The sequence below is a fragment of the Bacillus sp. 5B6 genome, assembly GCF_000259405.1.
Classification (GTDB): Bacteria; Bacillota; Bacilli; order Bacillales; family Bacillaceae; genus Bacillus; species Bacillus velezensis.
Genome location: NZ_AJST01000001.1, coordinates 580,382 through 638,052 on the forward strand (window position 1 = coordinate 580,382; position 57,671 = coordinate 638,052).

At 46.6% G+C, this 57,671-nt stretch carries 54 protein-coding genes and 1 pseudogene (2 of these 55 running past the window's edge); 31 read left to right on the forward strand and 24 right to left on the reverse strand.

Annotated elements, in window-relative coordinates:
• Positions 1-562 (reverse strand): annotated as a pseudogene (locus MY7_RS19860) (sensor histidine kinase); its annotated part reaches 1,322 nt to the left of the window's first position; the annotation flags it as partial.
• A 234-nt stretch (positions 563-796) separates the two neighbouring features.
• Between MY7_RS19860 and MY7_RS02795 the strand changes: the two are divergent.
• The 9 genes from MY7_RS02795 to nosA all read left to right on the forward strand — a co-directional run bounded on the left by MY7_RS02795 (position 797) and on the right by nosA (position 15,774).
• On the forward strand, positions 797-1,873 hold the full coding sequence (locus MY7_RS02795) for a response regulator (protein WP_029326012.1): 1,077 nt from the start codon (positions 797-799) through the stop codon (positions 1,871-1,873).
• A 179-nt stretch (positions 1,874-2,052) separates the two neighbouring features.
• On the forward strand, positions 2,053-7,962 hold the full coding sequence (locus MY7_RS02800; protein ID WP_007610017.1) for a SpaA isopeptide-forming pilin-related protein: 5,910 nt from the start codon (positions 2,053-2,055) through the stop codon (positions 7,960-7,962).
• 107 nt (positions 7,963-8,069) lie between these two features.
• A complete protein-coding gene (locus tag MY7_RS19700) occupies positions 8,070-8,723 on the forward strand; it encodes a class A sortase (protein WP_029326011.1) in 654 nt (217 codons plus the stop codon).
• A 242-nt stretch (positions 8,724-8,965) separates the two neighbouring features.
• Positions 8,966-10,570 carry a sensor histidine kinase gene (locus tag MY7_RS02810; RefSeq protein ID WP_007610020.1) on the forward strand — a complete coding sequence of 535 codons (1,605 nt, stop codon included), beginning with the start codon at positions 8,966-8,968 and terminating at the stop codon, positions 10,568-10,570.
• A complete protein-coding gene (locus MY7_RS02815) occupies positions 10,567-11,247 on the forward strand; it encodes a response regulator (protein ID WP_007610021.1) in 681 nt (226 codons plus the stop codon). The genes MY7_RS02810 and MY7_RS02815 overlap by 4 nt, the downstream gene beginning before the upstream one ends.
• A gap of 12 nt (positions 11,248-11,259) precedes the next feature.
• Positions 11,260-12,222, forward strand: coding sequence for a tripartite tricarboxylate transporter substrate binding protein (locus MY7_RS02820; protein WP_029326009.1), 963 nt, complete (start codon positions 11,260-11,262; stop codon positions 12,220-12,222).
• A 192-nt stretch (positions 12,223-12,414) separates the two neighbouring features.
• Complete coding sequence (locus tag MY7_RS02825) at positions 12,415-13,713, forward strand: citrate:proton symporter (protein WP_007408485.1); 1,299 nt, start codon at positions 12,415-12,417, stop codon at positions 13,711-13,713.
• Between the two features lie 51 nt (positions 13,714-13,764).
• Positions 13,765-14,559 (forward strand): MBL fold metallo-hydrolase, encoded by a 795-nt coding sequence (locus MY7_RS02830; protein WP_007408486.1) that lies wholly within the window; start codon positions 13,765-13,767, stop codon positions 14,557-14,559.
• Between the two features lie 123 nt (positions 14,560-14,682).
• The gene (gene nosA, locus MY7_RS02835; protein ID WP_007610024.1) at positions 14,683-15,774 is read left to right on the forward strand and encodes a nitric oxide synthase; all 1,092 of its coding nucleotides are present in this window, start codon (positions 14,683-14,685) and stop codon (positions 15,772-15,774) included.
• Here the strand turns inward: nosA and MY7_RS02840 are convergent.
• Positions 15,768-16,040: an acylphosphatase gene (locus MY7_RS02840; RefSeq protein WP_007610025.1), complete on the reverse strand. Its 273-nt coding sequence runs from the start codon at positions 16,038-16,040 to the stop codon at positions 15,768-15,770. The genes nosA and MY7_RS02840 overlap by 7 nt on opposite strands.
• A gap of 67 nt (positions 16,041-16,107) precedes the next feature.
• On the opposite strand from MY7_RS02840, the gene MY7_RS02845 reads away from it, so the two are divergent.
• A complete protein-coding gene (locus MY7_RS02845; RefSeq protein ID WP_029326008.1) occupies positions 16,108-16,767 on the forward strand; it encodes an MOSC domain-containing protein in 660 nt (219 codons plus the stop codon).
• Between the two features lie 40 nt (positions 16,768-16,807).
• Here MY7_RS02845 and MY7_RS19000 read toward each other — a convergent pair whose 3' ends face one another.
• From MY7_RS19000 to map, 4 genes are all read right to left on the reverse strand, one after another.
• Positions 16,808-16,942, reverse strand: a complete 135-nt coding sequence (locus MY7_RS19000; RefSeq protein WP_003155609.1) for a YflJ family protein — start codon at positions 16,940-16,942, stop codon at positions 16,808-16,810.
• A gap of 178 nt (positions 16,943-17,120) precedes the next feature.
• Positions 17,121-17,276, reverse strand: a complete 156-nt coding sequence (locus MY7_RS19485) for a hypothetical protein (protein WP_007610027.1) — start codon at positions 17,274-17,276, stop codon at positions 17,121-17,123.
• Positions 17,277-17,358: 82 nt separating this feature from the next.
• Positions 17,359-17,670, reverse strand: a complete 312-nt coding sequence (locus tag MY7_RS02850) for a DUF3243 domain-containing protein (RefSeq protein ID WP_003155607.1) — start codon at positions 17,668-17,670, stop codon at positions 17,359-17,361.
• A 56-nt stretch (positions 17,671-17,726) separates the two neighbouring features.
• Positions 17,727-18,476 carry a type I methionyl aminopeptidase gene (map, locus tag MY7_RS02855; protein ID WP_029326007.1) on the reverse strand — a complete coding sequence of 250 codons (750 nt, stop codon included), beginning with the start codon at positions 18,474-18,476 and terminating at the stop codon, positions 17,727-17,729.
• Positions 18,477-18,640: 164 nt separating this feature from the next.
• Between map and nagE the strand changes: the two genes are divergently transcribed.
• Together nagE and MY7_RS02865 are read left to right on the forward strand one after the other, a co-directional pair.
• On the forward strand, positions 18,641-20,023 hold the full coding sequence (gene nagE, locus MY7_RS02860) for an N-acetylglucosamine-specific PTS transporter subunit IIBC (RefSeq protein WP_029326006.1): 1,383 nt from the start codon (positions 18,641-18,643) through the stop codon (positions 20,021-20,023).
• A 126-nt stretch (positions 20,024-20,149) separates the two neighbouring features.
• A complete protein-coding gene (locus MY7_RS02865) occupies positions 20,150-20,590 on the forward strand; it encodes a YfmQ family protein (RefSeq protein ID WP_007610030.1) in 441 nt (146 codons plus the stop codon).
• A gap of 40 nt (positions 20,591-20,630) precedes the next feature.
• Here the strand turns inward: MY7_RS02865 and MY7_RS02870 are convergent, their stop codons facing one another.
• A complete protein-coding gene (locus tag MY7_RS02870) occupies positions 20,631-22,568 on the reverse strand; it encodes an LTA synthase family protein (RefSeq protein ID WP_007610031.1) in 1,938 nt (645 codons plus the stop codon).
• A 245-nt stretch (positions 22,569-22,813) separates the two neighbouring features.
• Here MY7_RS02870 and MY7_RS02875 point away from each other — a divergent pair, with 245 nt between their 5' ends.
• Complete coding sequence (locus MY7_RS02875) at positions 22,814-23,191, forward strand: J-domain-containing protein (protein ID WP_007610033.1); 378 nt, start codon at positions 22,814-22,816, stop codon at positions 23,189-23,191.
• 9 nt (positions 23,192-23,200) lie between these two features.
• Here the strand turns inward: MY7_RS02875 and MY7_RS02880 are convergent, their stop codons facing one another.
• Genes MY7_RS02880 through MY7_RS02890 form a run of 3 tightly spaced genes read right to left on the reverse strand, consistent with a single transcriptional unit; the run spans position 23,201 to position 24,165 of the window.
• On the reverse strand, positions 23,201-23,632 hold the full coding sequence (locus MY7_RS02880) for an Hsp20/alpha crystallin family protein (RefSeq protein WP_003155596.1): 432 nt from the start codon (positions 23,630-23,632) through the stop codon (positions 23,201-23,203).
• 15 nt (positions 23,633-23,647) lie between these two features.
• A complete protein-coding gene (locus MY7_RS02885) occupies positions 23,648-23,890 on the reverse strand; it encodes a spore germination protein (RefSeq protein WP_003155595.1) in 243 nt (80 codons plus the stop codon).
• A gap of 14 nt (positions 23,891-23,904) precedes the next feature.
• On the reverse strand, positions 23,905-24,165 hold the full coding sequence (locus MY7_RS02890; RefSeq protein ID WP_007408496.1) for a spore germination protein: 261 nt from the start codon (positions 24,163-24,165) through the stop codon (positions 23,905-23,907).
• 270 nt (positions 24,166-24,435) lie between these two features.
• Here MY7_RS02890 and treP point away from each other — a divergent pair, with 270 nt between their 5' ends.
• The 4 genes from treP to MY7_RS02910 all read left to right on the forward strand — a co-directional run bounded on the left by treP (position 24,436) and on the right by MY7_RS02910 (position 29,147).
• Complete coding sequence (gene treP / locus MY7_RS02895) at positions 24,436-25,851, forward strand: PTS system trehalose-specific EIIBC component (protein WP_029326005.1); 1,416 nt, start codon at positions 24,436-24,438, stop codon at positions 25,849-25,851.
• A 74-nt stretch (positions 25,852-25,925) separates the two neighbouring features.
• Complete coding sequence (treC, locus tag MY7_RS02900) at positions 25,926-27,611, forward strand: alpha,alpha-phosphotrehalase (RefSeq protein WP_007610037.1); 1,686 nt, start codon at positions 25,926-25,928, stop codon at positions 27,609-27,611.
• 21 nt (positions 27,612-27,632) lie between these two features.
• Complete coding sequence (gene treR / locus MY7_RS02905) at positions 27,633-28,349, forward strand: trehalose operon repressor (protein WP_007610045.1); 717 nt, start codon at positions 27,633-27,635, stop codon at positions 28,347-28,349.
• A gap of 132 nt (positions 28,350-28,481) precedes the next feature.
• Positions 28,482-29,147, forward strand: coding sequence for an NAD(P)H-dependent oxidoreductase (locus MY7_RS02910; RefSeq protein ID WP_007610047.1), 666 nt, complete (start codon positions 28,482-28,484; stop codon positions 29,145-29,147).
• Between the two features lie 35 nt (positions 29,148-29,182).
• Here MY7_RS02910 and MY7_RS02915 read toward each other — a convergent pair whose 3' ends face one another.
• From MY7_RS02915 to MY7_RS02925, 3 genes are all read right to left on the reverse strand, one after another.
• Positions 29,183-29,944 (reverse strand): YibE/F family protein, encoded by a 762-nt coding sequence (locus MY7_RS02915; protein ID WP_029326004.1) that lies wholly within the window; start codon positions 29,942-29,944, stop codon positions 29,183-29,185.
• Entirely contained in the window at positions 29,941-31,080 is a 1,140-nt protein-coding gene (locus tag MY7_RS02920; RefSeq protein WP_007610052.1) for a YibE/F family protein, read from the reverse strand. Before MY7_RS02920 ends, MY7_RS02915 begins: the two co-directional genes overlap by 4 nt.
• A 209-nt stretch (positions 31,081-31,289) precedes the next feature.
• Positions 31,290-35,582: a multifunctional 2',3'-cyclic-nucleotide 2'-phosphodiesterase/3'-nucleotidase/5'-nucleotidase gene (locus tag MY7_RS02925; RefSeq protein WP_139325683.1), complete on the reverse strand. Its 4,293-nt coding sequence runs from the start codon at positions 35,580-35,582 to the stop codon at positions 31,290-31,292.
• Between the two features lie 220 nt (positions 35,583-35,802).
• Between MY7_RS02925 and MY7_RS02930 the strand changes: the two genes are divergently transcribed.
• The gene (locus tag MY7_RS02930; protein ID WP_003155578.1) at positions 35,803-36,318 is read left to right on the forward strand and encodes a type 1 glutamine amidotransferase domain-containing protein; all 516 of its coding nucleotides are present in this window, start codon (positions 35,803-35,805) and stop codon (positions 36,316-36,318) included.
• A 20-nt stretch (positions 36,319-36,338) separates the two neighbouring features.
• Here the strand turns inward: MY7_RS02930 and MY7_RS02935 are convergent, their stop codons facing one another.
• From MY7_RS02935 to MY7_RS02955, 5 genes are all read right to left on the reverse strand, one after another.
• Positions 36,339-37,370 carry a LacI family DNA-binding transcriptional regulator gene (locus tag MY7_RS02935; RefSeq protein WP_007408503.1) on the reverse strand — a complete coding sequence of 344 codons (1,032 nt, stop codon included), beginning with the start codon at positions 37,368-37,370 and terminating at the stop codon, positions 36,339-36,341.
• A 136-nt stretch (positions 37,371-37,506) separates the two neighbouring features.
• Complete coding sequence (locus MY7_RS02940; RefSeq protein WP_029326002.1) at positions 37,507-38,391, reverse strand: shikimate dehydrogenase; 885 nt, start codon at positions 38,389-38,391, stop codon at positions 37,507-37,509.
• 65 nt (positions 38,392-38,456) lie between these two features.
• Positions 38,457-39,218 carry a type I 3-dehydroquinate dehydratase gene (gene aroD, locus MY7_RS02945; protein ID WP_007610056.1) on the reverse strand — a complete coding sequence of 254 codons (762 nt, stop codon included), beginning with the start codon at positions 39,216-39,218 and terminating at the stop codon, positions 38,457-38,459.
• A 26-nt stretch (positions 39,219-39,244) separates the two neighbouring features.
• The gene (locus tag MY7_RS02950; protein WP_007610057.1) at positions 39,245-40,438 is read right to left on the reverse strand and encodes an MFS transporter; all 1,194 of its coding nucleotides are present in this window, start codon (positions 40,436-40,438) and stop codon (positions 39,245-39,247) included.
• A 334-nt stretch (positions 40,439-40,772) separates the two neighbouring features.
• Positions 40,773-40,988 (reverse strand): DUF1128 domain-containing protein, encoded by a 216-nt coding sequence (locus MY7_RS02955; RefSeq protein WP_003155571.1) that lies wholly within the window; start codon positions 40,986-40,988, stop codon positions 40,773-40,775.
• A 155-nt stretch (positions 40,989-41,143) separates the two neighbouring features.
• On the opposite strand from MY7_RS02955, the gene MY7_RS02960 reads away from it, so the two are divergent.
• Genes MY7_RS02960 through MY7_RS02970 form a run of 3 tightly spaced genes read left to right on the forward strand, consistent with a single transcriptional unit; the run spans position 41,144 to position 42,808 of the window.
• Complete coding sequence (locus tag MY7_RS02960; protein ID WP_012117078.1) at positions 41,144-41,617, forward strand: low molecular weight protein-tyrosine-phosphatase; 474 nt, start codon at positions 41,144-41,146, stop codon at positions 41,615-41,617.
• A 13-nt stretch (positions 41,618-41,630) separates the two neighbouring features.
• The gene (locus MY7_RS02965; protein ID WP_007610060.1) at positions 41,631-41,957 is read left to right on the forward strand and encodes a hypothetical protein; all 327 of its coding nucleotides are present in this window, start codon (positions 41,631-41,633) and stop codon (positions 41,955-41,957) included.
• Between the two features lie 11 nt (positions 41,958-41,968).
• The gene (locus tag MY7_RS02970) at positions 41,969-42,808 is read left to right on the forward strand and encodes a YihY family inner membrane protein (RefSeq protein WP_007610061.1); all 840 of its coding nucleotides are present in this window, start codon (positions 41,969-41,971) and stop codon (positions 42,806-42,808) included.
• Between the two features lie 185 nt (positions 42,809-42,993).
• On the opposite strand, the gene MY7_RS02975 is transcribed toward MY7_RS02970, so the two are convergent.
• On the reverse strand, positions 42,994-44,172 hold the full coding sequence (locus MY7_RS02975; protein WP_029326001.1) for an MFS transporter: 1,179 nt from the start codon (positions 44,170-44,172) through the stop codon (positions 42,994-42,996).
• 158 nt (positions 44,173-44,330) lie between these two features.
• Here MY7_RS02975 and cax point away from each other — a divergent pair, with 158 nt between their 5' ends.
• Together cax and MY7_RS02985 are read left to right on the forward strand one after the other, a co-directional pair.
• Positions 44,331-45,386: a calcium/proton exchanger gene (gene cax / locus MY7_RS02980; RefSeq protein ID WP_007610064.1), complete on the forward strand. Its 1,056-nt coding sequence runs from the start codon at positions 44,331-44,333 to the stop codon at positions 45,384-45,386.
• A 70-nt stretch (positions 45,387-45,456) separates the two neighbouring features.
• Positions 45,457-46,251: a YfkD famly protein gene (locus MY7_RS02985; RefSeq protein ID WP_094031586.1), complete on the forward strand. Its 795-nt coding sequence runs from the start codon at positions 45,457-45,459 to the stop codon at positions 46,249-46,251.
• 29 nt (positions 46,252-46,280) lie between these two features.
• On the opposite strand, the gene MY7_RS02990 is transcribed toward MY7_RS02985, so the two are convergent.
• Together MY7_RS02990 and yfkAB are read right to left on the reverse strand one after the other, a co-directional pair.
• Complete coding sequence (locus tag MY7_RS02990; RefSeq protein WP_007408513.1) at positions 46,281-47,114, reverse strand: mechanosensitive ion channel family protein; 834 nt, start codon at positions 47,112-47,114, stop codon at positions 46,281-46,283.
• A gap of 6 nt (positions 47,115-47,120) precedes the next feature.
• On the reverse strand, positions 47,121-48,242 hold the full coding sequence (gene yfkAB, locus MY7_RS02995) for a radical SAM/CxCxxxxC motif protein YfkAB (RefSeq protein ID WP_007610076.1): 1,122 nt from the start codon (positions 48,240-48,242) through the stop codon (positions 47,121-47,123).
• A gap of 146 nt (positions 48,243-48,388) precedes the next feature.
• Between yfkAB and MY7_RS03000 the strand changes: the two genes are divergently transcribed.
• Both MY7_RS03000 and pdaA read left to right on the forward strand, forming a co-directional pair.
• On the forward strand, positions 48,389-48,574 hold the full coding sequence (locus MY7_RS03000; RefSeq protein WP_003155558.1) for an SE1561 family protein: 186 nt from the start codon (positions 48,389-48,391) through the stop codon (positions 48,572-48,574).
• A gap of 100 nt (positions 48,575-48,674) precedes the next feature.
• Positions 48,675-49,466 carry a delta-lactam-biosynthetic de-N-acetylase gene (pdaA, locus tag MY7_RS03005; protein WP_007610080.1) on the forward strand — a complete coding sequence of 264 codons (792 nt, stop codon included), beginning with the start codon at positions 48,675-48,677 and terminating at the stop codon, positions 49,464-49,466.
• Between the two features lie 37 nt (positions 49,467-49,503).
• Here pdaA and MY7_RS03010 read toward each other — a convergent pair whose 3' ends face one another.
• The 3 genes from MY7_RS03010 to corA form a co-directional block, all read right to left on the reverse strand.
• Positions 49,504-50,364, reverse strand: coding sequence for an NAD(P)-dependent oxidoreductase (locus MY7_RS03010; protein WP_029326000.1), 861 nt, complete (start codon positions 50,362-50,364; stop codon positions 49,504-49,506).
• 45 nt (positions 50,365-50,409) lie between these two features.
• Positions 50,410-51,057, reverse strand: a complete 648-nt coding sequence (locus MY7_RS03015; protein WP_007610084.1) for a hypothetical protein — start codon at positions 51,055-51,057, stop codon at positions 50,410-50,412.
• A gap of 63 nt (positions 51,058-51,120) precedes the next feature.
• A complete protein-coding gene (gene corA / locus MY7_RS03020) occupies positions 51,121-52,080 on the reverse strand; it encodes a magnesium/cobalt transporter CorA (RefSeq protein WP_003155549.1) in 960 nt (319 codons plus the stop codon).
• A 106-nt stretch (positions 52,081-52,186) separates the two neighbouring features.
• Here corA and MY7_RS03025 point away from each other — a divergent pair, with 106 nt between their 5' ends.
• From MY7_RS03025 to MY7_RS03045, 6 genes are all read left to right on the forward strand, one after another.
• Positions 52,187-53,050 carry a DNA-3-methyladenine glycosylase family protein gene (locus tag MY7_RS03025; protein WP_029325999.1) on the forward strand — a complete coding sequence of 288 codons (864 nt, stop codon included), beginning with the start codon at positions 52,187-52,189 and terminating at the stop codon, positions 53,048-53,050.
• Between the two features lie 128 nt (positions 53,051-53,178).
• Entirely contained in the window at positions 53,179-54,579 is a 1,401-nt protein-coding gene (rlmD, locus tag MY7_RS03030) for a 23S rRNA (uracil(1939)-C(5))-methyltransferase RlmD (RefSeq protein WP_007610089.1), read from the forward strand.
• Positions 54,580-55,047: 468 nt separating this feature from the next.
• Positions 55,048-55,212, forward strand: a complete 165-nt coding sequence (locus MY7_RS20125) for a class III lanthipeptide (protein WP_193349179.1) — start codon at positions 55,048-55,050, stop codon at positions 55,210-55,212.
• Positions 55,213-55,244: 32 nt separating this feature from the next.
• A complete protein-coding gene (locus MY7_RS03035; protein ID WP_029325998.1) occupies positions 55,245-55,544 on the forward strand; it encodes a YfzA family protein in 300 nt (99 codons plus the stop codon).
• A 797-nt stretch (positions 55,545-56,341) separates the two neighbouring features.
• On the forward strand, positions 56,342-57,325 hold the full coding sequence (locus MY7_RS03040) for a tRNA dihydrouridine synthase (protein ID WP_029325997.1): 984 nt from the start codon (positions 56,342-56,344) through the stop codon (positions 57,323-57,325).
• A gap of 145 nt (positions 57,326-57,470) precedes the next feature.
• Positions 57,471-57,671, forward strand: the beginning of a protein-coding gene (locus MY7_RS03045) for a DUF6884 domain-containing protein (protein ID WP_007610095.1). It continues 345 nt past the right edge of the window; only the first 201 of its 546 coding nucleotides appear in the window; it begins with the start codon at positions 57,471-57,473; the stop codon falls past the right edge of the window.

Consider the following 57,671-nt stretch of genomic DNA (forward strand, 5'->3'; position numbering starts at 1 on the left):
CATTGAAAAAGGAAATTTGATTCTCGCGTATAATTTGTTCCTGAGTCCCAAACGTTATCGGTTTTGCGATCCCCCAGCCGGGAACTTTTCCGAAATTCGAAAAATGCAGGACAAGTTCATTGTCACCCTTGCGAAGCCTGAAAAAGCTGCTGTACGGTTTGTTCTGCGCCTTAAAATCAGCTTTTTCTGAAGGATTGCCGCTCTGTCCGATTACTTTTCCATTAAGATAAAGGCGGTTTGAACTGTAGATATAAGATGTGCTGATCCCCAGAACCTGATTGTCTTCATTTGAGCGGATTGTCAGTTTGTACGTTCCGTAATCCACGTCGGCCGTTTTTCCGAACAGCTTCACATTGACGGGGACATCAACGAGTACGGGATTTTTTCCTTTTGCTGAATGAAGAGCCTGCGGTGATAGCATCTGATTTGGATATAGAATCCATTTCCCGTTCAGCTGGACATTTCCATCCTTTTGAAAATCCCACTTTTCCAGATTGATCACGCCCTGTTCCGCTTGAGGGAGGGATGATCCTGAAAAATAATTCAGGACCATAAAAATCATAAAGAAAGCGGCATAGCCGCAAATAATCGAAATCGAAATAAATTTTTCTTTCACATCATTACTCCTTTATCCCATTCAGGGGCATTCTATTATCCTATGTAATGTATAAATATTGTAATCACAAACGTTATAATACAACAAGAGAAAGAAAAAGAATCCAACTATATAGGGCGTTGGACATGGTATAATTGAAATTATTTTCAGGTATATCTATATTGACGGGTGGGATGCGGTTTGAAAGCGTTAATTGTGGATGATGAGGAACTGGCATTGCTTCATTTTAATCGTATGCTTGAGCGGACAAACGCCTTTCAATCTATTATAACGTTTCAAGATCCGGCGGAAGTTCTGGAGCATTCGGAGCTTTCAGCAGCTGATGCGGTGTTTCTTGACATTGAAATGCCTGGGATAAACGGTATTGAGCTTGCTGAATCGATTCAGGAGCTCAATGAAAATATCCAAGTTATTTTTATCACCGCTTATAATGAATTCGCGATCAAAGCGTTTGAATTAAATGCTGTCGATTATCTTTTAAAACCGGTTGACCATGCCCGGCTGCTGACAACTGTTGAGCGAATCCGAATGAATAAAAAACTCAGGACGGCAGAAGAGAATACCGGGACGGATTATGTTATACAATGTTTTGGGAACCTGGACTTTTATCAATCGGTAAATGGTGTCAAAACATACATAACAGTCAAGTGGAGAACATCCAAAGCCCGTGAACTGTATGCATTTTTACTTCTTAATCAAGGGCGCACAGTCAGTAAAGACATGCTGATGGAAATGTTTTGGCCTGCTTATGATATATCAAAAGCAAGCACCCAGCTCTATTCGACAATATATCAGATACGGAAATTAATCGGTCAGCTGCCCTTCAGCCAATCAATAGAAAATACCGATATAGGATACATTCTCCGGCTTTCCGGGGTAAAGATTGATACAGCTGAATGGGAAAAAACATTAAAAGAGGCTCCTCCGCTCAGCGCAGCTGCACTAACCCGGCACATGAACATTGTCATGTCATATGAGAACCATTATCTCATGGAGAATGGCTATCTGTGGGCGGAGCCGGAAAAAGCGCGTCTTGCCCATCTGTGGCTCAGCAAAGCGTACGAACTGATTGGTTTTCTCATCCAAGAGAAGAACGATCATCAAGCGATGGACATTTGCCTGCAGGTTGAGAAAATAGAGCCCGGTGACGATAAAATTATACAATACAAACTGCAGTTATTTAATAAACTGGGAAAGGTAGAAGAGGCGATAAAGGAATACGAACGCTATAAACAATTGAAGGATAAAATCAATTGACGATTGAATGACCGGACCGGCTGATGCCGGTCTTTTTTTGTGCGCTATTTCTGAAATGATCCCATGTACAGAATTTGTATAGGCCGATTTCATACAATGTAGTTTGGTTCGGATAAGGAGAATCCCATGCTTACCGGCTTGTTCGAACGTAAGTCTATATAAAAGGGGAGGAATAGGACTTGGGAGTGAGGAACTTTTCGTTCAGCCCGAAAAAAAGCAAAAGGCTGAGGCCGGCATTGATTTCATGCTTCACGCTGTTTTTCATCTTCAGCCAGGTTGTCAGCTTTACTCCGATCGCAGCCGCTTCCAGATCACAACAGAGCGAGAGCGGGTTCTTTGATTCAGTTGCAGTCAAAGACGGCAGACAGCAGACTGTTGACGGGTCAAAAGCCAGTGAACCGGCTTTAGCACCGGGAGATAAAGTGACACTGACATACGAATGGTCACTAAAAAACAAGGAAGATGCAAGTGACCGGAATATCACCATAAAGATTCCGGAAAGTTTTACATTAGATAACGATGCCGAAGGTGAGCTGACATCAGCTGATCGGGTGATCGGTATATATAAAGCTGAAGCAGACAGCAGCACGCTGGAAGTGAAAGTGAACGATGCTGGAGCGGATGCCGGGGATGCCAAAGGCTCCATTACACTGTCGGCGAAGTTTACTCCCGACATAACAGATGAGACGAAAATGGCAAAAGCTCTTTTTCAACTGGATGCCGGCAAGACCCAGCAGGTGTTAATACCTGTGAAGAAAGACGGAACAACGGATTCCGAAACAGAAAAAAACACCTCTTCAACACCTGCTGAACCTCAGGAAAAGACAGAGAAAAAATCAGCATCTGCAGACGGCGAGGAGCAAGCAGAACAGACAACGAAATCAACACCTTCTGCTAAACGCAGTCAATCAAAAATGGTGGTTTCAAGCAAATCTGCCGCTAAAAGCCTTCAATCAGGCGGAAGCCAGATTACGCAAAATATTTTAACTGATGTGAAATTGACGGATGAAAAAGGAAAACCATATGACAAAAACAACCCTGCGAATACAAACTCTCCGGCAAATATCACCATTCAATGGGCGATTCCGAATGAGCTGGGAAAAACAATAAACGACGGTGATCGATATGAATTTGATCTGCCTAAAGAATTTATCATGCATAATGACATTACGAACCAGCCATTGACCGACGGCGATAATACGTACGGAACTTTTTCCATTAATACGAGCGGCCATGTCATCATGACGTTTAACGGCGAGGTAAAAGAAGATTCTAACGTCAAGGGGGCATTGTATGTAAACACCCAATTCAATCAGAAAGAAATAAAAGGATCAACCACACAAAAGATTAAGTTTCCGGTTAACTCTGATACGCCGGACGTAACGGTTTATTTTAAACCGAATATCAATAAAACCATTGAGAAATCAGGGTCATTGGATAAAAGTATTAATCCCGGAAAGGTAACGTGGACGGTTGATCTTAATAAAAAGGAAGAAGAAGTTAAACATGCGAAATTGACTGAAAGCCTTCCGGACGAATTGACTTTCCGCTCTGTGAAAGTGTATGAACTTGATGTGAATATTGACGGCTCGGTGAGTCAGGGAAATGAGATAACTTCAGGTTATACCGTTGACGAAAACGGTAATGTCACCTTCGCCGGGACGATCGATTCAGCCTACCGGCTCATATATGACACGGAAATTAAAGATGAGGCAAAGCCGGGTAAAGGCGGAAACATCACCCTGACAAACAAGGCGGCATTCAGCGGAGAAAATGCGGAGCCGATTTCTGCGGAAGCTTCCGTAACAGCGGGTTACGGAAAAATGATAGAAAAATCTTCGACAGGTTATAAAGGAGAAACCCAAACGTTCAGCTGGGCTGTTATGTACAACTACGGTGAGAAAAAGATTGATCAATCCAAAGCCGGCATCAAGGATACGTTCGGATCAGACGATCTGCATCTTGTTCCCGGTTCATTGAAAGTCCTTCCGATTACATTCAGCCAGAACGGCACCGAACAAGAGGGCGCCCCATTAAAAGAGGGCGAGGATTATACGCTGACTGATAACGGGAACGGCTTTGACATAAAATTCAAGCAAACTGTCACAGGAGCATATAAGATCATTTATCAATCTCAAGTCAACGATGGGGTCATTATTGACAGTCCTGTCAAATACACCAATACAGCAATGACAGATACGGGGGACTCAAAGGAAACTCCGGGAACCGCCATTCAGCAGAATCTGATCAAACATTATTCAAACGCAGACTATGAGAAGAAGACGGTTGATTGGACAATCACAGTTAACAAAAACGGTTACACAATGAAAAACTGGACGCTGGATGATCAATTTACCAGCGGAGGCCTGGCGCTCATTGACGATTCATTTCACATGCAAGACACGACTGAAAACAAAACGCTGAAAGAAGGAACAGACTATACATTAACAAAAAAACCCGGAAACCAAGGCTTTACAATAGCATTGATCGGGGATTATGCAGAAACAAACAGTCAGTTTAAGATCACGTATACGACAAAATTCAACGCTGACTTTTCAAACGAAACGATTAAGAATACGGCGGAGTCCACATGGACCGATAAAAACGGCGGCAAACGCACAAATAAGGAATCGAGCGGTTTCACACCGAACTATCAGACGTCCCATAACGGATTCAAAAACGGCTCATACAACGCCGTTTCAAAAGAAATCACATGGAAAGTCGGCATCAATTATAATGGCGAACCTTCAAAAAATCCTTATATAAAAGATACGATCACAGATGGTCAGCAATTTTTGAATGGATCGGTTGCTGTCAAAACGTATACCATCAGCAAAAACGGCTCCATCACTGAAGGAGAGGCGCTGGATCCTTCAAAATATGAAATAGAGGAGCCGTCAGACGGCAACAAAAATACGTTAACCGTACATCTCAAAACAGATGACGCTGTACCATACCTGATTGAATTTAAAACGTCATTAAAAGGCCAGGTCATCAAACAGAATCAATACACAAACAAAGCAGAGTACTTTAATAATGACCGCGCAGACCGAACGCTGACGGGTTCAGTTTCCATCGCAAACGGAGGAAACCTGATTTCTAAAGGCGGCAAACAGAACGGAAACAATATCGATTGGAGCATCAATGTCAATGCCAGCCAATCGACACTGGATGACGTAAAAGTCAAAGACACACCGGATGAGAATCAAATAATAGATGAAGATTCTTTTAAAGTATATCAAGCAAAATATAATGAGAACGGCGTTATTAAAGACAGCAGCGGAAATCTTATTCCGGGTGATGTGCAGCTTGAGAAAGATAAGGACTATAAATTAGATATAAAAACTGACAATGCCACCGGTGAACAATCATTTGTCCTTACCTTTACAGGCGGCTATAAACAAATCGACCGCGCGTATGTCATACAATATCGTTCTCTCATTAATATTTCCGGCAGCAACGGTCAGGTCAGCAACAAAGTGTCGATATCAGGGACAAATGTTGAGGAGCAGACCCAAGAGAACAACAGCTCAGTGTTTGTCGCCATTTCAAGCGGCGGCGGCTCAGGATCAGGAGAGAAGGGAAGCCTGACGATATCTAAAACAGGATCAGACGGAACATCTCTTTCAGGAGCAGATTTTCAATTATGGTCTAAAGACGGCAAGCAGCTGCTGCGTACGGGCACAACAGACGATGCCGGTAAACTTACGTTTGGGAATATCCGTTACGGAACCTATGTACTGAAAGAAATAAAAGCTCCGGACGGCTACACCATCAGCGATGCTTATGTAAACGGGGTCTCCGTTGCGATTGACGGCAAATCCTCCGCAGCAGGAGCACTCTATAAAGTCATAAATCAAAAAAATAAGGTGACGCTTATCAAAAAAGACGAAAACAACAAGCCTTTGGCCGGTGCTGTATTTAAGCTTGAGAAAAAATCAAGCGACGGTACCTATACTCTGATAAAAAATAATATTGAAAGCGATAAAAATGGGAAAGTTGAGATCAACGGTTTGCCCGCCGGATACTATCGGCTGATGGAGACGAAAGCCCCATCAGGGTTTATCGTAAACACAAAAGCGATTCACTTCTCAATCGCAAAGAACGAAAAGAATCAAGTACCTGATGTTGAATTGGGATCAATGGTGAATTATAAAGGAAAAGCCGCATTAACGAAGAAAGATGCGGAAGGCCGAAAACTTGAAGGTGCAGTCTTCAAAATCGTCGACCGTGATGGAAAAACGGTTAAAGAAGATCTGGTTTCAGATAAGGACGGAAAAATAGAAACATCCGGCCTTGCACCCGGTCATTACGCCTTCATTGAAACGAAAGCGCCTGACGGCTATGTGTTAAATACGGAGAAAAAAGAGTTTACCATCTCAGAAACAGCGGAAGGAAAGCCGGAGTCAATTGACGCAGGAACGGCCGTCAACTATAAAGGCTCTGTCCGGCTGACGAAGGAAGATGCGGAAGGCCGAAACCTTGAAGGTGCAGTCTTCAAAATCGTCGGCAGTGATGGAAAAACGGTTAAAGAAGATCTGATTTCAGATAAGGACGGAAAAGTAGAAACATCCGGCCTTGCACCCGGTCATTACGCCTTCATCGAAACGAAAGCGCCTGACGGCTATGTGTTAAATACGGAGAAAAAAGAGTTTACCATCTCAGAAACAACGGAAGGAAAGCCGGAGTCAACTGACGCAGGAACGGCCGTCAACTATAAAGGCTCTGTCCGGCTGACGAAGGAAGATGCGGAAGGCAAGAAGCTTGAAGGCGCAGTCTTCAAAATCGTCGGCAGTGATGGAAACACGGTTAAAGAAGATCTGGTTTCAGATAAGGACGGAAAAGTAGAAACGTCCGGTCTTGCACCGGGGCATTACGCCTTCATTGAAACGAAAGCACCCGACGGTTATGTGTTAAATACGGAGAAAAAAGAGTTTACCATCTCAGAAACAGCGGAAGGAAAGCCGAAGCCGTCTGACGCCGGCACCTTTGTCAACTATCAAGGCTCTGTCCAGCTGATCAAGAAGGATCAAGACGGAAACGTTTTAGACGGTGCAGTATTTAAAATAATTGACAGTGATGGAAAAACCGTAAGAGACGATCTGATGACAAAAGAAGGCGGCAAAATTGACGCCGGCGGTTTGGCGCCCGGAAACTATCAATTTGTTGAAACAAAAGCGCCGGATGGTTATCTGCTGTCAACAACCCCTGTGCCGTTTACGATTAAGGCTGAGAACAGAGGAAAACCGAATCAGGCTGCCCTGAATGCGGTTAACATCAAGAACAGCGTTGTTCTCACAAAATTGGATCAAGGTGACAAACGGAAAGTCCTGCAAGGTGCGAAGTTTAATCTGACAGATGCAAACGGCAAAGTACTGACAGAGGGTCTGACGACAGATGAGCACGGACAAATTATTGTCCGGGGACTGAAAGCAGGCGAATATCAATTTATCGAAACAAAAGCGCCTGACCTTTACAGTTTGGATCAAACGCCAATATCATTCAAGATCACAAATACCGACATAAAACCAGTCGAAATCAGTGCGGAGAATACGTTAAAGCCTGGTGATGTAACCCTGACAAAAGTGGATCATGACGATAAAAATAAGGTGCTGGAAGGTGCTGAATTCAAGATCACGGATTCTGCCGGACATCCGGTAAACACCGGCGGCAGCAAAGAACGGCCGGCGGTATGGAAGACGGATCAAAAGGGCCGGTTTACGGTGGAAGGATTAGCGCCCGGGCAGTATCGATTTATCGAAACAAAAGCGCCTGACGGCTATCAGCTGAACGAAAAACCAATTGAATTCACAATTGAAAAAGGACAGTCAAAAGTCGTTGAGGTCGTCGTTTCTAATAAGAAATTAAAAAATCCCGCACCTGGGAAAGACACACCGAATCATCAAACGAATCAAGACGGGCATCACCCTGATACCAATGGTAAAACCAATCACTCGGATACAGGCAAAAACCTGCCGAAAACCGGTGATACGGACGGTATGATGCCGGTCACGGCCGGTATTCTGCTGCTATTAGCCGGCGGAGCCGCGGCTGTTGTATCAAGAAAGAAGAAAACAAGGAATAGATAGACGTTATCGCACCTGATCATGTAAGAATCGATCAGGTGCTTTTTTAAAAAGAGAATCATTACTCACCAAATACTCACCGCATGACGTACAAGAAAGGAATTTTCTTCATGGTTAAAAAAATGATCATTGCCGTTCTTATTTTGTCCGGGCTGCTTCTCATTTCCTCTCCTCTCATGAAAGGCTGTTTGATCGCGTACCTCAGTAAAAGCCAAATTGAATCGGAATTGACCGCAGAACAAGCGCGGAAAAATAACATGAAAAAAGCGGACTATAATTTTGAATCCATTCATCCGCCCGGTTTCAGGGAAACAGTTCAGTCAAGTTTTAATCGCAAATCAAAACCGATAATCGGACGGATAACCATCAGCAGCATCGATTTAGACCTTCCGATTTTAAAAGGCACAACCAATGAAAACCTGCTGATCGGCGCGGCAACTATGCGTCCGGATCAGAAAATGGGCGAGGGAAACTACCCGTTGGCAGGCCACCATCTGAAGCAGGAGAACCTATTGTTCGGCCCTCTTTTACACATAAAAAAAGGCGCGCAAATCGTGATGACCGACTTTAGAAAAGACTATATTTATTCTGTAACATCAAAAACCATGATTTCAGAAATAGAAGCAAACGCAATTCAGGAGACAAAAGATAAAGAGATTACATTAATCACATGCGACAAAGCGGTAAGAACAGAAGGGCGCCTGGCCGTCAAAGGAAAATTAATTGATATTTCCGGTCATTCAAATGTATCTCGGCCATCATAGAGAAACACTTTGTCAACTGAATATATGTCCGTTGTTAAACATCCCGAGACTGGCTTCTGTCAGTCTTTTTTTTGCGCAGCGATTATAAAAAGTTCATCCTTCTTATCTCCCTTGAGGGAAATTATACCAGACTGCACTTTTTGAAAGAAATGACAAGAGAAAAAGATCACGAAAATTCCCAAAAATGAGAAACGAAGATTTAAAAAGTGGTATGATTTTAGGAGGAAAGGACGGCTGGTGCTGTGTTGGAAGCGAAGCGGTTTTATGTCTCTCTGCAAATGAAAATCGCCGGATTAATTGCGGCTTTATTAATACTTGTCATCGGAACGCTCACAGTTATATTTGCCTTTCAGCAATTAAAGGAAGGGCAGAAGCAGGCTGAACAGCTGGCGGTGCAAACGGCAAAAACCATTTCATACATGCCACCTGTAAAAGAGGCGTTCCGGCTTGCGGATCAAGAAGCTTTTGCAAAGTTAGACGTCATTGAACAAATGAAAGAACAGGCAGGCGCGCACGCTGTCTATATTACTGATCAAAAAGGGCATGTTGCATTTCATTCGGCCCGCAGCAGCATTCCGAAAGAAAATCAAAATTTGCAAAATAAAACCGTCATGTTCGGCGGGTCTCCGGTTTCCGACGGAATGACGGCCGTCAGGGGAAGCGCCCCGGTTATTCTGGAGGAAAAAAATCATAACGAAGTCGTCGGAACGGTGACAGTCGAGTTTTTACAAGATGAGATAGAAAAAGATATGAAAGCGCATCTGCGGCATTTAGGCTATTTTGCATGCTTGGTGTTTCTTATCGGCATCGGGGGAGCGGCGGCGCTCGCAAAAAGCATCCGTAAAGATACACTCGGCCTTGAACCGCATGAAATTGCAGCGCTGTACAGGGAGCGCAATGCGATGCTCCTTGCGATGAAAGAAGGGATTATCGCCGTAAACAAAGAAGGCGCGGTAACCATGATGAATTTATCTGCGGCTGATATGCTGAATCTTCCGGAACCGATGATCGGAAGGCATATAAAAGAAATCATGCCGGGCGCAAATCTCATGCCGGTTTTGGCAGGGGGAGAATTACCGCCGAACGTGGAGGTGCGTGCCGGAGATAAAGTATTTATCTTAAACGTGAAAGAAATGAAGCAGACCGGGCAAGTATACGGAGCGGTGATCAGCTTCCGCGAAAAAACGGAGCTCAAGAAACTGATTAACAAGCTGACTGAAATGAAAAAATACTCGGAGGATCTCCGGGCGCAAACGCATGAATTCTCGAATAAGCTTTACGCGATCCTCGGTCTGTTAGAGCTGGGAGAATATAATGAAGCCATTGAACTGATAAAAGAAGAGTACGCCATCCAGAATGAACAGCACGAAATCCTCTTTCAAAACATTCATTCACAGCGGGTTCAGGCCATACTATTAGGAAAAATGGGAAAGGCGTCTGAGAAGAAAGTGAAGCTTTCAATAGATGAAAACAGCTTTTTAGAATCGCTGCCGGAGCATGTGGGTTCATCCCAGCTCATTACGATCATCGGAAATCTTATTGATAACGCTTTCGAAGCCGTCGCCGAAAAAGAGAAAAAAGAGGTCGCCTTTTTTATGACCGATATCGGCAGGGATATCGTCATCGAAGTGGCGGATTCAGGAGACGGCGTGCCTCAGGAAAAAACAGAAACGATATTTGAAAAGGGCTACTCTTCAAAGGGGACGAGGAGAGGATACGGCTTAGCCAATCTGAAAGAAGCCGTCAGTGAATTGCAGGGATCGATAGAGATTTCGCAGCAAAAGAGCGGCGGTGCCGTATTTACGGTGTTTATACCGAAAGAAAGGCCAAAGGGGGAATCGGTGTGATTAACATCGCGATTGCAGAGGACGACTTTCGAATAGCGCAAATTCACGAAAAATTTATCGAACATCTTGATGGATTCAATGTCATCGGCAAAGCAATCAATGCCAAAGACACCATATCGCTGCTTGAGAAACGGCAGCCTGATCTGCTGCTTTTGGATATTTATATGCCGGATGAGCTGGGGACAGATCTGCTTCCCCTTATCCGCGGCCGTTTTCCTTCCGTTGATATCATCATTATTACGGCTTCTGCCGAAACAAGACTGCTGCAGGAAGCGCTCAGATCAGGCGTTTCCCACTATGTCATAAAGCCGGTGTCGGCACATAAATTTACAGAAGTGCTTTTGCAGTACCGGGAAAAAAGAGAATGGCTGCACTCACAGCCGGAGCTGAGCCAGTCCGTTATCGACATGTTTTTCGGAAGCGGTCAGAAAGAACAAAAACAGCTCAATGATCTGCCGACCGGGATTAATTCGATTACACTTCAAAAAATCAAAAACGCGCTCAGGGCAGCCCAAAAAGGAATGACGGCTGAAGAACTGGGCGAAAAAATGGGCGCCTCCAGAACAACGGCGCGGCGCTACGCCGAGTTTCTCGTTTCTCGGGAAGAAGCGCTCGCTGAATTAGAGTACGGCATTATCGGCAGGCCGGAACGGAAATATTATTTAGCACATGAATAAGGGATGGGAGAAATGAAGCGGTTGGGAGTGTTTCTTGTCATGCTGGCGGTGCTGGTTTCTTTTGACGGACGGCAGATGGCGGGCATCCGTTCAGCCGAAGGGCCGGTTGAAATTGTCGTCCCGGCGGCGCCTCAAGGGGGCTGGGACGTAACGGCAAAAGCTTTGCAATTGGTAATAGAGCGGAAGCAAATATTAGGCCGGCCCGTAAAGATCGTCTATAAACCCGGCGGAGGCGGAGACAGCGGCTGGAAATATGTAAACGAACGAAAAACGGATGTCATCAGTATGAATTCAAGCCTGCTGTTAAGCAATGAAATTTTGGGACAAAGCCGGCTGAAGGCAGCTGATTTTACGCCTTTGGCCATTATCGCAAAAGAGTGGCAGACCGTCGCTCTTCCGAAGGATTCAAAGATAAAAAGCGGAAAGCGGCTGCTCGGCGATATTAAAGCACATCCGGGCGGCATAAAAGTCGGATTTGCGCCCGGCCTCGGAAATGATGACCAGCTCTCCTTTGCGAGAGCGGCGGAAATGGCCGGAATTTCTCCGTTTGATATCCGCTTTTTTCAATACGGGAGCAGCAATGAAGTCATTGAAGCTCTTATCAGCCACGAGATAGACGCCGCCTCAATGACCATTTCAGAAGCGAGAGACGCCTATCGGAAAGGGAAAATCACATTGGCGGCCGTTACGTCTGACAAAAGGCTCTCCGGCTTCAGCGATGTGCCGACATGGAAAGAGCAGGGGGTGCCGTTTGTCTTTGCGCACTGGAGAGGCATCATGGGGCCGAAAGACATGACCGAAGGCGAGATTGCCTATTGGGATCAGGCTTTGAAACAGATTACCTCATCCGCGGAGTGGAAGCAAATGTTGAAAAAACGGGATTGGGAGAGCTTTTATAAAAACAGCAGCGGCGCAAAACGCTTTTTAGAAGAGCAGACCGAGTTTTATAAAGAGATGATGAGCAGCGAAAAATAAGCCTTCCGCATATTTGCGGGAGGCTTTTTATTTATAAATGAACAAAATGAACGAAAAGGTTATAAAAAATTAAAAATCTTTAAAATCCAAAATATTTACTTCAATATCCAATTCTCATAAGATAGCAAAAAGGCGGATAAAGGGGATCGGGCCTTTAAAATGTAAGCGTATTCATAATAAGGGGGACATACTGTGTTAGCAATCTTAGGCTTTCTTATGATGCTTGTTTTTATGGTGCTGATTATGACAAAACGGCTTTCGGTGTTAACGGCGCTCGTATTAACGCCGATCGTGTTTGCGCTGTTTGCCGGGTTTTCTTTTAACCGGGTCGGCGAGATGATGATCTCCGGTATTGAACAGGTGGCGCCGATCGCAGTCATGATTATGTTTGCGATTCTTTATTTCGGCATTATGATTGATACCGGTTTATTTGATCCGATGGTGTCGCGTATTTTAAAGCTGGTTAAAGGCGACCCGCTCAAAATTGTAGTCGGAACAGCCGTATTGACCATGCTTGTCGCACTGGACGGAGACGGCTCGACGACGTATATGATTACGACAAGCGCAATGCTGCCTTTGTATATCATGCTCGGAATCCGTCCGATTATTTTAGCGGGAATCGCCGGTGTCGGCATGGGTATCATGAATACGATCCCATGGGGCGGCGCGACGCCGCGTGCGGCGAGTGCGCTCGGCGTTGACCCGGCAGAGCTGACGGGGCCGATGCTGCCTGTCATTGCCAGCGGAATGGTGTGTATGATTGTGGTCGCTTATGTACTCGGAAGGATGGAAAGGAAACGGCTCGGGGTGATCGAATTAAAGCAGCCGTCCCATACAAATGAAACGGCTGCGGCTGCGGAAGATGAATGGAGGCGGCCGAAACTGTGGTGGTTCAATTTACTGTTAACGCTTTCTTTAGTGGGATTTTTAGTGTCAGGAAAAGTGAATTTAACCGTGCTGTTCATCATTGCGTTTTGTATCGCGCTGATTGTCAACTATCCGAAGCTTAACGATCAAAGGGAGCGTATTTCAGCCCATTCGAGCAATGTGCTTGCGATCGGTTCGATGATTTTTGCCGCAGGCGTGTTTACCGGAATTTTAACGGGGACGAAGATGGTTGATGAGATGGCCATTTCCCTCGTATCGCTTATTCCGGAACAGATGGGGGGTTTTATTCCGGCGATTGTTGCCTTAACGAGCGGTATCTTTACGTTTCTGATGCCTAATGACGCCTATTTTTACGGCGTGCTGCCCATTTTATCCGAGACCGCCGTGGCGTACGGTGTAGATAAGGTGGAAATCGCCCGCGCTTCGATCATCGGCCAGCCGATTCATATGTTAAGCCCGCTCGTGCCGTCGACGCATTTATTAGTCGGGCTTGCCGGGGTCACCATTGATGAGCACCAGAAGTTTGCGATGAAATGGGCGGTTCTTGCCGTTATCGTCATGACGGCCTTTGCGCTCATCATCGGCGCAATCACGATTTTTTAACATAAAACACCCGGTTCGTCGCACACTAAAGGCATCAGAGGAGGTGCCATGATGAGTGATCCGTTTATGCCGCTTTTTTCAGTGAGAAGCGGCGCCGGTTTTAAAGCGGCGGACGGCGTTTACGGACTGACCGTGCAGATTGCGAATGTTTACTTTATCGAAAATCCCTCAGCTCCGCGGGAAATCATTCTGGTTGATGCGGGAATGCCTCAATCGGCAGAGATGATAACAGAAGAAATGAAACGCCGGTTCAAAGAGGGGTATCAGCTGAAGGCGGTCATTTTGACACACGGCCATTTTGATCATGTCGGTGCGATTGAAGAACTGCTTGAGCTTTGGGATGTGCCGGTTTACATTCATGAAAAGGAGCTCCCGTACGTCACGGGGAAAGCGGATTATCCGCCTGCCAGGCCCGATGCGAAAAAAGGGCTTGTCGCAAAGCTGTCACCGCTGTTTCCGCGCCATACGATCCGCATTCCGTCCGTTCAGGCACTGCCTTCAGACGGTACCGTTCCGTTTCTTGAAGAATGGAAATGGGTGCATACGCCCGGTCATACCCCCGGCCATATTTCATTATTCCGGGATAAAGACCGCGTTCTGCTTGCCGGTGATGCCGTGATCACTGTTGAACAGGAATCGCTTGCGGACGTTGTCATTCAAAAGCAAGAGCTTCACGGGCCGCCCGCTTATTTTACAGCGGATACGCAGACGGCTGCCGCATCCGTTCAGAAACTGGCCGAACTGGAGCCGGAAGCGCTTTTGACGGGTCACGGGATTCCGATGACGGGAAAAAACTACCGTGAGGATTTGCTTACACTGGCTGAAAAACTGCATTCCGTTTTGTAAAACACCTGCGAAAATCACAGGTGTTTTTTCTATGTAGTTTCCAGTATGATACAAAAAAACCATTGTGTTCACTCCTAAAAACGATACAATGGGAAACAGATGTAAATTGAAGGAGAGAGTTTTTTGAAACATACGGAAATACTTTGGGATGAGGCGAAGGATTTTATTGATGTCTGCTATCAGGAACTCGGAATGGAATCGCAAATCAACGCGCGTCTAAACGCGATAAAAGATGAGATAGATCGGACGGGAAGTTACGTCCATACGGCGGAAGAGCTTGAACACGGGGCGAAAATGGCGTGGCGCAACAGCAACCGCTGTATCGGGCGTCTGTTCTGGCAATCGCTGAACGTCATTGACCGGCGCGGTGTGAACACGAAAGAAGAGGTGCGCGACGCATTATTTGAACATATTGAAATCGCCACGAACGGCGGAAAAATTAAACCGACGATTACGATTTTCCCTCCTGAGAAGAATGGGGAGAAACAAGTGGAAATCTGGAATCACCAGCTCATTCGCTATGCGGGATATGAGACTGAAAAAGGAAGAGTCGGTGATCCGGCATCATATGAGCTGACGGCTGTCTGCGAAAAACTCGGCTGGCGCGGGAAGCGGACCGATTTTGATATTCTGCCGCTGCTTTTCCGGATGAAAGGGGACGGGCAGCCGGTCTGGTATGACCTGCCTCAGACGCTCGTGAAAGAAGTGCCGATCACCCATCCGGATATTGAAGAGTTTGCCGATTTAAATCTCAGATGGTACGGGGTTCCGATTATCGCCGATATGAGGCTTGAAATCGGCGGGCTGTCGTACAACGCGGCGCCTTTTAACGGATGGTATATGGGAACCGAAATCGGCGCAAGGAACCTTGCTGACGAAAAACGGTATGATATGCTCAAAAAAGCCGCTGCAGTCATGGGGATTTCCGCCAGCCTGAATACCGACCTATGGAAAGATCAGGTGCTGGTGGAACTGAATAAGGCAGTGCTCTATTCATACAAAAAACACGGTGTCAGCATTGTCGATCACCATACGGCGGCGAATCAATTTAAACGCTTCGAAGAACAGGAACAAGACGCGGGCAGAAAGCTGACGGGCGACTGGACCTGGCTGATTCCGCCGATCTCGCCGGCTTCCACCCACATTTTCCATAAATCATATGACAATACGATTGTGAAGCCGAATTATTATTATCAGGACAAGCCTTATCAGTAACTGATGGAAAAGGTGCGGTACCCTTTCAGACGGTGTGATTCTTCGATGGTTACGCCTGTGACATTTGAGAAGGGGCTGCCTTTTCTGACCGCTTCGGCAAATTGTTTTAACGACTCTTCAGGACCTTCGGCAAGGATTTCCACCCGGCCGTCATCACGGTTTTTTACCCAGCCGGCTATCTTATATCTGTCGGCTTCCATCTGGACGAAGTAGCGAAAACCTACGCCCTGAACCCGGCCGTCTGCAATCATATGATATTGAAGCATGGAAAAACCACCTTTTTCTTACTATGATAAAGGAAAGATATGAGATTTCGCAAAGGATGTGAACGAGGTGACGCAAGACTATTCTGTCTTATCTATCAATCTCGGAAAGCCCGCAATTCATGAATTTGCCGGCAGACAAATCAATTCCGGCATCATAAAGCGGCCCGCAGATTCTCCCGTCATGCTGTATAAAACCCATTTTGACGGGGACGGGCAAGCCGACTTGAAGCATCACGGAGGTCCCGATAAAGCGGTGTGCGTGTATCCCGCCGAGCATTATTCATATTGGGAAACTACGCTCGCGAGAAAACTTCCCGCCGCCGCGTTCGGGGAGAATGTAACGGTCAAAGGACTGGCCGAACAAGACGTGTGGATCGGAGACGTCTTTCAGCTGGGGGAAGCCGTCGTTCAAGTAAGCCAGCCGCGCCAGCCCTGCGTCAAACTCGCGCTCAAATATGGCATCAAAGATATGGTGCTCCGTGTACAGCAGACGGGATTTACCGGCTTTTATTTCAGGGTGCTTGAAGAAGGATATGTCGATCCGCGTCCCGTCCTCAAGCGTCTGTCGAGAGGAAAAGAAAGCATTTCCGTCTGGTATGCGAATGAAGTGAAATATCGTGATTCCGGCAATCTGTCAGCGATTGAAGAAATACTGCGGGAAGAAGCGCTGTCAGAAAGCTGGAGGGAGTCCTTCCTTAAAAAAAGAGACAGGCTCATTAATGTATAGAAAAAAAGCCGTGCTGCACTGACAGCACGGCTGATTTACGTTATGCTTGTTTTTTTGTTTCCAGCAGATTGGCAAGGAAGTACTTTTTGAAGCTTTGAAGCTTTCTTCCTTCATAGTGGGTAATTCCTTTTTTCTTTAACTCTTCTACATACCAGCCTTTACTGCCATAATGCATGTCAGAAAACTCCTTTCTCCGTTCTCCCGCTGGGGAGGTTTCTTCAGTTTTTGCCAAACTTTTGGCATTGTAACATCTATAAAAAGACGCTGAAAAGGGATAAAGCAAAAACTGAGACTTTCGATTCAGAGATGTAAAGCTTTCTTACATATATATGTAAAGGGAGGTCTTTTCATGCTTAATGGCCGGTTAATTTTAACAGCACCGTTCCGAGTGTCATGATTCCGAAAACGACGCCGAAATAAACCAGCATCCCCTTCTTTTTCTTCACTCCGTAAACGGTGAGAATGATGCTTTCAATAAAGAAAATAAACCCGAAGATAATAAACCACATGTTGAAAAATGGCTCCTTTCACAGACATATGTCCAGTGTAGCACAACTCTTATAACGGAGCATAAAAAAGCCGGGCACTGTATCAGTGTCCGGCAAGTTTGACGAGAAGCTGGGCCAAATGCTGTTTTTCATTGTCATCCGCAATGTCCCACAGTTCTTGTAAGAGTTTTTCTTCCGCATTGCGGGGCTCCTCGTGTTTGGCGAGATAGTCCCCGAGGATGGCGGCGCTTTTAATGATTTTGCTGTCATCCAGACCCAGTTTTTTTCCGGCGGAAATTTTCTGATGAAGGTACGCCTTAAATTCCTCGAAATCCTCTAAAATCTGCTGTTTCGTTACGCCGTGCATGGCGTGTATTTCGTTTTCGATTTTGATTTTTTCTTTATCTTTTTTCATGCGTCTCCCTCCTTCGGGTTAGTTGTTGTATACCTGTTTGGAAGGGAGATGAAACATTACAATGCAGTTAAAATAATCGGTTTGTCTTTTGTGATCACGATGGTGTGTTCCACTTGGGCGACAAGGCTTTTATCCGGCGTTTTATACGTCCAGCCGTCTCCCGTTTCAACAATCGTTTCCGCTTTCGTGGAAATAAACGGCTCAAGCGCGATCACGGTTCCGTTTTTAAGAAGCGCGTTATCAAACGGATCGTAGTAATTCATGATGTGGTTCGGCGCTTCATGGAGGTTTCTGCCGATTCCGTGGCCCGTCAGCGTTTTAATGACGGTAAATCCGTTGGAGCGGGCTTCATGGTAGACGGCTCTGCCGATCTGGTTTTGGCGTTTGCCGGCTTTTGCCTGCTCCAATCCTTTCTGAAATGCGGATGCTGCGCAGTTACAAAGCTTTTGCAGACGTTCATCGCCTTCTCCGAGTACAAATGAAATTCCCGTATCGGAATAAAAACCGCCGAACTCCGCCGAAATATCGATATTTACAAGATCTCCGGCTTTTAAGATTTTAGAGGCGCTCGGAATGCCGTGAGCGACTTCGTCATTTACGCTGATACATGTCACGCCCGGGAAATCGTATTCCTTCTCCGGAGCGGAAGCGGCTCCGTGCTCGTCAAGCACCGCCTTTCCGATCAGGTCAAGATCTTTCGTGCTCATGCCGGGCTCGGCTTTTTTCTTCATTTCTTCACGCGCCAGCGCGACAATTCTGCCGATTTTTTTAAGGCCTTCTAATTCTTGATCGTTCGTTACAATCATTGTCATTCCCGCTTTCTATTTTTAATCATCTGATTCAAGCTTACCACAACTGGTTTATAAATAGAAAACCAACAAGCCTTATGTGAATAAATGAAGGAAAATTGGTATAGATCACTAGATAACTTATGTGGTATATTTAAGAAAAAAGAAGGGGGATGGGTAAAATGCTTCAATTTTTGCAAAAACTCGGAAAATCATTTATGCTTCCGATTGCCGTTCTGCCCGCCGTTGGTATTATTTTGGCCATCGGCAGAGAGGACTTATTAAATATTCCGTTCATTTACGCGGCGGGGACCGCGGTATTTGATCATCTGCCGCTGATTTTCGCGATCGGAATCGCGATCGGGATTTCCAAAGACAGCAACGGGGCCGCCGCTCTGTCGGGAGCAATTTCTTATATCATGCTGGACGCGGCTGTAAAATCAATCAATTCGACAAATAATATGGCCGTTTTCGGAGGGATTATCGCGGGGTTAATTGCGGGATACACGTATAATCGCTTTAAGGATACGAAGCTGCCCGAATATCTCGGGTTTTTCAGCGGGCGCAGGCTCGTTCCGATTGTAACGGCGCTGATTACCATTATTTTGGCGGGGATCTTCGGATTTGTGTGGCCGCCGATTCAGTCGGTGATTACGTCTTTCGGGGAATGGATGATCGGGCTTGGCGGAATCGGCGCGGGGATTTACGGGATTTTTAACCGGCTTTTGATTCCGTTCGGTCTTCATCATGTGCTGAATAATATTTTTTGGTTCCAATTTGGCGATTTTCACGGAAAAACGGGAGATCTGGCCCGCTTCTTTGCGAAGGATCCGACGGCGGGAACTTATATGACGGGATTTTTCCCGATTATGATGTTCGGGCTTCCGGCCGCATGTCTGGCAATGATTGCCGCGGCTAAGCCAAGTAAGCGCAAAGCGACGGCCGGAATGATGATCGGTCTCGCGCTGACGGCATTTATTACCGGAATTACAGAGCCGATTGAATTTGCATTTATGTTTTTATCACCGCTTTTGTACGGGGTTCATGCTATATTAACCGGGTTCTCTTTATTTATCGTTAATGTTCTCGGAATCAGGTCAGGTTTTTCATTCTCGGCGGGGGCGATCGATTATCTCCTCAGCTACGGGATTGCCGAAAAACCGCTTTTGCTGCTCGTTGTCGGGCTTTGTTATGCGGTGATCTATTTTGTCGTCTTCTATATGCTCATCAAAACGTTAAACTTGAAAACGCCGGGACGGGAAGATGATGAGGAAGAGGAAGAAGTGCTTAGTGAAGATACGGCCGGTTCCGTCGAAGAACATGCCATGCTCAAGGGGCTCGGCGGCAGGCAAAACCTCGAAACGATTGATCACTGTGCGACCCGCCTCAGGCTGACCGTGCAGGATACGTCTCTCATTAATGAGGCGGCGCTTAAAAAAGCGGGAGCAAAAGGGGTTATCAAAACGGGGAGTAAAACGGCGCAGGTCATTATCGGGCCGAACGTCGAATTTGTCGCGGAAGAGCTGAGAGAAGCCGTCCGCCGTGACGACCAGAAGCAGACTTGAAAAATCCGGATCACCTAGGTGATCCGGATTTTTTTTGAACATATATCAAGTTTCACATAATGTACAAAAAACAACGTTTTCTTCTATGTTAAGATTCATGTAGAACAAGTATGGAGATGATGTAAGGTGACATGGATTGCAGTTGTTTCAATTGTTGTCATAAGCCTGATTAAGATTGTGCTGACATGCCTTCCTACCGGAGCGGTGGAATGGATTCTCCGCAAGTTTGAAACCCATTCGAAGCTCAGTGACGCGTCCGCTGCCGTTTCCCTCGGCGGAAAACGTCTGGAAGGCGAAGACAAACGCCGGGTGATTGATGATTTTAACGAAGCCGTGTTTATCGAACGGCATTATATATACCCAGGGGATGAAGAGCGTTATCTTCATCCGCAAAACGGAGCCGATCTGCTTGTCATTAAGACGAGAAAAGGAAAAAAAGATGTGACGGTATTTGTATACAGCTACGAAGACCATGTAGATGTCGTCAAACAGCAGAAAAAGAAAGTCGTCGCTTATTCAGTTCTTTCCGACAGCCTGCAAAAGCGCACTATGGCCGCCGGGAGCTGAACATAAAAAAGCCAGATCATTGATATGATCTGGCTTTTGTTTATTCTTTTTGATCATCTGCTGAGGAATCTTCACGCTTCGTATAATCGAATTGTGAAGGGTCCACTTTCTTAAAGCCTTTCGGCTGGTAGAAACGAAGCAGATCGCCGTTGATGATCTTATCAGACATTTCAAGCTCAGTCTTGACGAGAGAGTCTTCTTTTTTGTCGACTTCTGAATCATCTAAAAGTCTTCCGGTTTTCGTATCGTAATACTTGCCGGACACTTTCGTATAGTTCGGTGAGATGAAGTCTCCGTTACGGAACGGAATGACTTCTCTGTGCTCTTTCGATAAGATATCTGAACCTGACATGAGATAATCTTTCGTATCGACGCCGAGCAGGTGAAGAACGGTCGGCGCAACATCGACTTCACCGGCAAATTTATGATTGCGGCCGCCTTTCACGCCGGGAGCGTGGATAAAGAGCGGCACCCGCTGAAGCTGGGCATTATCGTATTCAGTGATCTCATCTTTGCCGAGCACTTTCGCCATCGCTTTATTATGGTTTTCGGAGATGCCGTAGTGGTCTCCGTACATCACGATAATCGACTTATCGTACAGGCCGTCTTTTTTCAGGTCATGAAAGAACTGTTCGATTGATTCATCCAGATAGTTCGCGGACTGGAAGTAATTATTAACGACTGAATCGCCAAAGTCTCCCGCCGGGAAGTCCGTGTCTTCTTTATCCATTCCGAACGGGAAGTGGTTGGACAGCGTAATGAACTTCGTATAGAACGGCTGCGGCAGGCTCTTTAAGAGCGGCATGGATTCTTTGAAATACGGTTTGTCTTTCATGCCGTAGTTTTTCGTGTTTTCTTCGCTCATGTCATAATAAGCGGAATCGAAAAACTTATCGATGCCTTCCGCTTTGTACATTTCGTTACGGTTCCAGAAAGTCTGCGTATTTCCGTGGAAAGCGGCAGACGTGTACTTTTTGCCTTTTAGGATCGCAGGAACGGACTGCAGCGTGTTTTGCGCTTTATTGACGAAAACCGAACCTTGCGACAGCGGGTACAGAGAGTTCTCCATCATAAATTCCGCATCAGATGTTTTACCTTGTCCCGTTTGGTGGAAAAAGTTATCAAAGTAGAATGTTTGATTATCGTGCGCCAGTTTGTTTAAAAACGGCGTCACTTCCTTGCCGTTAATTTTATAGTCAATGATAAAGGATTGCAGAGACTCTAATGAGACGTAGATGACGTTTTTTCCTTCGGCTTTTCCGAAGTAGACGTTGTTCGGCACGTCATAGTTGGCCTTCATATAGTTTTCCACATCCGTTACATCGCTTGAATCGGCAAGCGCGCGCTGGCTGTTTGATTTCACATTCTGCACGGCATCGTAAATCGTAAAGTTGTACGTGCCCAAGTATTTCACCAGATAGTTTCTGTCAAATGAGCGTGTCAAAAGCTCAGGACGGTCGGATTCCGCGACGGCGAGGTTGATCAGGAACATAAGCACGGCGGAAGCCAAAACGATTCTGAATGATTTCTTCGCCGGTTTTTCAGCCGGTTTTCTCATCTTAAGGGCCAAAATAATCAAAATGACGGTATCCAGGAAGTAGAAGGCGTCTGTCCATCTCATTAACGAGAACGCGCTGTCTCCGAGCTGGCCGCCGTTTGTCTTTGCCTGCATCATGACCGGGATGGTAATGAAATCATTAAAGAATCTATAATAGACGATGTTTGCAAAAAGCAAAAAAGACAATAAAAAATGAATCACAATAATGGCTGTCTGCTGTAATTTTTTCTTGAAAAGAAGCCCAAATCCAAGAAAGAACAAGCTGGAGCTCAGCGGATTCACAAAAAGCAATATTTTCTGGATCGTGTTGTCTATGCCGAGGTTAAAGTTTAAAATATAAGCGACATATGTTTTTACCCACAATAACACGACCGCTATCAAGAAGAAGGCAAGTCCTCTTTCTTTTATAAATGTTTTCATTGTTACACTCCTTTTTTCCGATCACGGTTTACACGGAACGATAGAAAAAACGAACGTAATCAATATACCATGAAACCAGCAAATAGAAAAGGTGGAAAAGGCTCATCGGAAAAAGGGCGAAAAACGCTGTCGCAACGGCGGTTGATCTGTTGAATGACAGCTTTAAAACATATAAATGGCACAAACTGGGATTTGTGTTTCCGTATGATCATACCCGGTTCTATTGAAAAAAGAGGTGAACAGTGATGGATATTGCCCATATCGTGGCTGAAGATAAAATCAAGCGCGCCATTAAGGATGGAGAGTTCGCCGGCATCAAAGGAATGGGAAAGCCCCTGCCGAAAGACGATGCCGCACATCTTCCGGAGTCGCTCAGAATGGGCTACCGCATATTAAAAAACGCCGGGATCGCCGAGGATGAGGGCGCGCTGAAGAAAGAGCTGATGACGCTCGATTATTTGATCGCCAAGTGCCGCAATGAACAGGAGCGGGATCACTTGCGGAACAAACGGACGGAAAAACAAGTCAGACTCGACAAACTGACGGAGGAGAAAGCCATGTTCTCAAAACCCGCATCTTCTCATTATAAGGAGAAAGTGTACAGACGGCTGGGCCGCCCGTAAGCCGGCTCTTTAGATTTTTTTCTGAAAAGGAATGTGCTCCATAAGGCGCGGGTAGGAAATGTGGAGCAGGCCGTTTACGCACTGCGCCTGTAACAGGTGGGGCTCAGCCGGTTCAGGAAGCTCAATCGTCTCATCGATTTCCCCGTAATACCGGTTTTGGCAGACGCCCATGTTCTTTGGAAAAAGGGGTGTGATGTTTCCTCTTATATGCAGCCGTGTTCTTGACAGCAGCCTCAATGTCAATTCTTCTTCGTAAACGCCGGGCATTTCCACAATGACAAATGTGTGCTGTTCATCCTGATAAATATCATAAGTCAGGGTGTTTTTTTGTAAGGAGAAAAAATCTTCGGGAGATTTCCGTTTCAGGACATTGGTCCAAAAGTCGCTGGGCTTGTGCTCGTTCGTAATCTCAAGCCACTTTCTCATTTTTTCGATATCCACTTCGGCAGAACCTCCCTATATTTGATTTGCGATCGGCATTGACGGGTTGGCGATCTGATCCTGATCGCTCACGTCAGGGTCAAGATGGCCCGAATTCAAACATCCGGCGGCCGGCGAAAAATCCCCTAAAGAAAAGTTCGCGCCGACAAATTTGCTGTTGGCGGTGTGGCTGTTTTGTACGGTCTGACCGATATCGACGTTTCCGTTTTGCGTTGCTCCGTTTACTTTTATATTGACGACGTTAATTTGGTAAGGCATTCATAAAAACCCCTTTAATCTATAATGGGCGGCACCGGCGTAATATTTGCGGTATCTGCGGTTCCGATGGCTGTCTGGTCGTTGACATCAGGATCATTTAACAAGTTCTCCATCATCGATTCTATAGGTGACGTATCGCCGAATGAAGAGTTCAGTCCTTGTGATTTGTTATTTGTGGTGGGACTGTTGTATGCCGCTTCCCCAATCGTAATAGATCCGTTGCCAGAAATACTGTTAATCTTCAAATAGTACAGGTTGATAACAGTGGATGGCATCTCTTCACACCTCTTTAACTTAGTTGTACAGTACTGTATGCTTTTTGTGCTCCTGTTGTGAATTCCGCCCGGACATGTTCCTGATAAAACAAGAAGTCAAGGCCCGGTTCCGGCGGGGCTTTTTTTGTTTCAGGGTCTTTCGCAGTATATTTGTGATGAAAGCGCTATAAAAATAGATTGACGACATGTATATACATCATTACAATAGAGTCATAAACATGTATATACAAGTTTGTGAGACAAAATGAAAACGGTTACGGAGGGGTTGGCATGGGTGAGTTTAACCGGGCTGCGCGGCAGATCGCTGAAGCTGTCGGCGGAATCGAAAATATTGAGGCGGCGACTCATTGTGTGACGCGTTTGCGGTTTGCATTAATAGATGAAACCAAAGTAAACCAAAAAATGCTTGATGCAATAGACATTGTCAAAGGATCTTTTGCGGTAAACGGGCAGTTTCAAGTCGTGATCGGGCAGGGGACGGTCAACAAAGTATATGCGGAATTAGTGAAGGAAACGGGGATGGGTGAAGCGTCCAAGGATGACGTGAAGAAGGCGGCAGCGCAAAACATGAATCCTTTACAGCGTGCTGTGAAAACGCTTGCAGACATCTTTATTCCGATCTTGCCGGCGATCGTCACGGCTGGACTTTTAATGGGTCTGAACAATATCTTAACAGCGGAAGGCATTTTCTACAGCGCCAAATCGATTGTCCAAGTGTATCCGCAATGGGCGGATCTCGCCAATATGATTAATCTGATCGCGGGGACGGCTTTCGCTTTTCTGCCGGCTTTAATCGGCTGGTCGGCAGTGAAGCGGTTCGGAGGAAGCCCGCTTTTGGGCATCGTGCTCGGGCTGATGCTGGTGCATCCTGATCTGTTAAACGCATGGGGCTACGGGGCTGCCGAGCAGAGCGGCGATATTCCGGTGTGGAACCTGTTCGGCCTTGAGGTGCAGAAAGTCGGGTATCAAGGTCAGGTGCTCCCGATTCTGCTGGCGTCTTATTTACTTGCCAGGCTTGAGCTCTTTTTGACGAAACGGACGCCGGAGGGTATTCAGCTGTTGGTCGTCGCGCCGGTGACGCTTTTGGTCATCGGTTTTCTATCCTTTGTCTTCATCGGTCCGATCACCTTTGCGATCGGTAACGCGCTGACGGCGGGATTGATTGCCGTTTTCGGCCAATTCTCCGCCATCGGAGGCCTGCTGTACGGAGGGTTGTATTCGGCGCTTGTGATCACGGGGATGCACCATACGTTTCTCGCAATCGATCTTCAATTAATCGGATCAAAGCTCGGCGGCACATTTTTATGGCCGATGCTCGCATTGTCAAATATCGCTCAAGGCTCGGCGGCTTTGGCCATGATGCTGATCACAAAAGATAAAAAACAGCGGGGGCTTTCACTGACGGCCGGCATTTCCGCATATTTGGGCATTACCGAACCGGCGATTTTCGGCGTGAATCTGCGTTACAAATTTCCGTTTGTGATCGCCATGATCAGTTCGGGAATCGCGGGGATGTTCATCTCCGTCAAAGGCGTTCTCGCAAGCTCGGTCGGAGTCGGCGGCGTGCCGGGGATCTTCTCCATTATGAGTCAGTACTGGGGTCCGTTTGCGATCGGAATGCTGATCGTACTGATTCTCCCGTTTGCGGGAACATACGGGTATGCGCGGCTGAAACGGCAAAAATAGAAAACCTGCGGGGCGCCTTCTATCAGGCTGTCCCTTTTCCCTTTCAATTCAAACAGTACAGGCGGTGAAGAAAAATGAAAACAGACAGCACACCATGGTGGAAAAAGGCAGCGGTATATCAAATTTATCCGAAGAGCTTTAATGATACGACGGGAAACGGGATCGGTGATCTGAACGGTATTATCGAAAAGCTTGATTATTTGCAGAAGCTTTTGATTGATGTCATTTGGCTTACGCCGATTTACGATTCGCCGCAGAATGACAACGGTTATGACATTCGCGATTACTGCACCATTTATGAAGAATACGGAACGATGGAGGATTTTGAACGCCTTCTCGATGAAGCGCACAAAAGAGGAATCAAGGTCGTCATGGATCTTGTCGTAAACCATACATCAGTCGAGCATCGGTGGTTCAAAGAAGCGGTCTCGTCACCCGACAGTCCGTATCGGGATTTTTACATTTGGAAAGACGGAAAGGAAGACGGCCGGGCGCCGAACAACTGGGAATCAAAATTCGGCGGTTCCGCTTGGGAGCTCGACCCGGCGTCAGGCCAGCACTATCTGCATTTATTTGATGTGTCGCAGGCCGATTTGAACTGGGAAAATGAAGAGATGAGAAAAAAGGTCTACGACATGATGCATTTTTGGTTCCGGAAAGGGATCGACGGCTTCCGGCTGGATGTGATCAACCTCATTTCTAAAGACCAATCGTTTCCTGATGCCGAGGATGGGCGTGACGGGCGGCCTTTTTATACGGACGGGCCGCGCGTGCACGAATTTCTCCATGAGATGAACCGGGAAGTGTTTTCGAAATATGACAGCATGACGGTCGGTGAAATGTCCTCGACAACAGCTGACCACTGCATCCGGTACACAAACCCTGAGAATAAAGAACTCGATATGACCTTTAACTTTCATCATTTAAAAGTGGATTATCCGAATGGTGAAAAATGGGCGCTCGCTCCGTTTGATTTTCTGAAGCTGAAACGGATTTTAGCGTTTTGGCAGACGGAGATGCAAAAAGGCGGAGGCTGGAACGCATTATTCTGGTGCAACCATGACCAGCCGCGGGCCGTATCCAGATACGGAGACGACGGCGTGTACCGGACGAAATCAGCCAAAATGCTGGCGGCGGCCATTCATATGATGCAGGGCACGCCTTACATTTATCAAGGTGAGGAGATCGGCATGGGCAATCCGAAGTTCGATGACATCGGCTCATACCGCGATGTCGAATCATTGAACATTTACAAAAAGATGAAGGAAGAAGGCGTGCCCGAAAAAGACATTATCGCCATTTTAAAAGAGAAATCAAGAGACAATGCAAGAACCCCCATTCAGTGGAACAGCGGGCCGCACGGCGGTTTCACGACGGGCACGCCTTGGATTCCGGCGGCGGATGATTATCGGGACATTAACGCGGAAGCGGCTTTGCGGGACCCGGATTCAATTTTCTACCATTATCAGAAGCTCATCAAGCTCAGAAAGGAATATGATATCGTGACTGAAGGAACGTTTGAGCTGCTTGCTGAAGACGATCCGGCGGTTCTGGCGTACGTCAGACATGGCAAGGATGAAAAACTGCTGTGCATCAACAATTTCTACGGGAAAGAAGCGGACTTTACGGTTCCGCTTAAAGACACGGACGGCTGGCGGTTTACGGTGCTGCTGACGAATGATGAACCGAGGGAAGGGCGGCCGGAACGATTGACGCTCCGTCCGTATGAATCGATCGTTTATCATCTGACAAAAGCGTGATACACTAATCTGGGTGGTCAAATGAAAGTGAATAAATACATCACAATCTATAAAGATATGGTGCGGCAGATTGAAAGCGGCCAGCGGAAGGCTGAAGACGTTCTTCCGTCTGAAAATGATTTGTGCGATCAATACGGCACATCACGAGAAACCGTCCGCAAAGCGCTCAATATGCTGGCGCAAAACGGCTACATCCAGAAAATCAAAGGCAAAGGCTCCGTCATATTAGACAGAGAAAAAATGCGTTTTCCCGTCTCAGGCCTGATCAGCTTCAAAGAGCTTTCGGAAACGCTCGGAAAAGAGACGAGAACGACGGTTCACCGTCTCGGGCTGATCCTGCCTCCCTCAGAAGCTGCAAAAGAGCTTGGTACAGAAGCGGATGAAAAGGTGTGGGAAGTCGTCAGATCAAGACGGATTGACGGAGAACATATTATTTTGGACAAGGATTACTTTGTGAAAAAACACGTGCCTCTATTGACGAAGGCGATTTGTGAAGATTCGATCTATGAGTATCTCGAAGGAGAGCTCGGCTTGTCCATCAGCTACGCGCAAAAGGAAATTGTCGTGGAGCCGGCGGGGGAAGAGGACCGACAGTATTTGGATCTCGGCGGATTCAGCCATATGGCGGTCGTGAAAAACCGCGTCTTTTTGGAGGATACCAGCCTCTTTCAGTACACGGAAAGCCGGCACAGGCTCGATAAATTCCGTTTCGTCGACTTTGCGAGAAGAGAAAAATAAAAACGGACTGCCGCGGCAGCCCGTTTTTTTGTCAGTATCAAAATGAATACTATCCAACAAAAATGTGCGTACTGGTACTTTCAAAAATAATGGCTACAATAGTACATAACGATTGAAAAGGAGAGATCATGAATGTCAGATAAAAAACAGCAGATCATCGAAGCGTATCAATTCAGACACGCCACAAAGGAATTTGATCCTGAGAAAAAAATTTCAGAAAGCGATTTTGAATTCATTTTAGAAACGGGAAGATTATCCCCAAGCTCACTCGGTTTGGAGCCTTGGAAATTTGTCGTCGTTCAAAATCCGGAGCTTCGTGAAAAACTCCGCGAGTTCACATGGGGCGCGCAAAAGCAGCTGCCGACCGCAAGCCATTTCGTACTTCTGCTTGCCCGGACGGCAAAAGATATCCGTTTTGACGCCGACTATGTCAAAAACCACCTGCGGGAAGTCAAAAAAATGCCGGAAGATATGTATGAAGGCTATATCAGCAAAACAGAAGACTTCCAGAAAAATGATTTCAATCTGCTTGAATCAGATCGCACACTGTTTGACTGGGCATCCAAACAGACTTACATCGCCCTCGGCAATATGATGACAGCCGCTGCGCAGATCGGAATCGACTCCTGCCCTGTAGAAGGCTTCAACTACAAAGAAATTCACCGGATTCTTGAAGAAGAAGGGCTTCTGGAAAACGGAAGTTTCGACATCTCTGTCATGGCCGCATTCGGCTACCGTGTCAGAGATCCGCGCCCGAAAACAAGATCTGCCTCAAAAGACGTTGTAAAGTGGGTATAAGATAAAAAAAGCTGCCGGGCGTGTCCCGGCAGCTTTTAACGTTTATTTGGTTTTGCTAAAAAACAGGCGGTGATCCAGGACGTAACGGGAATGATGATGCCGATCCCGATTCCGGCACAAAGAATGGTGACGGCTTCCGCACTGAATACTTTTGAGTTCACTATTTTTTCAGCTGAGTATGATAAGTCTTTAAACCAGATAATTAAAGCCAAATAGCTGCCGAAAAAAGCAAAGAATAACGTATTCGTATTCGTTCCTAAAATATCTCTCCCGATGCTTAATCCGAATGTGTACAGATCTTTTCTGCTTATGGACGGATTATGACTGTAAATTTCCTGCATGGGTGAAGTAATGGAAATCGCGACATCGGTAATCGCCCCAATCGTGCCCATGATGATCATGGCTGCGGTAACCTTCACAAAATCCACCCCGACAAACAGTGTGAATATGCCGATATCACCCAATTCTTCTTCACCGAATCCCTGAATCGAAGTATGTTTTGTTACAGACATAATAAAAAACAGCAGCAGTACAATCGTCAGCATTGCAGAAATAAAGGCGGTTACGGTTTTGACGTTTCCTCCATTAATATAAAAAAGAGTAATGCTGCAGATCACGGCGGAAGAGAGCAATGTTAAAACAATCGGATTGATATGCGGGTCTGTCATGAAAATGATGGTGAGAAAGAGAACTCCGAAATTTAAGAATAACGCAATAAAAGACCTCGCTCCTTTTTTTCCGCCGATGATGACCATCAATAGAAATAAAATCGCCGCGAGAATTACGATGACATTCATGAGCTTGCCTTCTTTCGTTTAATAAAAAAGATAGAAGCATACAGACTGGCTGGTATGGCTAATACGATTCCGATTCCTCCGGCCAATGCTCTGGCTATTTCCAAGGAAATGTTCATAGAAAGAGTGAATCCTATCGGGGAATCATTTTTCAAATACAAAAGCATCATCGGAATAGAGCCGCTTATATAAGCAAAAAACAGAATGTTGGTCATCGCCCCCATGATGTCTTTTCCGATCTCCATCCCGGAACGTCTGAGAGCTTGTAATGAGATACCCTTGTTTTCTTCATATAATCCGAAGACAGATGACGTCATGGTAATGGCTACATCCATGACCGCTCCCAGTGATCCGATAAATACCCCGGCCATAAACACCGTGTGATAAGGGCGGGTTAAATACTGCATTTCCTCATATCTGAGACCTTTCTCTCCGGTTGCCAGCATTACCAGATACGTAATCGCAAGGGAAACGAAAGTGCCTGCGAGCGTCGCGGCAATGGCGGCGTATGTTTTCGCGTGAAAACCGCTGACAAGCAGCAATGATATGACAGTAAAGATGAGAATACAGATACCGCAGATGAAAATTAACCCTATATTAGGATGCTTCCTGTACAAATCTAATGCAAACGACAGTAAAACGGCGTTAAACATCAGGCTGACGATCGAAAAGAAGCCTTGTTTTTTGCCGACGATAAGCAAGGTGAAGATGAAAACCCAAGCGATCAGCAAAAGCTGTTTATCCCGTTTTTTATCTATAATGCTTCCCGATATATCCTTGTTTGATGGTTTCCCTTTATCAATAGAAACGAATATTTCATCGCCAATCGAATATTTCTGATCATTCGCTCCGGATGATGAATACTGATTGGACAAATGAATGAGCTGTCCTTTCTGACTGCCGTTTTCAAGTCTGGCAGTGATCGTCTGATTGAAAATCTTATCTTTGTTTTTATGCATGTCCTGTACGTCAGACTGATGTTCCAATGTTGTTTTCGTCACTTTGGCAATCGGCCGCTCATAAAAAGAAGCGTTGTGAGTGACGAAAATGAGCGAGCTGATAAAACAGAGCGCTGTTATCACGTAAAACAGCTTTTTCTTGTAAGACATGCGGTTTCGTTTGTTTCCTGTTATCTTCAAAAAAAGTCCTCCAAACAGGCGGCGCCGTATGAAAGAGAGGCCCTGCCGTGAAGTGTTAAACGATGCGGATGCAGTCTTTCGCGAATAACGGTCATATTTTATCACTCGGCCGTACGGCTGTCGACTCAGAGGGGGACCGAGAGAAAAAGCTCCCCTGATTTCAGATCAGGAGAGCTCTTGGGATGAACCGCACAATAAAAGCGGTCTTTTTATGCTTCGTTCACTTTTTTTGCTTTTCTTCTTTGATACAGATACAGTGCCGTTCCGAGCGCGCTGATGAGTAACCCGGCAAGAAGGATGGAATACATCGTTGTGGCCGTATCAGGAAGCAGGCCGCCCGGCGATACTCCGTCCTGTGCAGGGCCGGATGACGGTTTTTGTCCGCTTGGCTGCTTTCCGGAGCCGTGGTCTCCGCTTGTCGGCGGCGCGCTCTTCGTGTTTGCGTTTAATATGGTGTATTCACTGAAATGATTTGTATAGCCCGTGACGAGATCGTGTGAAACCGAACCGTTGTCTGTTTTTGTATAGACGTTCTTTTTCCGGTCTACATGGTAAATGCCGGGCTGTTTCGCCTTTTTCATATTCTCAATGCGCAGGGTGAGTTTTACCGGCGCTTTGAATGTTTTGATGTCTTTGTTTTTCTGCTTCATTGTAAAGTCGTATACATTTGAAAGCGCCCCGCTAACTTTTCCTTTCGGCGTCACGCCGAATCGTGTATCAGCTGAAGCAGCGTTTGCCATCGGCATTTTCATGCTGAACTTGTCATGCAGGATCGTAAGGGAAGAATCCGATGTTCTGTCCTTTAACAGGCCGATTTGTTTTTTTGTCACGCTGAGATCAATCGGCTTTTTGGCGCCGTCATTCTTATCGTAATACACGATCGGCGTGTTGGCGTTTTTGGCATAGACGGCAAATGCGCTGTCATCTTCAAGCGTCCACGAACCGTTTTTTTGTTTCGTCGGCAGGTACACTTCCTGCGCGCGGCCGTCAACTTTCGGTTCCACCGCTTTTCCCGCTTTTTCAAGCTGCTCGGTGAAGACCTCATAGTCGACAAAGCCAAGGTCTTCTTTATGGGACGCTTCGTTAAAGACGGAATATCCGTCTCCGCCTTCACCGACAAAGTTACTGGTGGCGACTCTGTATGTCTTCTTATCAGAAATCGGCTTTACGCTGCCGTCATCCTGTACGGCCGCAGCTTGAAGAACGCGGTGTCCCGGCTTTTTATTCAGTGTAAACGTGTATGTTAAACCGGCAACTTGAGGGAAGGCGCCGCCTTGAGCCTCAATTCCGCTTAACCCTTGTTCCAAGGCTTGTTTGATCTGTTTGCCGGTTAAATCCGCGACGTAAAGCGTGTTGCCGAACGGCATTACATTCAGCACATCGCCGAGTGTGATGTCTCCTTTATCAATACCCGCGCGGATGCCGCCCCCGTTTGTGATCGCGATTTGGGCGCCGGCCGCTTCCTTCGCTTTTTGCAGCATGCCGTCCGCGATGAAGTTTCCGAGATTGGTTTCTTTGGAGCGGACATGCTCGCGCTGGCCGTCAAGTGCGACCTTCGTTGAGCCGACTTTTTCATTTTTGACTGAGACGAGCTCTTTTTTAAACGGATCAAGCTTTTTTTTCAGACCCGGGTCTTCTTTCGTCTGCTCGTTCACCGGCAGCGCTTGAAGAGAGGATTGTTCCGGCAGAACGACGCCGTTTTTGTCAAATGCGACATCGACACGGCCTAAATATTCGCCGTATTCTTTTGCCTGGGCGACGATGGTCGGCTCTTCGTTTTTAACAATTTCCATTTTATCTACAAGCGTATGCGTATGTCCGCCGACGATTAAGTCGATGCCTTTTACTTTTTTGGCGAGATCGAGATCACGCTGATGCCCGATATGGGTCAGGGCGATGATTTTATTGACATGTTCCTTGTTCTGTATTTCTTTTACCGTATCTTGTGCGGATTGGAAGGCATCATGAAAGACAATGCTTTTTCCCGGGCTTGATGTGACGGACGTATCTTCTGTCGTTAAGCCGAATACGGCGACTTTTTCTCCGTTTACATCAAGCAGAATATATGGATAGATGCCTGCATTTTTCTTTTTCCCTGCCGTAAATGTGTCTGCTTTTTTCATGAATGGTCTGAGTTTTGACTCTTTGGACACATCGACATTTGAGCTGACGAGCGGGAAGTCAGGCGCTTGGAAATTGTATTTTCCGGACGGGTCCGCCGCGCTCCCGTTACCGCTCAGGAAGCTGGCGAGAGCGCCCGGACCTTTATCAAATTCATGATTTCCGAAGGTCATGGCGTCGTAGCCCATGCTGTTCATCAATTTTAAATCAGCCAGCCCCTGCCACTTTGTGAAATAGAGATCGCCTGAGAAGACGTCTCCCGCATCCAGTAAAATGCTGCGGTCGGTTTCGCTTCTGATTTCTTTGATTTTCGTCATCCGCCTCGCCGCGTTATCAAGGTGGGCGTGCGTGTCGTTTGTATGCATAACGGTGAGTTTCCATGCGCCATCTTTCGGCGGCTCTGTGCCCGGTTCATCATCTTTGAATTGGAGCTTGTACTGTCCGTAGCCCGCGTTTTGTGATTCACCGATATAGGCGACGTCATCTGCGCGGTCGGCAAACGGCTTTGCGGCCAAGGAAGATTCAAATGTCAGGTTTGTCCCTTTGACCGGAAGGATGGACCAGTTATGATCAGCCTGCGGATTAATCGTTTTCTGCTGGATGATGTAATCCATTAAGACCTGCCTGTTCTCATCGGCAGAAGAGTATACGATTTTATCATTGCTTAAGTGAGGGAATCCTCCGCCGCCTGAAGCGCGGTAATTATTTGTGACGATCAGAAATTCCTGCTTGGCGCTGACGGGCTTTCCTTGATAAGTAAGGTTGACGATCCGGCTTGCATCGGGATGAATGACTGTTCCGTTTTCGTTGTATTTCGCCGGTTTTGTGACATCGACCTGATAGGTGACACCGTCAATGACATCAAAATTGTATGAGCGGTAGGCGTCATTTAAAAGCGCTTGGCTGCCGCCTTTTGCCTGATCGATCTGATTAAATTGCCCCGCGGACATTTCGAGCCAGTCCTTCACTTCGCTTCCGTTCAGCTTGACGATCTGAACCGTGTTGTCATACAGGTACAAATCGCCGATATTTTTGATGGCGAGGTCGCCTGCGGAAATGTTTGTATAGTAGTTTGAGCCGTTCCGACCGCCGGCTTTAAACGGGGCGCCCGCCGAGAGGATAGGCAGATCTTTGTATTCCGTATCCTTCATCTTATTTTCGGCGTACCATTTTTGCGCATCCGTTACGATTTGAATGGACGGATCATCTTTGACTTGGGCGAAGAAACTGTTGATATCGGCTTTTGTCTGGCCGACGGGTACTCTGATGTATTTTAAAGTGCCTTCGTGCGCTTTTTTGACGGTATTGACGACGGTTTCGTTTTCCGACGTCACATTGCCGGCAATCGGCTCGATGCTTCCTTTTGCATCTTCCACATGCCACGCGCTGTCTGTTTTTTCAAGCCGGAGGTCGATGACGCCCGCATATTTGCCCCAGCTGCTTGACATAACAACGGGGATGCCGTTAATCGTGCCTTTATCGACGTCGAATTGATCAGCGCCTTTGTATTCGGCATCAGGGAAAAGCCCGTGCTGATGGCCGGATACGATCGCGTCAATTCCGCCGACTTTCGTTGCCAGGTCAAAAACGGCGTTTTCCGCTCCGGAAGACTGCGCTTTTTTTTCGATGCCGCTGTGGGCGAGGGCGATGACGACATCGGCTCCTTCAGCTTTCATTTTCGGAACGGTTTTCTTTGCGGATTCCACAATGTCTTCGACCTGAACGCGGCCTTCGAGATTTTTCTTATCCCACGTCATGATTTGGGGAGGAACAAAGCCGATGTAGCCGACTTTTATCTGATGCTTGCCGCCGTTTTCATCCGTGACGGTTTTGTCTTTTATGACATAAGGCGTATAACGGTTTTCGCCGCTTAATGTTTTCACATTGGCATTAACGATCGGATAATCAGCGCCTCTGATTGTCCCGTCCAGAAATTCAAGCCCGTAATTAAATTCATGATTGCCGAGTGTTCCTGCGTCATAATGCAGACTGTTCATCACTTCAATGATCGGATGGGTCTTTGCGCCTGAAATGATATCATTTTTCTCATATTTTACGGCGTATTCTCCGAGGGGGTTCCCCTGAATCAGGTCTCCGTTATCGACAAGCAGCGTATTCGGGTTTTCGCGCCTGTGCTTCTCAATAAGCTGAGCCGTTCTGGCCAGCCCGAATTCCGTTGTCGGTTTGTCGCTGTAGTAATCGTAGTCCATCATGTTAGCGTGAACGTCAGTTGTGGCTAAAATGCTGAGATTCACACTGGAGGATTTGTTTTCTTCTGCTTTAATGGGTGATGTTGGGAGGATTAGACTAAGTATCATAACTAGGGGCAGCAGAATACGGAGTGTCATATTGACGCTGCATCGTCTTTTCTGTATTCTCACCTGTTCTCCACCTTTCAACAAATTTTGTCATGCAGTACCATTGTAAGAATATTTTGTGAAAGTTCATATAGATTTCATGATGATTCTTGTAAAAAGATGAAAAATGAGGATAATGACCTATGTAATACGGATGAGCGGCAAACGCGTTACCTATGTTTGATGTTAGTGTGGCTGGGGTACATGGATTTATGTAGACTTCATCAAGCAGGAGGTAGTAACTATGGGTAAAAAAATTGCAGTTGTATTAACGGATTATTTTGAGGATGTCGAGTATACTGAACCTGCGAAAGCTTTTAAAGATGCAGGTCATGAATTAACCGTAATTGAACAGGAAAAAGGAAAAACAGTCAAAGGCAAACAAGGGGAAGCGGAAGTGAAAGTGGACGCGTCCATCGATGATGTGAATCCGAAAGACTTTGACGCATTGCTGATCCCGGGCGGGTTCTCTCCTGACATGCTGCGTGCGGATGACCGTTTCGTCCAATTTGCCAAAGCGTTTATGGATGATAAAAAACCGGTGTTCGCCATCTGCCACGGACCTCAGCTTCTTATCAACGCGAAAGCATTGGACGGGCGCAAAGCGACAGGGTTTACTTCAATCCGTATCGACATGGAAAACGCGGGCGCGAATGTTGTGGATGAAGAAGTCGTCGTCTGCCAGAACCAGCTGGTCACAAGCCGCACACCGGATGACATTCCGGCATTCAACCGCGAATCATTAAAACTGCTTGCGTAATATAAAAGCGGAGCGCCGTATCAGGCGTTCCGCTTTTTTTGTGAAGATTCCCGGATGACCAGCTCGGGCGCCAGAATAATGCGTTGTTTTTTGTGCTGGGAATTGGTGATTTTATGATGCAGCAATTGAGCTGCTTCTTTTCCCGACTGCCGCGGAAAGGAAGAAACGGTTGTAAGCGGGGGATAAGAAATTTCAGCTTCCGGCACGTTATCAAAGCCGACAATGTCAATATCTTCGCCCGGAACGAGCCCGGCTTTTCTGATCCCTTGCATGACGCCGAACGCGACCAAATCACTGAAGCAGAAAATCGCGGTCGGGCGCTCAGACCGGCGGAGGAGCTCCGTCACGGCTTCACAGCCTGCTTCGCGGGTCGGCGCGCTGTCAATGACATAGTCATTTTTTACTTCCAGATCCGCTTCACGGAGCGCTTTTTTAAACCCTTTCATACGTTTCGTCCATGTTGACGAGTGCTTCACGCCGCCCAAAAACGCAATCTCCTGATGGCCTTTCTCAATGAAATGACGCACTGCCTTATAGGTGCCTTCCTCATAATCGGCTCCGACAAAATCACAATCGGCGTCGGCAATCTCCCTGACGGCGAGCACGACCGGAATATCAAGCTGCTCAAGACGGGAAAGGGTTTCCTCAGCCGTACCTGAAACCGGACACAAAATCAATCCGCCGACCCTGTGCTCGAGCATGGTCGAGATCAGCTGCTCCTGCTTGGCGACGGAATCAAATGTCGTGCCTAACAGCACCGTTAATCCGACTTCCTCAAGCGTATTCTGAACGCCGATCAGAAACTCTGAGAAAAACGTATTGGAAATGTCAGTAATAATCAAACCTACCGTTGTAGACGTCTGTGATCGTAAATTCGCGGCAACCCGATCATATACGTACCCCAGCTCCCGCATGGATTGCAGCACTTTCTCACGGGTCGCTTCGGAAATTCGCGGATTATTGCGGACGATTAATGAAGCGGTGGATGTTGAGACGCCGGCATGTTCAGCGACCTGCTGCAATGTCACCCGGCGTTTTTTTTGCTGTTTCATACGTCGCATTCCTCACTTGGTTTTTATTCGTTACATCCATTATAAGCGTTTTGGCGCATGAGAAGAAAGAGAGAGGAGGAGAAAATGACAAAGCGCCGGAAGACGGATTGTCCTTCGGCGCTTCTGTCACAATAGGTTATTCAAACATTTGCTCTTTAATATACTGAACCGGCATTTCACGGCCTGTCCAATATTCAAAGGCCATGGCGCCCTGCCAAAGCATCATGCCGAGGCCGTTAATGGTTTGGCAGCCGGCCGCTTGAGCTTGTTCAAGCAATTTCGACGTAACGGGATTGTAAACGACGTCTGTCACAATCAAATCAGGACGGAGCATGGATGTATCTTCAATGACGCTCAAGCCTTCAAGCGGTTTCATTCCGACACCCGTTCCGTTTGTGAAAATATCGCTTGAAGCGATTTCAGCACGCAGCGCATCTTGATCTTCGAGCGGGAAGACTTTCGCTTTGCAAGAAGATCCCTTCATTTCTTCATTGATGATGCGGACGTTTTCTTCCGCTTTTTCGAAAAACGCGTCATTGCGGGCGAAAATAGAGATTTCTCCGAGGCCTTCCAATGCGGATTGAATCGCTATCGGAGTGGCGGCCCCGCCGGAACCGACCAGCGTCATTTTTTTGCCTGTGATATCGACGCCGTGTTCTTTTAAGTTGCGGACGTATCCCATACCGTCAGTGGAGTGTCCAATCAGTCTGCCGTTTTCATTAACGACTGTATTCACCGCGCCGGTGAATTTCGCTGAATTCGCAAGTTCATCGAGGTAAGGGAGAATGTTCATCTTGTTCGGCATCGAGACATTGAAGCCTCTGACGTTTAAGGCGCGCATTCCCGTTACCACATCTTCCAGCTGTTCATTGCCGACTTCAAACGCGAGGTAAGCGTAGTTCAATCCTAATTTTTTAAACGCCAGGTTGTGCATCGCCGGAGATAAAGAGTGTCCGATCGGTGTCGCGAATAATCCGATAAGCTGAGTTTTTCCGTTAATCCGTCCTAATTCTTTCTTCATGATGTATTCCTCCGTTAGTCCATTCATTTGTTTTTTATCCCGCTTTGAGGGCAGAAAAACGCTGATTACATATGTTTATTTAAAATGCTGAGTACGCTGCGCAATTCCTCAACGGGAATCTGTCCGGGCGCTGATGCTTCTTTGCCCGCTCCGAACGTGCACGCTGAGCCGAAGACTTCGCCGGCCAGGCGGCTGATCAGGCCTGTTCCCGCCATTGACATTGTGATGATCGGCCGGTCCGCGTATTGTGTTTTCATCGTGTGAGTGGCATCCAATAAGACGAAAACATCTTCAGTGCTTTGCGGCATCACCGCGATTTTCGGAATGTGCGCGCCGTACGCCTGCATGTTCCGCAGCCGGGAAATGATTTCTTCTTTTTTCGGTGTCTGATGAAAATCATGATTGGACATGACGACATATACGCCGTTGTCTTCAGCGGTTTTCACAATTGATTTGACTTCCGCTTCTCCCGTAAACAACTCAACGTCTGCAAGGTCAATGTGTTTTGTTTCGATGGCGGTTTTAAGCAATTCAATGTAAAAGCGATCATCAATAACTTTATTTCCGCCTTCTTTATGAGTTCTGAATGTGAAAAGCAGCGGTGTTGCGCCTGCGGCTTTCCGCAGCTTTTCAAGCATGCCTATTACGGCGTCCTGGCTGTCAACATGCTCATATACATCCGCCCGCCACTCAATGATATCCGGGCGAAGCCTGTTGACGGCTTCAATTTCTTCGAGCAGTTCTTTCTCTCCGGCCGCCATCAGCGGCACAATGATCTTCGGAAGCCCTTCGCCGATGACCGTGTTTCTGATCGTGATAGATTGCATGATAAATCCTCTCCCTTAAAAAATAGTCAGGCTTTCATCACTTGCTTAAAGCGGATTCCGATAAACAATGCGAGAAGGGCGCTGACGGCCGCAATTCCGATATCAAGCAGAAAAACAGGCGTCAGGCCGGCCGCTTTGGATATCGCTCCCGTTACAAGCGGAATGACAATAAAAGATAAGCTTGATGCTATATTAACAAAAGATGTGATCGTACCTTTATTTTTAGGGAATAAAACAGCCATAACCGTCATCGCCAATTGCAGAATGCCCGCTGTTGAAAGTCCGATGACAAAGGAGCTGATGACCGATACGGCCGGCTGATGAATGAAAATCAGAGCAAGCAGCGCAATTGCCGCGATCACAGGGTACAGCACCATTACCGTAATCGGCTGAATCACTCTGTTTAACAGCACGGCCAGCAATAACACGGACACAAGCGCACCGATGCTGTAATAGCTCAGCAATTTGACGGCTTGCACCTCAGGCATGCCCAAAACGGTTTGCCCGAACTTAGGAAGCCATACTTGAACGAGCATAAACAGCGCCGTAGATGAAAAGCCTAACAGAATGATCGCAAGGCCTTCGCGCCATATCGACGGCTGTGATGTGAACGCGTCATCAGACGCAGAGGCTTCCGTCCGGCCGCCGTCTTCTTTTTGCTTATGATTCGGAAACGGAACTTTTAACAGGAAAAAGCCGTTCAGGAAGAAAATAATGCCCGGTACGAAAAACGTCCAGCCGTAAAACAAATGCCTGTCCGCAATAAACGCGATAAAAAACGGAAGCACCGTCGCGCCGATGGATACAAACGCTTTAATTAACACGGTTGCAGAGCTTGCGTTTTTCGGAAATCCTTCAATAAGCGCCGGATATGTCCCGGAATCCAAAAAGGAATTGGCGATCCCGGCGAAAATGGCGAAGATAAACGCGGCCGTGTAGTTTGTCGAAAGCGGAATTCCGATTAGGAAAATCAGATACAGAAAGGCGCCCGACACGATAAACGGCCGTCTCCCGAATGTATCCGAAAGCTTCCCGGCAAACAGAAGCGAAATCAGCTTCCCGATCCCGATGGCGGAGACCAAATAGCTGACCCCGGCTGCGGATGTATGAAGCTGTTTTGATAATGCCTCCATATTGGATGCGATAATAATATTGATCATGCCCAGCAGGAAATAGTTAATATAAAGACCCGCTGCCATTTTGGTGTATATGTTTTTCATGATGACATCCCCTAATGCGGTTAATAAAGAATTAAATTATTTTTTTAATTGATAAGCGCAGATCCATTCCCCTTTATTGAACCACTGCCTTTCTTTGAAAACTGGTTTGATAAAACGGCTGCAGAGACAAACTTGAATAACGCTGATATCACAACGAGTATATCGTTCTACTAAATAAAAAAAGATAAGCGGCCCGCTCATTTAGTATATCGTTCTACCAAGTTCACAGTAACTATACTCCTTCTTTTTATATGTGTCAAACCGATGAACTTTTATTTTTTACTTTTTTAAATCAAAAAAAGACCCGCCGTTTTTCGGCAGGTCGGACATGGGTTTATTTTCTGAGAGAGGCGAGCTCCTCGGCAATGGCCTGCATTTCACTCGGGCTGAATGATGCTTTTTTCATGACCATTTGATGAAGGTATGTAAGATCTTCTATTTTTTCATCACTGAAGTCTTCCGCTCTGATGACACCGACATTGAGCATGTTGAGCTTTTGCGAAATGTCTTCAATCATTTTGTTTAACGTTTCTGTTTGTTGGCTCGGCAAATTCATGCATCCTTTCATGACCGTTTTCGTACCCTTTATTCTAACAGAATTCATTTAGAATAAAAGCTTATTTCCACAGCCGCAGAAAAGTTGCTAATATGATGATAAGGTTTTTGATCCTCAAAATGCGGGGAAAGAATAGGGAGGTTATTGATATGATACATGTGCTGTTTGTCTGTCTGGGAAATATTTGCCGGTCGCCTATGGCAGAGGCGGTATTTTCTGATATGGTGAAGAAAAACGGGCTGAACGGGCAGATTAACATTGATTCAGCAGGAATCGGCGCCTGGCATGCGGGAAATCCGCCGCATGAAGGGACAAAGGAGATCCTGAAGAAGAAAGGGATCAGCGCAAGCGGCATCACGGCGAGGCAGGTCCGTGAGTCTGATCTGACCGATTTTGATTACGTCATTGCGATGGATGCAGAAAATATCGGACATCTGCGCAGCATGGCCGGTTATAAAAAAGCGGCGCCGCGTATTGCAAGGCTGCTTGATTATGTACCGGAGTCGGACCTTGCGGACGTGCCCGATCCGTATTATACCGGGAATTTCAGCGAGGTGTACGCTTTGGTCGAGTCCGGGTGCCGTCATTTGCTGGAGACAATAAAGAAAGACCATCATTTATAAGGGGGATTGACCGATGAAGCAGACACGCATCATGGCAAAAGCGATTCTGATCGGCGCTGCCGCCGGCGGAGCACTGTCCTTATTACATAAGCCGACGAGAGAGGGATGTTTCCGGAACATGGACGCGTACAGGCGCCGTGCGGCATTTTACCGAAAACATCCTGAAGCCCTGAAACAGCAGGCTTCTGCAAAACTGGATCAAGTGAAAATCATCGCCAATAACGTATCGGAAGATCTGAGTTTTTTAAACGGACAGATCACCAAGCTGAAGCAGACGACGCCGCAGGTCATTGACCTGTTAAAAGAAACGAAGGAGCATTTTTCGAAAAACGATCATTGAGGTGGGATGTCATGGGTTTTATAAAGGAGCTGTTTGCAAGGTTTTCACTGCATGAAGGACAAAGTAAATCGGCGGAGCTGGCGTATTTTTTCCTGCTGTCATTGTTTCCGTTGATGATTTTCATGCTGACGCTCACCGCCTATCTTCCCATATCGGCAGAAGACGTGCTCGGGGCGGTCGATCAATACGCGCCCGACAGCGCCATGTCCATGGTGAAATCCATAACGGAGCAAACGCTGAACAACCGCAGCGGCGGGCTTTTGTCATTCGGGATTATCGCCGTCATCTGGTCGGCTTCGAATGGTATGAACGCGATTGTCAGAGCATTTAACCATGCCTACGAAGTCGAGGAAAACCGCTCATTTATCATCATTCGCCTGACCTCAATTTTTTTAACCATCGCGATGGTGGTTACGATTTTAATCGCATTGCTTCTGCCGGTATTCGGCAGAGAAATCGGAATGCTGGCCGCAGATTTCATCGGCGCCTCAGGCCTGTTTTTGCAGGTGTGGTCGGTTGTCCGCTGGGGTATCAGTCCGCTTATCCTTTTAATCGTGTTTACCGCGCTTTACATTTTCGCGCCGAATAAAAGGCTTTCCCTCCGTTTTGTGCTGCCGGGAGCCGTATTCGCGGCAGCCGGCTGGATTATCGTCAGTATGCTGTTCTCATTTTACGTCGGCACCTTTGCCAACTACAGCGCCACATACGGGAGCATCGGGGGAATTATCGTCCTTATGATCTGGTTTTATCTTACGGGAACACTGCTGATTTTAGGAGGAGAAATCAACGCGCTTTTACATAAACGTAAAAAGCTTCCTGATGAAAATCCGTACCGCGGGAGCAAGCTATAGAGGAACGGATGACGTTCAAGCTGAAAAACGGAGGGAATCGGCTATGACCAAGCATACGAAAAAAGGCGGAAGCCATAATAAACAAAACTCAAAAAACGGCCCGAAGAATAAAACAAGCGGAAGCGCTAACGGGCAGAACGGATACCACTAGAAAGAAGCCGCCTGACTTAGATCAGGCGGCTTTTTTATGAGGCCGGAAAAGAATGGGATTCGGATGCGGGACTGTGCTTTGTTTTGCCAAAGACGAGCGCAAGCCAAATACAGACCAGAATCACCGTAATAAAGTAAAACAAATTGGCGCTTTCAAACCGCTGCATATACCAGCCGCCCGCCACCGGGCCGATCATGCTGCCGAGGCTGAAGGAAATGCCGCAGAGCAGATTGCCCGCCGGCAGCAGATGGGACGGCAGCAGGTCGCTCATATAGCTGATGCCGAGGGAAAACATACTGCCGACCGCCATTCCCGCCGTGAAAAAGCAGCAGCCGATGACAGAAGGCGACGGAAACAGTCCGGCCGTCAAAAAGCAAAGGGCACCCGTTAATAAGATGACGAGCAGGACACGTTTTCTCCCGAATCGATCGCTTAATAAACCGAGAGGGAACTGGAATACAATACTTCCGATAGCAAAAGCGGGCAATATCAGCGCGACGGCATCAACGGATATGCCTAAACGCAGGGCGTACACGGGAAAGCTTCCGTTCAGCGCCGTTTCTAAAAAACCGTACCCGAAAGCCGGGAGAAAAGCGACCCAGCCGAAAAGAAGGGCGCGGTAAAACCGTTTTGCGCTGTTATCCCCGGATGTTTCATCCGGACCTTGCGCCGGGTACTCATTACGTAAGACAAACACAAACAGCCAGGCGGCAAGACTGATACAGCCGGATACGATAAACGGAAGGGACGGACTTGTTTTCACAAGAGGGACCATGAACGGGCCGACAGCGAATCCAAGCCCGAAGGACAGTCCGTACAGCGAAATGTTTCTTCCTCTGTTTCGGGGCGTTGACTTTGACGTCACCCACGTTTGGGTTGAAAAATGCAGCATATGATCCCCGATTCCGATAAAGAGCCGAAGAAAAAACCATAACCATATGGATTGAAGCCAAATAAAACTGAATAAGCTGATGATAACAAGAAATCCGCCCATGACCATCAGAGGTTTGAATCCGAGTTTTCTCAGCGGCGCTTCCATAAACGGCGACGCCAGGAGCACACCGATATAAAGGCCGGTTGCGTGAAGTCCGTTTATAGCGGCTGATTCTCCGTTCGTTTCAAAAATGACGGAGATCACCGGCAGAAGCATGCCTTGGGAAAATCCGGAGATGGAAACAAGCAGAACCAAAATAAAGAAGTACAGTCGTGACATCGCGTATTTCTCCTTCTTCAGTATCTTTCTTGATCGTACACGGATTTGTCGCATCCGGCAACCTGAAAATGCCAATTCGGGCTGCCGCGGAAGTGTAATTGAGGGAGTTTTTGAGAAGGATATAAAAAGACTCATTCGAAAAAAGGAGCCAGGCAGATATGAATCGGATTTTTTTCTTTACGGCTGCGGCGGGAGTGCCGCTTTCAGTCATCGGCGGCCTGATGCACTGGCCGTCAGCGGTTTTGTTTATTATTTATTGCTTGACGATTATTGCGCTTGCAAGTTATATGGGGAGAGCGACTGAATCTCTTGCCATTATCGCGGGACCGCGGATCGGCGGTCTGCTGAATGCCACGTTCGGCAATGCGGTAGAGCTGATTATATCGCTTTTTGCCTTAAAAGAAGGGCTGACGGGCATCGTGCTTGCTTCACTGACCGGTTCGGTGCTCGGCAATCTTCTGCTCGTCGCGGGATTGTCGTTTTTTATCGGCGGTTTGAAATACAAGCGGCAGGAATTCAATATTCATGATGCCCGGCATAATTCCGGCCTGCTGATTTTTGCCATTATCGTAGCTTTTGTCATTCCCGAAGTGTTTTCCATGGATATGGGGGAAAAAAACAAGCTTGATTTGAGTGTCGGCATCAGCATCATCATGATCCTTTTGTACGTGGCGGCTCTTTATTTCAAGCTCGTCACCCACCGCGGTGTTTATCAGCCGAATCAGCCGGAGGCAAAGGTAGAAGAGGAGCAGCCTGAGTGGTCGGGGAAAAGAGCGACAGCCGTCTTATTTATTTCAACCATTATCGTCGCCTACATATCTGAAAACCTTGTCCATACGTTTCATGCGGTGGCTGAACAGTTCGGCTGGAGCGAGCTGTTTATCGGAGTGATTATCGTCGCAATCGTCGGAAATGCCGCAGAGCATGCGTCGGCGATTATTATGGCGTACAAAGACAAAATGGATGTCGCCGTTGAAATCGCGGTAGGCTCGACTTTGCAGATCGCCATGTTTGTGGCTCCGGTTCTTGTGATCTGTTCCATCTTTTTTCCGGTCAATATGCCGCTTGTATTCACATTGCCCGAGCTTGTCGCGATGATCTCATCCGTCCTTTTGATGACGATGATTTCAAATGACGGTGATTCGAACTGGTTTGAGGGGGCTACGCTCCTTGCCGCTTATGTCATCATGGCGATCGGTTTTTTCCTGCTTTAACCTGTAAAAAATGCGGATAACAACGATTGCGGAGGAAAAGACTAAAGGAAAATGCTATAGAAAGAGTGATATGATGAGAAAGCTGTTTCATGCCACACTGATTCTGCTGTTATCCTTTAGTTTTTTCGCAACGCCGTCTGCCGGTGCAAAAAAACCGTTTAAAGTTCCCAACTCTGTCGTAAGCATTTCAAAGGAAAATACGTATCCGAATGCTTCACAGGATCAGCCGATGCTTCAGCCGAGCAAACTGGCGAAGGAATTGTTAGATACATCCGAGATCAACATCGAAAATCCGCATCTGATAAAGATGCTGAATGAATCCTCGGTTTCCGGTTCACCGCTTGCCATCGGATACCGGGCGACAATATTTCTCGGGAAATGGGCGCTCGGCTATCAATCGAACGAAACGGTCGCCAACTGGGAATATAAAAAAATCAATACGAACAGAGCGGATAACCGGGGCGGGCAGCAAACCGCGGTTATCTCATACGCCCAAGAACAGCAATACAAAATCAAAGGCGGGCTCACAGCGAAGGTGCCGAACGCAGAAGACGTAAAAAGCATGATGATGCAAAAAGCGATGAAGAAAACAAAACTGCCGCTCGCGTTTGAAACGGTTATCGGCGCAGGCACAAAACGCGATCAAACCTACAAAATTTCTCCGCAGCGGCTCGGCTACCTGCACGCCTACGCTCCGGCCGTTAATGAAAAAGGAAAAGTAACATACGGTGAAGTGTATTTGGTGCTGAAAGGCAGCAAGCGGAAACTTGTCGTCAAAAATGTGACTTCGCAAGGAATCGGGGCTTGGATTCCGGTGCAGGACCACGTCACATTCGGTTTTCAAATGACAGCGCAGCCGAGATAAATAAAAAAAAGCTGATTCCGGTTCGGGAATCAGCTTTTTTGTGTGTGATACATTTCCTCAAGCAATTGCACATTGTTGTTGTACAGCTCCCGGGCAAGAACGCGTCTCACCGCAAGGCTCGCCGAGAAGTATTCTGTGTCTTGAACCATGCCTTTGACAGTAAATTCTATGCCTCTTGTCAATTTGTTCAGGCTCATGATTCCATGCACTTGAAACGGCTCCGTCGCATTGAGAAATTCATCCCGCTTCAGTGAATCGCGAAGCTCATCATTGAGCATGTCGCAGGCTTTTTCTAAGACGGCATATACCCGCTCGGGATCTTCCTTGTAACTGATCACGACGGACTCGGTAATCCGCATAAAATCAATGTTATAGTTTTGAAGCTGTCTGACCTCACCGTTTGAAATGGTAAGCAGCTTGCCGGTCCACTCACGGATCTGGAGGGAACGGAGTCCGATTTCTTCCACTGTGCCGTTGAACAGATTGTTAATCGTCACGTAATCGCCTTTATGAAGCTGGCGTTCGTATATTAAAAAAACACCGGCCAATATGTCCTTGATTAACGACTGGGCGCCGAAACCGATGACGATACCGGCAACACCCGCCCCGGCTAAAATTCTGCCGAAATCATGAACGAATAAAGAAATGACGTAAAAGATAAAACCGATCGTCGCCGTATACTGGGTGATGGACCGGACGAGGCTTTCAATCGTTTTCCCTTTCCGTTCCTCTAAGAAATCCGTACGTTTAAATAACACCTGGACAAAGCGGTTGATCAGAAAAACACCGGCGTAAAGCACAAGAGCGACGATGATGATCTCAACCACTTTGCTTTTTAAAATGTCCGTAATTGTCGTTTCCATCTTCTGTTAACCTCTGGCTTTTCGTAATGAAAAATCCGTATCCTGATAATAACTGTTTTTGACAAGGACGTTCGGGCCGAGGCACCGGACGTTTGTGCAGCGGCAGTTCAGCTCTTTGCTCAGCTTCGTCTGTCTCCACTTGTCATATGCTTCGGGAAGGCTGTCTGTTTTAATATTGCCGAGCGGCGGTGTATCGCCGAAATCCGTGACAATGATATTTCCGTCAAAAATGTTGACATTCAGGCGGGAGCGGCCGTCAGGGTCGTTTCGCACCGTAACGTTTTTCGCTTCCCGCAGGCGGCGGAGGAGCTTCTGGTCTTCTTCATCAGGGCTGCATGCGTAAAACGGGAGCGTGCCGAACAGCATCCATGTCTCTTCATCGCGAATGTCGAGCAGATGATGAATGGCCTGTCTCATGTCCGTCAGGCTGAGTGATTCAAGCGCGCTGGCGAAATCACTCGGATACATCGGATGGACTTCGTGCCGCTGGCATTTCATTTCTTCCGTAATCTGCCGGTGAATATGTTCAATATGCGGCAGCGTCCGTTTGTTCAGCATCGTTTCCGCTGAAACCATTACGCCTGCTTCGACAAGCGTGCGGCTGTTTTCAATCATTTTGTCAAAATAGCGCGCCCGCTGTTCAAATGTCGGTTTCTTCTCCATCATCGCAAATCCGATGTCGGCAAAGTCCTCGACCGTTCCCCAGTTGTGTGAAATGTGAAGAACGTCCAAATAAGGAATAATCCGTTCGTAGCGCCCGATATCAAGCGTCAGGTTTGAATTGATCTGTGTACGGACGCCGCGTTCATGCGCATATTTTAAAAGCGGGACGACGTATTCCTTTACCGATTTCAGCGAAAGCATCGGTTCGCCGCCCGTAATGCTGATAGAGCGTAACAGAGGAATTTCATCAAGCCGCTTTAATAAAAGGTCGATCGGCAGCGCATTCGGGTCTTTCGGCTGGAGCGTGTACCCGACGGCGCAGTGCTCGCATCTCATATTGCACAAAGTCGTCGTTGTGAATTCAACGTTCGTCAGTTTCATATCTCCATACTGGTCGACATCCATGTACGCTTCCCAAGGATCGTACTCCGGTGTGATCGGACGCAGTGCTGTGTTTTGTGTCATGACTATCTAACTCCTTTATAAATGGGGCATACTAACGTCTGCCAACTGTTAATTTTAGACCTGATCTGCCAAGATCGCAAGTAGCGGAACCATTGAAAAACGGCAAAAAATACGCTACCATTATAAAAAATGAATGGAGTGGAAGTATGGGGAATGCAGTAAACAGCAAAGATCAGCAGCTCGATTACCTGAAGAACAGACTCGATATGTTTATGAATGTCATTGATTCATTAGACCCTGAATCAACGGATGTTGAAGATATAGACCGGCTCATCGGCATGCTTGATGATCTGGAAGCAAAATACGAACGCTTTAAAAAGGATTGGGAATAAACCCCGGCGGCTGCCGGGGTTTTTCTTTTTCCATAATGCGGCTGTATAAAAGGGCAGGGCCTACTGCAAAATAAGGAAAAATGCAGAAGGAGTGCTGGTCATGAAATGGTTTTGTTCAATTTGCTGCATGGCCGTTTTACTTGCAGGAGGCATCAACAGCGCAGAAGCCGTGCCGAATGAACGGATAAACTGGGGCTTTAAACGCAGCGTCAATCATCAGCCGCCGGATGCCGGCAGACAGCTGGACAATCTGGTCAAAAAATATGATGCCTTTTATTTGGGCAATACGAAAGAAAAGACCATCTATTTAACGTTTGATAACGGATATGAAAATGGGTACACCCCGAAAGTGCTTGATGTGTTAAAAAAACATCACGTCACGGGCACTTTTTTTGTCACGGGTCATTTTGTGAAAGAGCAGCCTGATTTGATTAAACGGATGTCAAAGGAAGGCCATATCATCGGCAATCATTCTTTTCATCATCCTGATCTGACGACAAAAACGGGCGATCAGATTCAAGACGAACTCGATTCCGTCACGGAAGCTGTGTACAACATTACCGGAAAGCGGGACAACCTGTATCTCCGTCCGCCGCGCGGCGTATTCAGCGAATATGTCCTCAAAGAAACGAAGCGCCTCGGCTACCAAACCGTTTTCTGGTCCGTCGCATTTGTCGACTGGAAGGTTAACGAGCAAAAAGGGAAACAATACGCCTATGATCACATGATAAAGCAGGCGCATCCCGGCGCGATCTACCTTCTCCACACCGTTTCAAAGGACAATTCAGAAGCTCTGGACGATGCCATTTCCGATTTGAAAAAAGAAGGCTACACGTTTAAAAGCATTGATGACCTGATGTTTGAGAAAGAAATGAAGCTGCCGCGCCTGTAGAAAACACCTCTCCTGGTAATGGAGAGGTGTTATTTTGTTATTTTAAGCTTTTAATCAGTGCAGCCCAATCCAGATCCCCGAAGCCTTGTTCGATCCCGCTTTCAAAATGGCTCTTGGCCAGCTCGGCAAGAGGGAGTTTTGCGGAAGCCTGTTCAGCGGCGGCGAGCGCCAGATTGGTATCCTTCAGCCCTAAAGACATTTTGAAGCCGGCCGGCTCAAATTTTTCCTCAGCCATGATCGTGCCGTAATTTTGATAGACGGGAGAGCCAAAGAGCGCGCCGGCAATTTCTAAAAATTGTTTCCGTTCTAAACCGAACTTCTCCATCATTAAGAATGATTCAGATAACGCCTCCAGCATAGAAACGAGCAAGAAATTGACGCTGATTTTCGCGGCGTTGGCCGTTTTTGTTTCTTCACCAGTGTCAAATACTTGCTGACTCAGGATGTTAAGCAGCGGTTCGGCCTTTTTCTTCGCTTCTGCCGGTCCGGCTGTGATGATGCGAAGCTCAGCCTTCTCGGCGGCATCGGGGCGGCCGAGGACGGGAGCGGCGATAAAGGACTGCCCTCTGCCCGAATGTGCGGCGGAAAGCTGTTCTGACAGCGCCGTACTGATCGTGCTCATTGAAATATGAATGCCGTTTTCAGATAACCCGGCAATAATGCCGCAAGCTCCGAACGTTACGCCTGTTACGGCTTCATCGTCTGACAGCATGGACAGCACGATCTCTGCATGTTCAGCTGCCTGGCGGGGCGTTTCGGCATATTCAGCCCCTTTATCCAGCAGGTCAGCCGCTTTTTCTTTCGTCCGGTTATATACAGTCAGGCTGTATCCGGCTTTCATGATATTTTCGGCGATGGGGCGGCCCATATTGCCGAGTCCGACGATGGCGATCTTCATTTGACAGTCCATCCAATATTTTCCACCATTATACATGCAAAATGGTTAATCTGCTGTGTACAGGATTGCCACTTTCAGTTCAGGTTCTGAGGACCATCCGGAGTCTGAGGCGGCTTTCCCCTTATAAAATCCGGTAAATCGGGTTTTGATGATTGTTTTTGAACGGGGTTTTACAGTGAATGTTTTTGATTTGAATGTGACGTCCTTTATGTTTTCTGATAAATCCGGCGTGACAGAAATGGTTTGTTCCCCTTTTCCGTAATGATTGATATAAAGCGTGCAGCTCATGCCCGCTCTTTTTCGCTCAACCAGATGACTGCATTCGCTGCGGTGCTTCAAATATTCGACAGCCTCTTTTTCGGGCGCGAACTGTTTTAAGGAAAAAGCGGCATATTCGGTGGCAGGACTGATACCGGAAGCGGCCCCCATACTGAGAAAGATCAGAAACAGCCCCGCCGCGGGAAGCGTCCGCCTGAACGCGGCGGCACACCAGATTAACGCCGCAAAGTAAAGCACGACCCCGGGAATGACGGAGATATGGGCTCCATCTTCCGACCAAGAGGAAAAGCCGAGTAACTCAAAGATGTAATCAGACACCGTACGGCCGTTATACAGCGGGGCAATGGACATGACACTGAAAAGCAGGAGGACAGAAGAAATGATTTTGTGAGAAAGGATGGTAACGGCGCACACCTCTTTACGTTTTTTTCCAGACTATCATGTTTTCTCAAAAAAAAGAACAGCCGGCAGCCGTTCTTACTTGAAAATATTAAACCAGCCTTTGCGGGCGAACCAAAACAGCATGGCGGCCACAAGGACGGCCATTACGCCCAAAACGATAAAATACCCGTATTTCCAATGAAGTTCAGGCATGTTATCGAAATTCATGCCGTAAACCCCCGCGATGAACGTCAGCGGGATAAAAATGGTCGAGACGATGGTTAATGTCATCATAATGGCGTTCATCCGGTTTGAATTCAGCGTCACATAGCTGTCCCGCAAATCTGACGTCATATCACGGTTTGACTCGATCAGCTCAGCCAGTTTTAACAGGTGGTCATAAATATCGCTGAAATACGCCTTTGTTTCACGGCTTTCTTTTACATGGTCAAGGCTCAAAATCCGGTACATTAAATCGCGCATCGGAATGATCGTCCGCCTCAGGTTCAAAAGATCAGTCCGCAATTCAAACACTTCGTTCATTAAAGTGCCGTAAGATTTATGGGTTCTGCTGTCTTCAATTTCATTCAGCCGGTCTTCAATTTTGTACAGCACGGGGAAATATTCATCGACAAGCTGATCCATAATCATATAAGTGATGTGCCCGGGCCCTTTTTTGGCTAATCCCGGAGAAGCGAAAAAACGTTCTCTCACCCTTGAGACGCCGGGCGATTCGTGCAAATGGAAGCTGACGATGAAACGGTCGGACTGAAAAATGTCCACCTCTTCCATTTCCAGTGTGTCCGGGTTCAAGGCGTGGAGCACATAAAAACGGTAGCCGTCATAATGGTCGATTTTCGGCCGCTGCATGTGCTGAAAGCAATCCTCGATCGCTAGCGGATGAAAATGAAAATAATCCCGCAGCAGCTCGGTTTCATGCATCTCAGCGCCGAAAAAATCAATCCAGTACCATGCGATGTCCGGTTGTTCTGTACGTGATAGGGGGATATTATCTAATATCTCATTATGTGTTGTGATTGCGGTTATATGTATCATAAACAACCCTCCGCCTGCCATTATATCATGCGGCGTTATGAAGAAAAGTATACGAATTGCCGCCCGGCCGCTTCATGATATACTTGGACAAAAAGGGGTGGAGCATATGTGGAAGGAAATGGTTTCGGTCACACCGCCGTATCATTTTGATAAAGTCCTTGAAAGGCTGTCGCTCGATCCGCTGAATGCGGTCGATCTTAAAACAAGATCAATCAAAGTGCCGCTCAGAACACGGGACGGCAAACTGTCCGTCATCACGGTTCAAGGGGAAGGCACCGCCGCTGACCCGGTTTTTCTCGTCAGCGGAGAAACGGACCGCAAAGAGATGATTGAACGGATCAAACACATTTTTCAGTGGGAGCAGCCGCTTCAGCCTGTACTTGATCATTTCTCAAAAACAAATCTGTCGGCGCTTTTTGAGGAGCATGCGGGAACCCCGCTCGTCTTGGAATATGACGTCTACAACTGTCTCATGAAATGCATCATCCACCAGCAGCTCAACCTGTCTTTCGCATTTACCTTAACAGAACGGTTCGTCCATGCCTTCGGTGAACAAAAAGACGGCGTCTGGTGCTATCCCGAGCCGAAAACGATCGCGGCGCTTGATTATCAGGACTTGCGGGAGCTCCAGTTCAGCATGAGAAAAGCGGAATATGCGATTGACATTTCACGGATGATTGCAGACGGAGCGCTCAATCTGGCGGAACTTTCTCATTTATCGGATGAAGCCATTATGAAAAAGCTGATCACCATCAGAGGCATCGGCCCGTGGACCGTCCAAAACGTCCTCATGTTCGGCCTCGGCCGCCCGAATCTGTTTCCTTTGGCGGACATCGGCCTGCAAAACGCCGTCAAACGCCGCTTCGCCCTAGAGGATAAACCGTCAAAAGACGTGATGCTCCAGGTAAGCAGCGAATGGGCGCCGTATTTAAGCTATGCGTCCTTGTACTTGTGGAGAAGCATTGAATGAAAAAAGGAAACTTCCAGTGAAAAACATGAAGGAACCGCCGGCTGCATGTTATACTGAAAAGATGTGATATTTCAAATCAGCCGTTTTCCCATGAGAAAGGCTTTATATAGAAACGGAGAGAAAAAAACGTGAATCAACATCAAAAAAAGGCGCCTGCCGAATTGAAAATCGGACAGACATTTCCGCTGACCATCAAACGTCTCGGCATTAACGGAGAGGGCGTCGGCTATTTTAAGAAAAAAGTTGTCTTCGTACCCGGCGCTCTGCCAGGGGAAGAAGTCGTTGCCGAAGCGACAAATGTGCAGCCGAAATTTTCAGAAGCACGCGTCAAAAAAATCCGCAAGCCGTCTGAACACCGCGTCACGCCGCCATGCCCGGTCTACGACCAGTGCGGCGGCTGTCAGCTTCAGCATCTGGCATACACCCAGCAGCTTCGCGAAAAACGCGACATCGTCATTCAGTCTCTGGAACGTCATACGAGATTCAATGTCGAAGAAATGAACATTAAAGATACGATCGGAATGGATAACCCTTGGAATTACCGGAACAAAAGCCAGTTCCAAGTCGGACGCTCGCAAAGCGGCAGCATCATTACCGGCTTATACGGACTTGATTCCCATAAAATCGTTCCGATTAAGGAATGCATTGTCCAGCATCCGGCGACAAACAAAACAACGGGTATCGTCCGCCGTATTTTGGAAAAACACAACGTATCCGTTTATAACGAACGGACCAAAAAAGGCGATGTCCGCACCATCGTGACGAGAGTCGGTTTTGAAACAGGCGAAGTGCAGGTCGTGCTTGTCACCGCGAAAGAGACACTGCCGAATAAAGACGAGATCGTCAAAGCCATTCAGAACCGTCTGCCGGAAGTGAAATCGATTATTCAAAACGTCAATGGCGCGCGCACATCCGTCATTTTCGGTGACAAAACAAAAGCGCTGGCCGGAAGCCATGCCATTCAAGAAGTGCTCGGTGACGTGTCATTTGAACTGAGCGCCCGCGCCTTCTTCCAGCTCAACCCTGAGCAGACGGTCAAGCTGTATGACGAAGTGAAACAAGCGGCTCAGCTGACAGGAAAAGAAAAAGTCGTAGACGCGTATTGCGGCGTCGGTACGATCGGCATGTGGGTTTCAAGCGGCGCAAAAGAGATCCGCGGCATGGACGTCATTAAAGAATCAATTGATGATGCGAAGAAAAACGCCAAAAAACACGGCATCAAAAACGCGGCATATGTCACAGGAACAGCCGAACACTGGCTCCCGGAATGGACGAAAGAAGGCTTCCGCCCTGACGTGGTCATCGTCGACCCGCCGAGAACCGGCTGTGACAGAACATTTTTAGATACCATCAAAAAAGTAAAACCGAAACGATTCGTCTACGTTTCCTGCAATCCTTCCACACTGGCGAAAGACTTGCAGACGCTGTCGAAGGACTATCGCGTCGAATATATTCAGCCTGTTGATATGTTTCCGCAGACGGCTCATGTGGAAGCTGTGGCGAAGCTTGTTTTGAAATCGTCTAACTAAAATAAACAATTCGTAATCAGACCTGGATTTCGGTAAATAAACAATTCCGATTTCCGGGTCTTTTTCATGTTTTGCCCTTGTCCTATCTGTCTTTATTTAACTGATAAAAAGAGTTGAAAAAACGTATGGAAAAGCAAGTGAAAAACAGCCAAGCAGGCTGCTTTCTATTAACACTTTCTTTTTTTCGTTTGGAAACGGCATTACAGACAAAATATGAAGATCTTGTTGTGAATCAGAAGCAATAACAAGTCGTTCAAGTTCCGTGAATACTTGTAATCTCAGTTAATATTTTGTAAACTTCTTTCTTAAAGAATAAAGTCCCCGACACTCTCGGCACATCTACTATTGGCGATAGTTGTAATAAATGATAAAAAGGAGGTGAAATCGAATAAGAGATGTATTGGAACTTCAACAACTGTTTGAAGGTTCTGATGTAGAAGCTGCAAAAGGCAAAGGTGGCTTACTTTAATGTATAACGTATTAGCATTACAACAATTAAATAATAGCGCCGAGGCGGAAACGCAAGTGATAACAACTATTACAGTAATACATGCGATGGTTATATCCTTAATAAGTAATTATCGCGACAATCATGCTTCATCATATAATGATGTTAGATTGTCACCTGGCTAAAAAGTATTGCAGAAAAGGAAATGGATAATAAAATGGGTAAAGTAAACAAAAAACGACCGTTATATAAAAGAAGTTGGTTTCAAACGTTGTTGGCATTTTTAGTTTCACAGCTTTATTTTAATTTTGCAGAATTAACGGGATGGGGTCCTAATTATAGAGAAATGAATGGATTCCCAGCAAACATAGTTGAACTGGATTTCTTTCAAACATATCTTTCATTCTATGATAATCCATGGTTTAATATTGTCACTGTTTTCTTGGGGGTTTTCACTGTTATACAAATAATCATAGGTATAACAAAGGATATTCGAAATGAAAGCAATAACTTCTGATGCCTTATTTAATGATGAAAGAAAATAAACACTTTCTTATTAATCTTATGAATGAAGACTGCGGCAATTAGTCAGCAGTCTATTTTATTGGTTTTGGATCAGGATTACCGAATCGTAACCTTATACAAACATATAAAGGTGATTGTATAAAGATATTAACATACCAGATTGAAATTCTTGAATTCTGTTAAGTTCGAGTTTATTTTCTCTTCCCATCCCATCCTCTTTACTCCATGTGATTCACAAGCGGCAAGTTAACTTTTTACATTCTCTTGAGTACCCAGATATACTACCCCCAACCCCATTTGCTTAATCAAATTATTTTTCCGCAAATGATATTGAGATACGGATATGGTGCAGCGTTAAATATTTTATCTTCGATAACGACAATTATTTTGCATTGGTAATAGGGAGAACTCATATGATATTCTATTTAGGTTGGAATCCTTTTTGTCCAAAAAGAGCAAAAGTAAGGCCGCTAAGAAAGATGAAGGTCAGCGTTGCGTTAATATTAATAAACCACAATATAAATAAAAAAATAGGTGTAGATACTCATCACACTTTTTTCTCTTTCGAACCGATTATATGGTTAAGGAGTTGTAAGGTGTTCTATCATATCTATTCTACTTCAGTTTGCTTTTTCACTTTTTAACGTGTAAAAAGTGAAATGTTCAAAATTTACTATCGTTTGATAAGAAGTGCTGACACATGCTATAAGTGTAAAAGAAGCATGGTCAGTTTTTAATTTTGGGATAAAGGTTTGGCTGTATCCCATCATGAAAGGATTTGGATTTGTTATGACAGATAATTTCTGGCGTGAATTACCGCGGCCATTTTTTGTACTGGCACCAATGGAAGATGTGACGGATGTCGTTTTTCGCCATGTTGTGAGTGAAGCAGGCAGACCTGATGTGTTTTTCACAGAGTTTACAAACTCAGAAAGCTATTGTCACCCGGATGGGAAGGATAGTGTGCGCGGCCGTTTGACTTTCACGGAGGATGAACAGCCGATGGTTGCCCACATATGGGGAGATAAGCCTGAAAACTTTCGCCAAATGAGTATTGGGATGGCGGAATTAGGGTTTAAGGGCCTGGATATCAATATGGGCTGTCCTGTACCTAATGTGGCGGGGAATGGAAAGGGAAGCGGCCTGATTTGCCGTCCTGAAGTTGCAGCCGAATTAATACAGGCGGCGAAAGCAGGAGGTCTGCCGGTAAGTGTGAAGACCAGACTTGGCTACACGGATATAGAAGAATGGCGCGGCTGGCTGACACACATACTGAAACAAGACATTGCGAATCTTTCCATTCATCTGCGTACAAGAGCGGAAATGAGTAAAGTAGATGCGCATTGGGAGCTCATCCCGGACATTAAGAAACTTCGTGACGAGATAGCGCCAGATACCCTTTTGACGATAAATGGGGATATTCCTGACCGGGAAACCGGCTTGAAACTCGCTGAACAATACGGTGTTGACGGGATTATGATTGGACGAGGCATTTTTACTAATCCATTCGCCTTTGAAAAGGAGCCGAGAGAGCATAGCAGTAAGGAATTGCTTGATCTTTTGAGATTGCATCTGGATCTTCATGATGAATATTCAAAAGCAGAAGCTCGAGCATATAAACCGCTCCCTCGCTTTTTCAAGATATATCTCCGCGGATTCCGGGGAGCAAGTGAATTAAGAAATCAATGCATGAATACAAAGTCAACAGATGAAGTGCGTGCATTGCTCGATGACTTTGAGAGAAAGTATCTTGATGGGATGGAGCAAGAGTGACATAAACAACTCTTCATCCGGCCCGGAGTTCGGTTTGAATTCCGGGTCTTTTTGTGTGCAGCTTTTACCCAGACATATCCGTCATGCAGAAATAAACGAATAATGGTACATTGATAGGAAATACATCATAAAGGGGGAGAGAAAAATGAAACGACTGTGCATCATCCCCTGCGGCAAGAAAAAAATTTGGGATGTCCATTCAGATACAGGTCCGGTAAGGGCGGAAGACGCTTATCTCAGCCCGTTTCATCAGGCGTGCGAGCAATATGCGAAAGCATTTTTCGATGAGTGGGTGATTTTGTCGGCGAAGCACGGATTCCTTCGTCCGGATGATATTGTTCCCGGA

Coding starts and splice junctions, on each gene's coding strand:
- MY7_RS19700 (WP_029326011.1), top strand. CDS start 8,070: ATGGTTAAAAAAATGATCATTGCCGTTCTTATTTTGTCCGGGCTGCTT.
- MY7_RS02820 (WP_029326009.1), top strand. CDS start 11,260: ATGAAGCGGTTGGGAGTGTTTCTTGTCATGCTGGCGGTGCTGGTTTCT.
- MY7_RS02830 (WP_007408486.1), top strand. CDS start 13,765: ATGAGTGATCCGTTTATGCCGCTTTTTTCAGTGAGAAGCGGCGCCGGT.
- MY7_RS02840 (WP_007610025.1), bottom strand. CDS start 16,040: ATGCTTCAATATCATATGATTGCAGACGGCCGGGTTCAGGGCGTAGGT.
- MY7_RS19000 (WP_003155609.1), bottom strand. CDS start 16,942: ATGCATTATGGCAGTAAAGGCTGGTATGTAGAAGAGTTAAAGAAAAAA.
- MY7_RS19485 (WP_007610027.1), bottom strand. CDS start 17,276: ATGTGGTTTATTATCTTCGGGTTTATTTTCTTTATTGAAAGCATCATT.
- MY7_RS02850 (WP_003155607.1), bottom strand. CDS start 17,670: ATGAAAAAAGATAAAGAAAAAATCAAAATCGAAAACGAAATACACGCC.
- map (WP_029326007.1), bottom strand. CDS start 18,476: ATGATTGTAACGAACGATCAAGAATTAGAAGGCCTTAAAAAAATCGGC.
- nagE (WP_029326006.1), top strand. CDS start 18,641: ATGCTTCAATTTTTGCAAAAACTCGGAAAATCATTTATGCTTCCGATT.
- MY7_RS02870 (WP_007610031.1), bottom strand. CDS start 22,568: ATGAAAACATTTATAAAAGAAAGAGGACTTGCCTTCTTCTTGATAGCG.
- MY7_RS02875 (WP_007610033.1), top strand. CDS start 22,814: ATGGATATTGCCCATATCGTGGCTGAAGATAAAATCAAGCGCGCCATT.
- MY7_RS02885 (WP_003155595.1), bottom strand. CDS start 23,890: ATGCCTTACCAAATTAACGTCGTCAATATAAAAGTAAACGGAGCAACG.
- MY7_RS02890 (WP_007408496.1), bottom strand. CDS start 24,165: ATGCCATCCACTGTTATCAACCTGTACTATTTGAAGATTAACAGTATT.
- treP (WP_029326005.1), top strand. CDS start 24,436: ATGGGTGAGTTTAACCGGGCTGCGCGGCAGATCGCTGAAGCTGTCGGC.
- treC (WP_007610037.1), top strand. CDS start 25,926: ATGAAAACAGACAGCACACCATGGTGGAAAAAGGCAGCGGTATATCAA.
- treR (WP_007610045.1), top strand. CDS start 27,633: ATGAAAGTGAATAAATACATCACAATCTATAAAGATATGGTGCGGCAG.
- MY7_RS02910 (WP_007610047.1), top strand. CDS start 28,482: ATGTCAGATAAAAAACAGCAGATCATCGAAGCGTATCAATTCAGACAC.
- MY7_RS02915 (WP_029326004.1), bottom strand. CDS start 29,944: ATGAATGTCATCGTAATTCTCGCGGCGATTTTATTTCTATTGATGGTC.
- MY7_RS02930 (WP_003155578.1), top strand. CDS start 35,803: ATGGGTAAAAAAATTGCAGTTGTATTAACGGATTATTTTGAGGATGTC.
- MY7_RS02935 (WP_007408503.1), bottom strand. CDS start 37,370: ATGAAACAGCAAAAAAAACGCCGGGTGACATTGCAGCAGGTCGCTGAA.
- MY7_RS02940 (WP_029326002.1), bottom strand. CDS start 38,391: ATGAAGAAAGAATTAGGACGGATTAACGGAAAAACTCAGCTTATCGGA.
- aroD (WP_007610056.1), bottom strand. CDS start 39,218: ATGCAATCTATCACGATCAGAAACACGGTCATCGGCGAAGGGCTTCCG.
- MY7_RS02950 (WP_007610057.1), bottom strand. CDS start 40,438: ATGAAAAACATATACACCAAAATGGCAGCGGGTCTTTATATTAACTAT.
- MY7_RS02960 (WP_012117078.1), top strand. CDS start 41,144: ATGATACATGTGCTGTTTGTCTGTCTGGGAAATATTTGCCGGTCGCCT.
- MY7_RS02965 (WP_007610060.1), top strand. CDS start 41,631: ATGAAGCAGACACGCATCATGGCAAAAGCGATTCTGATCGGCGCTGCC.
- MY7_RS02970 (WP_007610061.1), top strand. CDS start 41,969: ATGGGTTTTATAAAGGAGCTGTTTGCAAGGTTTTCACTGCATGAAGGA.
- MY7_RS02975 (WP_029326001.1), bottom strand. CDS start 44,172: ATGTCACGACTGTACTTCTTTATTTTGGTTCTGCTTGTTTCCATCTCC.
- cax (WP_007610064.1), top strand. CDS start 44,331: ATGAATCGGATTTTTTTCTTTACGGCTGCGGCGGGAGTGCCGCTTTCA.
- MY7_RS02985 (WP_094031586.1), top strand. CDS start 45,457: ATGATGAGAAAGCTGTTTCATGCCACACTGATTCTGCTGTTATCCTTT.
- MY7_RS02990 (WP_007408513.1), bottom strand. CDS start 47,114: ATGGAAACGACAATTACGGACATTTTAAAAAGCAAAGTGGTTGAGATC.
- yfkAB (WP_007610076.1), bottom strand. CDS start 48,242: ATGACACAAAACACAGCACTGCGTCCGATCACACCGGAGTACGATCCT.
- MY7_RS03000 (WP_003155558.1), top strand. CDS start 48,389: ATGGGGAATGCAGTAAACAGCAAAGATCAGCAGCTCGATTACCTGAAG.
- pdaA (WP_007610080.1), top strand. CDS start 48,675: ATGAAATGGTTTTGTTCAATTTGCTGCATGGCCGTTTTACTTGCAGGA.
- MY7_RS03010 (WP_029326000.1), bottom strand. CDS start 50,364: ATGAAGATCGCCATCGTCGGACTCGGCAATATGGGCCGCCCCATCGCC.
- corA (WP_003155549.1), bottom strand. CDS start 52,080: ATGATACATATAACCGCAATCACAACACATAATGAGATATTAGATAAT.
- MY7_RS03025 (WP_029325999.1), top strand. CDS start 52,187: ATGTGGAAGGAAATGGTTTCGGTCACACCGCCGTATCATTTTGATAAA.
- MY7_RS20125 (WP_193349179.1), top strand. CDS start 55,048: ATGTATAACGTATTAGCATTACAACAATTAAATAATAGCGCCGAGGCG.
- MY7_RS03035 (WP_029325998.1), top strand. CDS start 55,245: ATGGGTAAAGTAAACAAAAAACGACCGTTATATAAAAGAAGTTGGTTT.
- MY7_RS03040 (WP_029325997.1), top strand. CDS start 56,342: ATGACAGATAATTTCTGGCGTGAATTACCGCGGCCATTTTTTGTACTG.